This is a genomic window from Staphylococcus caprae, from assembly GCF_002902725.1.
GTDB classification, from domain to species: Bacteria; Bacillota; Bacilli; order Staphylococcales; family Staphylococcaceae; genus Staphylococcus; species Staphylococcus caprae.
Map to the genome: position 1 here is coordinate 57,672 of NZ_PPRT01000017.1, position 57,671 is coordinate 115,342.

General features: G+C 34.1%; 52 protein-coding genes and 1 pseudogene (2 of these 53 cut by a window edge). 4 read left to right on the forward strand and 49 right to left on the reverse strand.

The window, feature by feature from the left end:
- The 14 genes and pseudogenes from ftsY to CD155_RS03325 form a co-directional block, all read right to left on the reverse strand.
- Positions 1–71, reverse strand: partial view of a signal recognition particle-docking protein FtsY gene (gene ftsY / locus CD155_RS03265; protein ID WP_103212502.1) — the beginning only. Its footprint begins 1,186 nt before the window's first position; 71 of the gene's 1,257 nt are visible here — the first part of the coding sequence; its start codon is at positions 69–71; its stop codon lies beyond the left edge, outside the window.
- Entirely contained in the window at positions 68–3,637 is a 3,570-nt protein-coding gene (gene smc / locus CD155_RS03270; RefSeq protein WP_044466284.1) for a chromosome segregation protein SMC, read from the reverse strand. The genes ftsY and smc overlap by 4 nt, the downstream gene beginning before the upstream one ends.
- 98 nt (positions 3,638–3,735) lie before the next feature.
- Positions 3,736–4,482: a ribonuclease III gene (rnc, locus tag CD155_RS03275; protein ID WP_002442511.1), complete on the reverse strand. Its 747-nt coding sequence runs from the start codon at positions 4,480–4,482 to the stop codon at positions 3,736–3,738.
- Positions 4,483–4,601: 119 nt separating this feature from the next.
- On the reverse strand, positions 4,602–4,835 hold the full coding sequence (locus tag CD155_RS03280) for an acyl carrier protein (RefSeq protein WP_001830184.1): 234 nt from the start codon (positions 4,833–4,835) through the stop codon (positions 4,602–4,604).
- Between the two features lie 306 nt (positions 4,836–5,141).
- Positions 5,142–5,876: a 3-oxoacyl-[acyl-carrier-protein] reductase gene (fabG, locus tag CD155_RS03285; protein ID WP_037541397.1), complete on the reverse strand. Its 735-nt coding sequence runs from the start codon at positions 5,874–5,876 to the stop codon at positions 5,142–5,144.
- On the reverse strand, positions 5,869–6,795 hold the full coding sequence (gene fabD / locus CD155_RS03290) for an ACP S-malonyltransferase (protein ID WP_037541396.1): 927 nt from the start codon (positions 6,793–6,795) through the stop codon (positions 5,869–5,871). Before fabD ends, fabG begins: the two co-directional genes overlap by 8 nt.
- Positions 6,788–7,774, reverse strand: a complete 987-nt coding sequence (gene plsX / locus CD155_RS03295; RefSeq protein ID WP_037541395.1) for a phosphate acyltransferase PlsX — start codon at positions 7,772–7,774, stop codon at positions 6,788–6,790. The genes fabD and plsX overlap by 8 nt, the downstream gene beginning before the upstream one ends.
- The gene (gene fapR / locus CD155_RS03300; RefSeq protein WP_044466285.1) at positions 7,767–8,336 is read right to left on the reverse strand and encodes a transcription factor FapR; all 570 of its coding nucleotides are present in this window, start codon (positions 8,334–8,336) and stop codon (positions 7,767–7,769) included. The genes plsX and fapR overlap by 8 nt, the downstream gene beginning before the upstream one ends.
- A gap of 342 nt (positions 8,337–8,678) precedes the next feature.
- Positions 8,679–10,727, reverse strand: coding sequence for an ATP-dependent DNA helicase RecG (gene recG, locus CD155_RS03305; protein WP_103212503.1), 2,049 nt, complete (start codon positions 10,725–10,727; stop codon positions 8,679–8,681).
- Between the two features lie 222 nt (positions 10,728–10,949).
- Positions 10,950–11,219 carry an excalibur calcium-binding domain-containing protein gene (locus CD155_RS13060; RefSeq protein ID WP_232019016.1) on the reverse strand — a complete coding sequence of 90 codons (270 nt, stop codon included), beginning with the start codon at positions 11,217–11,219 and terminating at the stop codon, positions 10,950–10,952.
- Positions 11,199–11,804: pseudogene (locus tag CD155_RS03310) on the reverse strand (thermonuclease family protein); the annotation flags it as partial. The pseudogene CD155_RS03310 and the gene CD155_RS13060, both read right to left, overlap by 21 nt.
- A 277-nt stretch (positions 11,805–12,081) precedes the next feature.
- Positions 12,082–13,149: a Leu/Phe/Val dehydrogenase gene (locus CD155_RS03315; RefSeq protein WP_103212504.1), complete on the reverse strand. Its 1,068-nt coding sequence runs from the start codon at positions 13,147–13,149 to the stop codon at positions 12,082–12,084.
- Positions 13,150–13,385: 236 nt separating this feature from the next.
- Positions 13,386–15,044, reverse strand: coding sequence for a fatty acid kinase catalytic subunit FakA (fakA, locus tag CD155_RS03320; RefSeq protein WP_103212505.1), 1,659 nt, complete (start codon positions 15,042–15,044; stop codon positions 13,386–13,388).
- A 14-nt stretch (positions 15,045–15,058) separates the two neighbouring features.
- A complete protein-coding gene (locus CD155_RS03325) occupies positions 15,059–15,433 on the reverse strand; it encodes an Asp23/Gls24 family envelope stress response protein (protein ID WP_037541388.1) in 375 nt (124 codons plus the stop codon).
- 378 nt (positions 15,434–15,811) lie between these two features.
- On the opposite strand from CD155_RS03325, the gene rpmB reads away from it, so the two are divergent.
- Positions 15,812–16,000 carry a 50S ribosomal protein L28 gene (gene rpmB, locus CD155_RS03330; protein WP_002435210.1) on the forward strand — a complete coding sequence of 63 codons (189 nt, stop codon included), beginning with the start codon at positions 15,812–15,814 and terminating at the stop codon, positions 15,998–16,000.
- A gap of 271 nt (positions 16,001–16,271) precedes the next feature.
- Here the strand turns inward: rpmB and CD155_RS03335 are convergent, their stop codons facing one another.
- The 3 genes from CD155_RS03335 to rsgA are packed head-to-tail and all read right to left on the reverse strand — an operon-like array spanning position 16,272 to position 18,432.
- Positions 16,272–16,907, reverse strand: coding sequence for a thiamine diphosphokinase (locus tag CD155_RS03335; protein WP_103212506.1), 636 nt, complete (start codon positions 16,905–16,907; stop codon positions 16,272–16,274).
- A 4-nt stretch (positions 16,908–16,911) separates the two neighbouring features.
- Complete coding sequence (gene rpe, locus CD155_RS03340) at positions 16,912–17,556, reverse strand: ribulose-phosphate 3-epimerase (protein WP_002442490.1); 645 nt, start codon at positions 17,554–17,556, stop codon at positions 16,912–16,914.
- On the reverse strand, positions 17,557–18,432 hold the full coding sequence (gene rsgA / locus CD155_RS03345) for a ribosome small subunit-dependent GTPase A (RefSeq protein ID WP_103212507.1): 876 nt from the start codon (positions 18,430–18,432) through the stop codon (positions 17,557–17,559).
- Positions 18,433–18,607: 175 nt separating this feature from the next.
- Between rsgA and CD155_RS03350 the strand changes: the two genes are divergently transcribed.
- On the forward strand, positions 18,608–19,795 hold the full coding sequence (locus tag CD155_RS03350) for a CynX/NimT family MFS transporter (protein WP_070872769.1): 1,188 nt from the start codon (positions 18,608–18,610) through the stop codon (positions 19,793–19,795).
- Between the two features lie 78 nt (positions 19,796–19,873).
- On the opposite strand, the gene pknB is transcribed toward CD155_RS03350, so the two are convergent.
- Genes pknB through CD155_RS03380 form a run of 6 tightly spaced genes read right to left on the reverse strand, consistent with a single transcriptional unit; the run spans position 19,874 to position 26,432 of the window.
- Complete coding sequence (pknB, locus tag CD155_RS03355) at positions 19,874–21,871, reverse strand: Stk1 family PASTA domain-containing Ser/Thr kinase (protein WP_103212508.1); 1,998 nt, start codon at positions 21,869–21,871, stop codon at positions 19,874–19,876.
- Complete coding sequence (locus CD155_RS03360) at positions 21,868–22,611, reverse strand: Stp1/IreP family PP2C-type Ser/Thr phosphatase (protein ID WP_103212509.1); 744 nt, start codon at positions 22,609–22,611, stop codon at positions 21,868–21,870. The genes pknB and CD155_RS03360 overlap by 4 nt, the downstream gene beginning before the upstream one ends.
- A gap of 6 nt (positions 22,612–22,617) precedes the next feature.
- Positions 22,618–23,712, reverse strand: coding sequence for a dual-specificity RNA methyltransferase RlmN (gene rlmN, locus CD155_RS03365; RefSeq protein ID WP_002442485.1), 1,095 nt, complete (start codon positions 23,710–23,712; stop codon positions 22,618–22,620).
- Positions 23,713–23,714: 2 nt separating this feature from the next.
- Positions 23,715–25,022 (reverse strand): 16S rRNA (cytosine(967)-C(5))-methyltransferase RsmB, encoded by a 1,308-nt coding sequence (gene rsmB / locus CD155_RS03370; protein ID WP_103212510.1) that lies wholly within the window; start codon positions 25,020–25,022, stop codon positions 23,715–23,717.
- Positions 25,019–25,951 carry a methionyl-tRNA formyltransferase gene (gene fmt, locus CD155_RS03375; protein ID WP_070873270.1) on the reverse strand — a complete coding sequence of 311 codons (933 nt, stop codon included), beginning with the start codon at positions 25,949–25,951 and terminating at the stop codon, positions 25,019–25,021. The genes rsmB and fmt overlap by 4 nt, the downstream gene beginning before the upstream one ends.
- Positions 25,944–26,432, reverse strand: coding sequence for a peptide deformylase (locus CD155_RS03380; protein ID WP_103212511.1), 489 nt, complete (start codon positions 26,430–26,432; stop codon positions 25,944–25,946). Before CD155_RS03380 ends, fmt begins: the two co-directional genes overlap by 8 nt.
- Positions 26,433–26,649: 217 nt before the next feature.
- Between CD155_RS03380 and CD155_RS03385 the strand changes: the two genes are divergently transcribed.
- Positions 26,650–26,853, forward strand: coding sequence for a TM2 domain-containing protein (locus CD155_RS03385; protein WP_002442481.1), 204 nt, complete (start codon positions 26,650–26,652; stop codon positions 26,851–26,853).
- Positions 26,854–26,918: 65 nt separating this feature from the next.
- Here the strand turns inward: CD155_RS03385 and CD155_RS03390 are convergent, their stop codons facing one another.
- The 5 genes from CD155_RS03390 to gmk all read right to left on the reverse strand — a co-directional run bounded on the left by CD155_RS03390 (position 26,919) and on the right by gmk (position 32,714).
- On the reverse strand, positions 26,919–27,836 hold the full coding sequence (locus CD155_RS03390; RefSeq protein ID WP_103212512.1) for a hypothetical protein: 918 nt from the start codon (positions 27,834–27,836) through the stop codon (positions 26,919–26,921).
- Positions 27,837–28,046: 210 nt separating this feature from the next.
- A complete protein-coding gene (priA, locus tag CD155_RS03395) occupies positions 28,047–30,455 on the reverse strand; it encodes a primosomal protein N' (RefSeq protein WP_103212513.1) in 2,409 nt (802 codons plus the stop codon).
- Complete coding sequence (gene coaBC / locus CD155_RS03400) at positions 30,455–31,693, reverse strand: bifunctional phosphopantothenoylcysteine decarboxylase/phosphopantothenate--cysteine ligase CoaBC (RefSeq protein WP_502243658.1); 1,239 nt, start codon at positions 31,691–31,693, stop codon at positions 30,455–30,457. The genes priA and coaBC overlap by 1 nt, the downstream gene beginning before the upstream one ends.
- 185 nt (positions 31,694–31,878) lie before the next feature.
- Positions 31,879–32,091 (reverse strand): DNA-directed RNA polymerase subunit omega, encoded by a 213-nt coding sequence (gene rpoZ, locus CD155_RS03405; protein WP_002442473.1) that lies wholly within the window; start codon positions 32,089–32,091, stop codon positions 31,879–31,881.
- A complete protein-coding gene (gmk, locus tag CD155_RS03410; RefSeq protein ID WP_002442471.1) occupies positions 32,091–32,714 on the reverse strand; it encodes a guanylate kinase in 624 nt (207 codons plus the stop codon). Before gmk ends, rpoZ begins: the two co-directional genes overlap by 1 nt.
- Positions 32,715–33,076: 362 nt before the next feature.
- On the opposite strand from gmk, the gene CD155_RS03415 reads away from it, so the two are divergent.
- Positions 33,077–34,774: an Rqc2 family fibronectin-binding protein gene (locus CD155_RS03415; RefSeq protein WP_103212515.1), complete on the forward strand. Its 1,698-nt coding sequence runs from the start codon at positions 33,077–33,079 to the stop codon at positions 34,772–34,774.
- A 61-nt stretch (positions 34,775–34,835) separates the two neighbouring features.
- Here CD155_RS03415 and CD155_RS03420 read toward each other — a convergent pair whose 3' ends face one another.
- From CD155_RS03420 to ftsZ, 21 genes are all read right to left on the reverse strand, one after another.
- Positions 34,836–35,237 (reverse strand): VOC family protein, encoded by a 402-nt coding sequence (locus tag CD155_RS03420; RefSeq protein WP_070831690.1) that lies wholly within the window; start codon positions 35,235–35,237, stop codon positions 34,836–34,838.
- Between the two features lie 542 nt (positions 35,238–35,779).
- A complete protein-coding gene (locus CD155_RS03425) occupies positions 35,780–36,004 on the reverse strand; it encodes a hypothetical protein (protein WP_044466288.1) in 225 nt (74 codons plus the stop codon).
- Positions 36,005–36,032: 28 nt separating this feature from the next.
- Positions 36,033–36,644: an orotate phosphoribosyltransferase gene (pyrE, locus tag CD155_RS03430; RefSeq protein WP_070831692.1), complete on the reverse strand. Its 612-nt coding sequence runs from the start codon at positions 36,642–36,644 to the stop codon at positions 36,033–36,035.
- On the reverse strand, positions 36,645–37,337 hold the full coding sequence (gene pyrF / locus CD155_RS03435) for an orotidine-5'-phosphate decarboxylase (protein ID WP_103212516.1): 693 nt from the start codon (positions 37,335–37,337) through the stop codon (positions 36,645–36,647).
- A 34-nt stretch (positions 37,338–37,371) separates the two neighbouring features.
- Positions 37,372–40,545, reverse strand: a complete 3,174-nt coding sequence (gene carB, locus CD155_RS03440; protein ID WP_103212517.1) for a carbamoyl-phosphate synthase large subunit — start codon at positions 40,543–40,545, stop codon at positions 37,372–37,374.
- On the reverse strand, positions 40,538–41,638 hold the full coding sequence (locus CD155_RS03445) for a carbamoyl phosphate synthase small subunit (RefSeq protein ID WP_002442458.1): 1,101 nt from the start codon (positions 41,636–41,638) through the stop codon (positions 40,538–40,540). Before CD155_RS03445 ends, carB begins: the two co-directional genes overlap by 8 nt.
- Positions 41,639–42,916, reverse strand: coding sequence for a dihydroorotase (gene pyrC / locus CD155_RS03450; protein WP_002442456.1), 1,278 nt, complete (start codon positions 42,914–42,916; stop codon positions 41,639–41,641).
- A gap of 18 nt (positions 42,917–42,934) precedes the next feature.
- A complete protein-coding gene (locus CD155_RS03455; RefSeq protein WP_002442454.1) occupies positions 42,935–43,816 on the reverse strand; it encodes an aspartate carbamoyltransferase catalytic subunit in 882 nt (293 codons plus the stop codon).
- A gap of 26 nt (positions 43,817–43,842) precedes the next feature.
- Positions 43,843–45,150 (reverse strand): uracil-xanthine permease family protein, encoded by a 1,308-nt coding sequence (locus CD155_RS03460; protein ID WP_002442452.1) that lies wholly within the window; start codon positions 45,148–45,150, stop codon positions 43,843–43,845.
- 232 nt (positions 45,151–45,382) lie between these two features.
- Entirely contained in the window at positions 45,383–45,910 is a 528-nt protein-coding gene (pyrR, locus tag CD155_RS03465) for a bifunctional pyr operon transcriptional regulator/uracil phosphoribosyltransferase PyrR (protein WP_070872793.1), read from the reverse strand.
- A 475-nt stretch (positions 45,911–46,385) separates the two neighbouring features.
- Entirely contained in the window at positions 46,386–47,303 is a 918-nt protein-coding gene (locus tag CD155_RS03470) for an RluA family pseudouridine synthase (protein WP_002442448.1), read from the reverse strand.
- Positions 47,304–47,315: 12 nt separating this feature from the next.
- Complete coding sequence (gene lspA / locus CD155_RS03475; RefSeq protein WP_103212518.1) at positions 47,316–47,792, reverse strand: signal peptidase II; 477 nt, start codon at positions 47,790–47,792, stop codon at positions 47,316–47,318.
- A gap of 175 nt (positions 47,793–47,967) precedes the next feature.
- Positions 47,968–48,765, reverse strand: a complete 798-nt coding sequence (locus CD155_RS03480) for a VOC family protein (protein ID WP_103212519.1) — start codon at positions 48,763–48,765, stop codon at positions 47,968–47,970.
- Between the two features lie 367 nt (positions 48,766–49,132).
- Positions 49,133–51,883, reverse strand: coding sequence for an isoleucine--tRNA ligase (gene ileS / locus CD155_RS03485; protein ID WP_103212520.1), 2,751 nt, complete (start codon positions 51,881–51,883; stop codon positions 49,133–49,135).
- Positions 51,884–52,225: 342 nt separating this feature from the next.
- Positions 52,226–52,879 (reverse strand): DivIVA domain-containing protein, encoded by a 654-nt coding sequence (locus CD155_RS03490; RefSeq protein WP_037541381.1) that lies wholly within the window; start codon positions 52,877–52,879, stop codon positions 52,226–52,228.
- A gap of 28 nt (positions 52,880–52,907) precedes the next feature.
- Positions 52,908–53,687, reverse strand: coding sequence for a YlmH family RNA-binding protein (locus tag CD155_RS03495; RefSeq protein ID WP_002442434.1), 780 nt, complete (start codon positions 53,685–53,687; stop codon positions 52,908–52,910).
- A 148-nt stretch (positions 53,688–53,835) separates the two neighbouring features.
- Positions 53,836–54,126 carry a YggT family protein gene (locus tag CD155_RS03500; RefSeq protein WP_002442431.1) on the reverse strand — a complete coding sequence of 97 codons (291 nt, stop codon included), beginning with the start codon at positions 54,124–54,126 and terminating at the stop codon, positions 53,836–53,838.
- An 11-nt stretch (positions 54,127–54,137) separates the two neighbouring features.
- Positions 54,138–54,746: a cell division protein SepF gene (locus CD155_RS03505; protein WP_002442429.1), complete on the reverse strand. Its 609-nt coding sequence runs from the start codon at positions 54,744–54,746 to the stop codon at positions 54,138–54,140.
- The gene (locus tag CD155_RS03510; protein ID WP_103212521.1) at positions 54,743–55,417 is read right to left on the reverse strand and encodes a YggS family pyridoxal phosphate-dependent enzyme; all 675 of its coding nucleotides are present in this window, start codon (positions 55,415–55,417) and stop codon (positions 54,743–54,745) included. The genes CD155_RS03505 and CD155_RS03510 overlap by 4 nt, the downstream gene beginning before the upstream one ends.
- 17 nt (positions 55,418–55,434) lie before the next feature.
- Positions 55,435–56,226, reverse strand: coding sequence for a peptidoglycan editing factor PgeF (pgeF, locus tag CD155_RS03515; protein WP_103212528.1), 792 nt, complete (start codon positions 56,224–56,226; stop codon positions 55,435–55,437).
- A gap of 274 nt (positions 56,227–56,500) precedes the next feature.
- A protein-coding gene (ftsZ, locus tag CD155_RS03520) for a cell division protein FtsZ (protein ID WP_002442422.1) crosses the window boundary here: on the reverse strand, positions 56,501–57,671 show its 3' portion. It continues 14 nt past the right edge of the window; only the last 1,171 of its 1,185 coding nucleotides appear in the window; its start codon lies beyond the right edge, outside the window; it ends in the stop codon at positions 56,501–56,503.

Sequence of the window (57,671 nt, forward strand, 5' to 3'; positions counted from 1 at the left end):
TTTAACTCTTTTTGAATATCGTTTTCACTTTTACCAGAAAATTTATCCTTTAAGCGTTTAAAAAAGCTCATGCTTGTTCCTCCTTCATAACCTCATCTATAGTATTTAGGTTAACGCTAACCAGTTTAGACACACCTGATTCTTGCATTGTCACACCATATAAACGATCTGAAAATTCCATCGTTCCTTTGCGATGCGTAATTACTATAAATTGTGTCTGCTCTGATAATTCATTTAAGTATTGTGCATAGCGAATAACATTTGCCTCATCAAGCGCAGCTTCTACCTCATCTAGTATAACAAATGGAGCAGAACGAACCTTTAGAATTGCAAATAATAATGCTATAGCACTTAAGGCGCGTTCCCCACCACTTAATAGAGAAAGGTGTTGAAGCTTCTTACCTGGAGGTTGAACAATGATATCCACTCCAGCAGCTAAGTAATCATCTTCAGTCAAACGTAACTCGGCTTGACCTCCACCAAACAACTGCTTAAATACGGTTGTGAAGTGCGACTGAACTGCATGGAATGTTTCTTTGAATCGCCCTTCTACCTCTCTATCCATTTCGTTTATAATTTGCTCTAATGTTTCTTTCGCTTCTCTTAAATCAGTACGTTGTTCATTTAGGAACGTATATCGTTCATTTAATTCCTCAAATTGTTCAATCGCATTTAAATTGACTGGTCCTAATTCATCAATCGACATTTTAGTCAATTTCACTTTTTTACGCAGGCTCTCAATCGGTTCGTCAGATTCATATAAAGTGCGTGCTCTTTCTACTGTAAGTTGATAAACGTCGTTGAGATGGTCAATTGCATGGTTAATAAGTACATCTAACTTCGATTGTTTCGCTTTAATATCTTGGTAATGATTTTCAATTGATAGAATATCTTGGTGACATTCTTGAAGTTGACTTTCATTACGCTCAATCGTCTCATTCAGTTCGATACGTTGTTGTTTAATGTCTGTAAGTTGATGGTTAAGACGATCTCGTTCTTCTTCTTGTTCTTGAATTTGAGATTTCAAGTTCTCAAAGGCTTGTTCGCCCATCATTTCATCCGAATTGAATAGTCTGATTTTCTCTTGAACATCTTTAATTTGCAGTTGTGTTGATTCATATTGTTTATCTAATCGCTCAATTGCTTGTTTTTGCGATTTAATTCTTTCTTTGACTACTGCTAAATCAGATTGCTTTTGATGGAGTTGTTGTTGAGTTTGCGTCGTTGATTCTTTTCCTTCTTTAGATAATTGAGTGTAACGCTCAATGTCACTTTCCAATTCACTCAATTGTTGCTGTATCTCTGAAAGTCGAGTTTGTTTTTGCGTTAACGTTTCTTTACTCTTATCACTTTGGTAACCATCATTTTTCTCGAATTCAAACTCTTCATGTTCATTTTTAAGGTGCGTTTCTTGCGTTCTTAATCGATCTAACTCAAGTTCATGATGGTGCACTTTTTCTTTTAATGTATTATATTGTTGACTCGCATCGAAATATTGTTCACTTAATTTTTCGGCTTTGTCTTTTTGCTCTTTAAAATGACGTTCAAATTCGGCAGTTTGTCGTTGATACGCTTCAAGTTGATGACGCATTGTCGATAATTCATCTTTTTGTGAGAGAATACTCTTCGTTTTACGAGCGCCACCACCTGTCATTGATCCTCCTGGATTCACGACATCTCCTTCTAACGTAACAATTCGAGTTCGATAGCGAATCGCTCTAGCTAAATCATTTGCATGTTTCAAATCATCCACAATAATAGTATTTCCTAATAAATTTTCAACGATACTTTGGTATTTAGATGAAACCTTCACAGCATCTGAAGCAATATTGATGAAACCATCTGTATTACGAGCAATATCTTTAATATCTGAAGCAATTTGACGTGGTTTGATAACATTCAATGGTAAAAATGTTGCTCTACCTAATCCACGTTGTTTTAAGTATTGGATGGCTTGTCGGCCATCTTTTTCACTATCCACAATCACGTGTTGGAGAGAGGCGCCTAAAGCTGTTTCAATTGCTTGTGTCATTTGCGATGGCACGTCGATAACCTCTGCTACCGCACCATGAATACCATTTAATTCATTATTTTTTGCTTTTAAAATATGTTTAACACCATTAAAGAAATACGTATAGTCTTCTTCTTGGGTAGCTAAACTGTCAATTCTAGATTTTAATTTTTCATTATAACGATACGCCTGATAAAGTTTATCTTCATATTCTGATTGAAGCTTTTTAGAAGCTGTTAATTCTTTTTCTAGACGATTGATTTGTTGTTCTGCTTCAGACATCTCTTTTTTAGACGCTTTGTAATTCTTTTCAGTTTCAGTGATATTATTCTGAATTTCTTTTAACTGATTAAATGCTTCAACTAATCTTGAATCTAATCGAGATTTCTTCGCTTCATTCTCATTTATCGTATGTTCCAAGAAACGAATATCATTATTAACGTCAGATTGCTCAGACATTAATGTATAATAATTATTTTTAATTTCTTCTAGCTTTTCATCATGTTGTTCATCAGAAACATAAAGGAGTGACTCTAAATCTTGTACTTCTTTATTTAATTGCTTTTGTTTATCCTTTAACTCACTAAGTATCTCTTCATTTTGACGTTTTTCTTCATCAATGGATTTAATATGTTCATTTAGATTCTCTAATTCTTCTTCATATCTTGCATTCGTTTCTGATTGGTTCTTTTTACGTTCTTCTAATACGTTCAACTTACCAGCAAGTTGTTCATATGTTTCTGTTGTCTTAACCAACTCATAGTTTAACTTTTCAATATCATGGTCAATCTGTTGACGTTCGCCTTTAAACTTTTGCAATAACTGGTTAATTTGCGCTTGTTGTGCCTCTTTATCCGCTTGTTGACTCTTTAACTCGTTCAAACGATTGTCTAATTGGCGATTATCTTCATTATATTGATCAATGTCGTGCACTGTGACAATAACATCGCTTTGTTCCATTTGTTTAGAAAGTTGTTGATACTCTTTTGCAATGGCAGCTTCTTCTTTTAATGGTTCTACACGACCTTCCAAATCATACAAAATATCTTCTACACGAGTTAAATTGTCCTCTGTGTGATCCAATTTATTGATTGATTCAGCTTTACGTTTTTTATATTTTAAAACCCCTGCTGATTCTTCAATAATTTGACGACGGTCAATCGGTTTCGCATTTAATATTTCGTCTACTCTGCCTTGAGAAATAATACTAAACGCTTCTTTTCCTAAACCTGAATCTAAAAATATTTCAATAATATCTTTCAAACGAGCACGGTCGTTATTCAAATAGTACTCACTTTCGCCACTTCTATATAAACGACGCGTAACCACTAACTCATCTGAATCAATCTGCAATTTCTTAGATTGGTTATCTAATTTTAATTTTACTTCAGCATAATTTTGAGCTTTTCTATGTTCTGCACCAGAAAATATAATATCTTCCATCTTAGCGCCACGTAATGATTTCGCAGATTGTTCACCTAGTACCCATTTAATTGCATCAGTAATATTACTTTTACCACTACCATTAGGTCCAACAATAGCTGTGACGCCCTTATCAAATTGGACATTCGTATGGTCGGCAAAAGACTTAAATCCTATGGCATCTATCGATTTCAAATAAACCATCTTATTCTCCTTATCCCGTTCCTGTTGAGTTTATCAGCACGACACACGTCATCTCTTCTTCTTTTCACTTATTATTTATTAAACGAAAGTTGAGATAATTAATGATGTCTCAGCTTCTCATTCTTTTTCATTGACTTATATGCTTGTTCTGCTGCCTTCTGTTCGGATTCTTTCTTCGTCTTTCCTTTACCTTCCGCAACTGCTTTATTTTCCAAAATAACTTCTGACGTAAATAATCTATGATGCGCCGGACCTTCTTCTTTAATTAAACGATAGGTTACATCGCCTTTATTCTGACGGTGCACAAACTCTTGAAATTGTGTTTTAAAGTCCACTACACCAACTAATTCATTATCTTCGACATATGGGAAAATGACTTTCTCAGCAAATGCCCATACAGTCTCTAAACCTTGATCTAAATATAAAGCACCTACAAATGCTTCGAAAGCATCTGAAATGAGTGAAGGTCTTGTTCTACCACCTGTTTTCTCTTCACCCTTACCTAATAAAATGAGCTCATTCAAATCAATTTTATTCGCAAATATTACAAGTGAGGGCTCACAAACAATTGTTGCACGCATCTTTGTCAGATTACCTTCTGGCAAATGAGGATGCTTATCAAACAAATAGCGTGAAACCGTCAATTCTAATACCGCATCACCTAAAAATTCTAAACGTTCATTATGATCTAATCTATTCATATTAAAATCATTAATAAAGCTCGAGTGTGAGAACGCTTGTTGATACAAATCGATATTATTAAAACTGAAACCCCACTCATTCATTTTATTAGTAAATGTTTGTTGGAAATCTTTGACCATGTCTATCTTTTTCTGGTTAGCCACTGTCTAACCTCCTTGTCCAAAAAATTAAATTTCAATATACCTTAATTTTACGTGAAAATAAAATAAAACTAAAGAAAAAATCTGAGCCGACGTGAGTGACGACTCAGATGTAAGTTTTATTATTTTTCCAAGCTATTGATGTACTTAACAGCATCACCAACAGTGTTGATTTTTTCAGCTTCTTCATCAGGAATTTCAGTACCAAATTCGTCTTCTAATTCCATTACTAATTCAGCGATATCAAGTGAGTCAGCGCCTAAATCATCTTTGAAAGATGCATCTTCAGTTACTTTATCAGCATCTACACCTAAACGGTCAACGATGATGTCTTTTACTTTATCGAAGTTTTCCACGTCGATTCACCTCCTTTAAAAGCGTCTATCCATAGACTACTATATTTTCCCATTTTAGATTCTAAAATACAAGTACAATTTTTAGAAACACTTAGCACTTTAGTGCTTAGTGTTTCTTATGCAGTTGTGCCAACAACTGTATACCATACTGCACTTTAGCGCTTATAAAGTATCACTTTCATTTCAATGATTAGTGATACTTACGCAATGGTACAACCATTGTGTTCATTTTAAAAAGGATTACAATAGGAAAAGCCTATTGTACAAGAACTACAAATTATTTTCTATAGAAAACAAAGGAGTGCTTTACATATACATTCCGCCATTAACGTGAATAGTTTGACCCGTAATATATTTCGCTTTATCTGAAGCTAAGAATGCGACAGTGTTCGCAATATCAGTATCTTCACCGAAACGTGCTAAAGGAATTTGTTCTAACATTTGATCTTTAAGCTCATCACTAAGCGCATCTGTCATATCAGAAACAATAAATCCAGGCGCTACGGCATTAACAGTTATCCCACGTGACGCAAGTTCTCTAGCAGCTGATTTAGTTAAACCAACAACACCCGCTTTAGTAGCTACGTAGTTCGCTTGACCAGGGTTTCCTACTGCGCCAACAACACTTGATAAGTTAATAATTGAACCACCACGTTGACGTAACATTTGAGGTGTGACTTTTTGGATACAATTGAATACACCTTTCAAGTTTGTATCAATCACGTCGTCCCATTCTTGTTCTTTCATACGCATTAAGAGATTATCTCTTGTAATACCAGCATTATTAACTAATACATCAACAGAACCAAATTGACTTACGACCTCTTTAATCATTGCCTTAACTTCATCGCCGTTTGCAACGTTAGCTTGGATGGCAAAGCTGTCTACACCTTTAGCTTTAATTTCTTCAACCACAGCTTCTGCTTTGTCTTTACTACCTGCATAATTGACAGCAACGTTGTATCCTTCTTCAGCTAATTGTAATGCAATACTACGACCGATACCACGTGAAGCTCCTGTTACTAAAGCACTTTTACTCATTTTCATTCCATCCTTTCACATCTTCAAGTGTTTGAATTGAAGTAATTTTAACGTCTCTATTAATTTTCTTGATTAATCCTGAAAGTACCTTTCCTGGACCAATTTCAATAAAGTGATCTACGCCTTGCTCAATGAGCCACTCAGTAGATTTAATAAATTGAACGGGAGAATATAATTGTTTAACCATATTATGTTTAATTACTTCTGCATCTGTTTCACCTTGAGCATTATAATTCTGCACAACAGGAAACTGAGCATCATTCCAATTAAATTGATTGATATAAGAAGCAAAGTCTTCTTCTATCACGCTCATCATTGATGAATGAAATGGACCGGAAACTGCTAAAGGAAGTACACGTTTTGCCCCTAAAGATTTTCCTTCTTCCACTAACTTATCAATAAGTGTTTTGTGACCTGAGACCACAATTTGTCCTGGTGAATTAATATTAGCTGGTTCAATTAATTCATCCTCATTTGATAAATCCTTACAAATCTTGTCTACTTCTTCATAATCTAAACCTAACACAGCAGCCATGCTACCTACACCATTAGGAAACGCTTGTGCCATTAATTGACCACGTTTACGTACAATTTTCACTGCATCTTCAAATGAAAGTACACCACTTGCTACTAAACTTGAATACTCTCCTAAACTATGCCCCATAGTATAATCAGCATTTAAATCTTTTAAAGCTGTTAATAACGCTACACTATGAGTGAGTAACGCTGGTTGAGTATTTTCAGTTTCACCTAATTTACCTTCTTCATCAGTAAACATTGTTTCTAGTAAATCGAAGTCTAGTGACGTTTGTGCTTGATTTAAAATTTCAGTCGAACGTGTTTCTTCATTATATAAGTCGCTCGCCATTCCAACTTTTTGAGCACCTTGTCCTGGAAAAATAATTGCTGTTTTACTCACTTTTTCCACCTACCGTTTCCCTCATTGTTTGTACTATATTTTCTTCACCAGCGATTTTAGCTTGTCTAATCGCTGAATAAAATGCTTTAGCATTAGAACTACCATGCGCTTTGACAACAGTACCATCTAAACCTAATAGCACTGAACCACCATATTCAGAGTAATCCATTTTCTTAGCAAATGTTTCTAAATCTTTTTTAAGTACAGCACCTGCTAATTTATTTTTTAAACTGCCCATAATCGTTTCTTTTAACATTTTACCAATAGATTTTGCCGTACCTTCTAAGTTTTTCAACACCATGTTTCCAGTATAGCCGTCAGTAACAACGACATCTGTATTACCATCCATCAATGTTTTTGCTTCTATATTGCCTTGGAAGTTGAAAGAATTATTTTTTTCGAATAATTCATAGGCTTTTTTCGTCAATGAATTACCTTTCGCAGCTTCAGTCCCAATGTTAAGAAGTGAGACTGATGGATTGTTAATACCGCGAATCTTCTGAGCATAAATATTACCTAATTGTGCGTATTGTAATAAATGTTCAGCTTTAGCGTCAGCATTGGCACCAACATCTAAGAAGACAAATCCTTTACCGTCTGTAGTAGGTAATGTGACAACAAGTGCTGGTCTCGCTACGCCTTTAATACGACCAACAATAAATAGTCCTGCTGACATTAATGCCCCAGTATTACCCGCAGAAACACAACCATCCGCTTCACCAGATTTGACTGCTTCTGCCATTTTAACCATCGAACTATCTTTCTTACGTTTAATTGCACGAACTGGCTCATCTTCCATTTCAATTTTTTCAGAACAATGTCTGAAATCAATACGATCATGATTTAAATTATATTGTTCTTTATCACCGAAAAGAATAATCTCTAAATCTTTAAAGTCTTCTACAGCTTTTTTAACTGCATCGAGTACGATACCTGGCGCGTCATCTCCGCCCATCATATCAACTGCAATTTTAACCATTGAATTCATCCTCACTTATATAGAACATTTTAAATTTCCCTTTAAAAACTAACTTGTCTTTAACAAATGAATTTACTTCTATTACATAATGTTTACTTGTTTTATTTATTACTTGAGCTTCTGCTCTTACCGTATCATTTAATTTTACTTTTTCGACAAATTCAACCTGACTTTCTTGAGTCAATACTGTTGGATTATGTATAAGTGCTACGCATAGAGAGTTTGACTGAGCAAAGAGAATATGTCCCCTTGCGATTTGTGTTTTTGCAAAAACGTAGTCTTCAGTAATTTCTATGAGAGACTGTGCTTTTACATCTGGCTCTACTTGAATTAAATCACCAATAATTTCATTGGCTTCAATAGACTTAATTTGTCCATAATTCTGTTCAGCCACAAGTTTAATTCTCTTGCGCAACTCTGGAATATTTAAATGCGTACGGTCTAAGCGAATCGTCTGAATACTAACATCAAACTTTTCACAAAGTTCATTATCTGTAATAAAGGGGTTGGCTTCAATTGCATTTCGAATTGCTATTCTGCGTTCGTCTTTCTTTAGCTTCAAACTCTCACCCCTCAATTTAGTACCAAGTCTTAAATATTCCTCACATATCATAACACTTTCTTATTCAATTCCTCAACAAATAACTGCACTGTGGTCATCTTTTCTACTATAAAAAAATTCTATCATTTAAATATGCACTATAGCCTGTGCCCTGTGGTTTCAATCCTCGGCTAGCACTTTCCGTTGACTTTCGCTTACGAAAGCCTCTTTGCTGGGGCCCCAATCCCCAGCTTGCACTGCCTGTTGACTTTCGCTTACGAAAGCCTCTTTGCTGGGGCCCCGATCCCCGGCTTGCACTGTCCGTTGACTTTCGTTTACGAAAGTCTCTTTGCTGGGGTCCCGCTAGTCAAAGTTTGTATCTAAGAGGTTGTTTTGGATGAAGTTTCTGAGTTGTGTGTAGTTATTTTGGAAGAATTGACCGGTTTGTATGAGTTGGGCCGCTTCGTCTCTAGCGACTTCGAGCATGCGATAGTCTTCAACGATATTAGCTACAAGGAAGTCTGGAAGTCCGCTTTGTTTTACGCCAAAGAAGTCTCCTGGTCCACGCATTTCTAGATCTCGTTCGCTTAGTTCGAATCCATCTGTAGTTTGAGTCATAATCGTCATTCTCTCAATACCTGTTTCAGTTTTAGGAGAGGCAATGAGCACACAATAACTTTGGTGTTCACTTCTACCCACACGACCACGTAATTGATGAAGTGTTGATAATCCAAAGCGATCAGCATCGTAAATCATCATAAATGTTGCGTTAGGTACGTTAACACCCACTTCAACAACAGTGGTTGAAACTAAAATATCTATTTCATGATTACTGAACCTCTGCATCACGTCATCTTTTTCTTCAGCAGTTAATTTCCCGTGTAACAATCCAACTTTTTCAGTTCCATAGTATTGTTGCAACGATTCATACAGGGCCACCACATTCTGAACATCTTCTAAATGTTCTGAGCTCTCAATCAATGGACATATCACATAGGCTTGTCTACCCTTTCGCAATTCACTTGTCATTTGTGTTAGCACTTGATCATATCGTTCATGTTTAGCCCAACTTGTGATAATAGGCTTTCGCCCTTTAGGCAATTGTTTAATCGAAGAAACATCCATTTCTCCGAAAACAGAAATCGCCAAAGTACGTGGTATTGGCGTTGCTGTCATGAAGAGTACATTGGTCATCGCGCCTTTTTCTCTTAATGATTGACGTTGATTCACACCAAATCGATGTTGCTCATCCGTAATAACTAGGCCTACATTTTCAAAAATAACATCGTCTTGAATAAGCGCATGTGTACCTATTAAACAATCAATTGAGCCGTTCTCCAACTGCTCTAAAAGAATACGACGCTTCTTACCCTTAACCGAACCAGTTAAAAGTGCAACATTCATCGTATCTCTAAATAACTCTATTAAACTTTCCGCGTGTTGCTCTGCCAAAATTTCAGTCGGTACCATTAATGCGGATTGATAGCCAGCTGTCTTTAAGGCATACATACAAATAGCTGCTACGACTGTTTTACCAGAGCCGACGTCACCTTGAAGTAAACGATGCATTCGAATTGGCGCCTTTAAATCTCTAAATATTTCATTAACACTCGTCTTTTGAGCGTCTGTTAACTCGAAAGGTAAATGGTCTATGAATTCCTTAACTTTATTGATATCATAATCAATTTCAATTGCCTCGTCTGAAGTTTTCTCCAATCGATTCAACCATTGCATACGCAATTCAAACATAAAGAGTTCCGTAAAAGCATATGTACGTCTTGCTCTTAATAAACTTTGTTTATCTTTAGGATGATGTAATGTGCGGAGGGTGTATTCTAATGTTTCTAATTTGTACTTTTCTCTTAAATCATCGGATAACCATTCATGTATCGTTACGTCCTCTAACGCTTGTCTGATATTATCTCGAATTTGTTTCTGCTTAATTCCCTCTTTAATACGATACACAGGTTCTAATTGAACGTCATCTTGAGTCGTTTGTTCATTAAAGAACATGCGATTTCCGTTGATTTCTTGCTTAGCACGATTCCATTTACCTTTGACGGTAACAGTACCATGTAATTCGATTTTCTTTTTTAAATAGGGTTGATTGAAAAAGACACACTTCACAGCAATATTGTTTACCATGATGTGAACAGTTAATTTGGATTTATTTCTACCAAAAAAAGCTACAGCAGGCGTTGAATAGACTTCACCTTGTACTGTAACAGTGGATTGATCTTCAGCTTGATTTAAATCAATGACTGTATTGTCCTCGTAACGAGTAGGTAAATACAATACAAGATCTTCGTCGGTATGTATATTTAATTCTTCTAATAGTGTTAATCGTTTGGGACCGATGCCCTTAATTTTATCTAGAGTGTAAGGACTCTCGATTAAATGCACTTTTGTCATGATCCATCACCTAATACTTTTTGTCGTTTTCATTAGTACTTAAATTATATTCTATCATGTTCATCGTAATAATTTGATTGACACGTATTATATTTTTCTTCACTCACTTGGAATATAAAAAGGCGCCCGAAAAGTTAGAATTTTGGGCCAACTTTTTGGGCGCTTTCATAATGGAAATATTATCATCAGTCCGCCATCACTGACTAAGTGAGTTTAAAATGATTATCTTACCTCACATGCATAATTATCTTTATCTCTATCTAGTTTTGGTTGATATGCTGGATGTCCTTTTCTAACACCATGAGGATATTTTTTTCTTAAAGCAGTACAATTTTTAAAATATTCTTTTTTAGCTTTAGCTCTTGAAGATTTTTTTGATTTTTTAGAAGAATAATGCGTTATTGATTTTTTGGTAGTAGCAGTGTGCTTAGCTGTTTTAATATTTTTCGCTGAAGTTAAAGACGTGTTGACTGCGTTTTCTTCGCTCCAAATATTTAATTTTTCAGTCTTCGCTTTTGCTTCACTTTCCCTGATCATTTTTTCATAAGTATTGTTTGGTGGGTAAACGTATTTAACCCTAGCAAGACCATCTCTTACAAGTGCATTGTTTACCATTACGCCGTCAGCATAGACATAAGCCAAATATCTTCCGTATTTATCAGTTTTTTGACCTTTGTCAAATTCTACTTCAATTTTTTTGGCGTTCGTCATCATTTTAGTAGTAAACGCACTTGCCTCAGGACCATATTTTTGAACTGGTTTTCTTGGGTCTTTCGTCTCTGGTGTGTCAATAAGTAATAATCTAAATGTTGCCACTTTACCTTTATAATTCAACTTTACTGTATCGCCATCAACCACTTTTACTAATGTAGCTTTCTCTTTATGTAATCCATTTGCTGCTTGTGCTTGGTTGAGATTTAAAGATTGACCTAACGTAGATAACAGAATAGTGAATATAAGAATAAGTGAGAAAAAGTGTGTAGATTTTACATTATACTTTCGAGTGACATACTTTTGAACAGAAATAACTACAGAACACAAAGTTAAAAGTAACAATAAAAAAATTATCTTTTCCATTTTACACCTCTATTATTTGTAATATACATTCATTTTATAACATTTTAACCATAATTAGTGTATATTTTTTGTAAAAAAAGTATTTAGAACTTAAATGCGACACTATATATGTATTTTGATTTTTTATTTTCTATAGTGGATTTAAAAATATGGTAATATATCTTAAATTTCAAGATATAAAATTAAATAAGCTCTTAAAATGAATTACGTTAAAAATTCATTTTAAGAGCTTTTATATAAGTGTTACGCCTTATATTTATTTATGTTTTTATTCAATTTATTTTCTAATGTCATGAATATGAGACATTTGTTCCATTCTTTTTTCTGCAAAATGTTGTGACGCTTCAAGTGGCGTTTCGTTTTGTTCTTTAGAAATATCAAAGATGTGTTTTAATATTTGATCGATGCCTTCAATACTTTCTTTTGCACGGTCTTCATTGTAACCATTTAATTCATCCGCAGTATTGATAACCCCACCACTATTAACAATATAGTCTGGCGCATATAAAATACCTTTATCTTCTAACATTTTACTATGTGCATCTTCATCTTTTAATTGGTTATTCGCAGAGCCACAAACTGCCTTCACTTTTAATTGTGGAATCGTATCATCATTTAAGATACCGCCAAGTGCACAAGGGGCAAATATATCTGCATCAGCTGAGAATATATCATCAGGTTCTACAAATTGAGCATTGAAATCATCTACAGCACGTTGTGCATTATCTTTATTAATATCAGTGACAATTAAATTCACACCATCTTCATTTAATAAGCGACATAACTCATAAGAAACATGGCCAACACCTTGCACGGCAACAGTTTTACCTTCTAATGATTCATTATCAAATTTTTCTTTCGCTGTACGTTTCATAGCAATATAAATACCATACGCAGTCATTGGACTTGGGTTACCTGCAGAACCAAATGATTTACTTGTACCGCAAACATATGGTGTTTCTTTATAAATTAAGTTCATTACATGTTCTGAAGTACCAACATCCTCAGCTGTATAATAACGACCATTTAATGTATTAACATAACGTCCTAAAGCTCTATAAAATGCTTCTTCATTTTCCTTATCAGGAGCTCCCATCACTACTGTCTTACCTCCGCCTAGGTCTAAGCCAGCAGCAGCATTCTTATAAGTCATTCCTCTAGCTAAATTCATAGCATCTTCAATGGCTTCTTGTTCTGATGCATAGTCATTTCTAACACGACAACCACCTAATGCCGGACCAAGCGTTGTATCATGAATACAAATTATTGCTTTTAGTCCTGTAGCTTTATCTTGGCAAAAGACAATTTGTTCATAATCTTTTTGCTCCATTGTTTCAAAAATCATTAAGAATACCCCTCTCTTATAATTAATATCCATCAATTCTCTACCCTGACATCTCGCGATTAACCTCAATTTAAAACACACACAATATTAGTTATATTAAGAATTATAAGAAAATTTTAAAATCAATATAAATGTTATTGTTCAAAATTAAAAACGGTAACTTCTATTTCATTTAAAAATAGAAATTACCGTTAAATATTAATCATTCAATTTTATTTTAAATACCAAATAATTAACTACTCGACTGCAAAGAAATATTGATAAATCGGTTGTCCGCCCTCATGTTGTTCAATTTCAACATCTGGATACGTAGACTCAACCCATTCAATCAGTTGATCAGTTACACTTTGATTAGAATCTTCTCCAATAATCATAGTTAAAATTTCACTATCTTCAGATAAAAGTTTTTCAAGTAATCCTTTAACTGCCGTAAATTGATCCGCATCACTTGTCACAATTTTATCTTCTGCAAGACCCATAAATTCGTCTTTTTTAATTTCAATTCCATCAATTTTAGTGTCTCTCACAGCGAAAGTTACTGAACCAGATTGTACTGTTTCTAAAGCTGTTTCCATATGATTTTTATTTTCATCAAGAGATGAAGCTTCATCATACTGGTATAAAGCTGTGATACCCTGTGGTATAGATTTAGTAGGAATAACAACTGTTTCTGCATCTACGATACTTGCAGCTTGTTCACTAGCCATTAAGATATTTTTATTATTCGGTAAAATAATCGCACGTTTACATTTCGACTGTTCTATTACTTTAACAATGTCTTCAGTTGAAGGATTCATGGTTTGACCGCCACTTATAATGTGTGTTGCTCCCATTGATTTGAATAATTCAGAGATCCCTTCGCCCATAGAAATAGTAATAACTGCCGTTTCCACAGTTTGAGGTGCATCTTGATCTTTACGATCTTGACCGTTTTGTTCTTTTCGAATAACTTCTCTATGCTGTTCTCTCATATTCTCAACTTTAAGTTTAATTAATTCACCGTATTGTTGGCCATAATTAAAAACATCTCCAGGATGTTCAGTATGAACATGGACTTTAACTATTTCATCATCGTTAATAACAAGTAATGAATCTCCGAATTCGCTCATATCATTACGAAATTCTTGTTCTTCAAATGTTTTTTTATTTTTACCGAAACGTACCATCATTTCCGTACAATAACCATAAACAATATCTTCAGTATTAATTACACCGTGAAAATCATGATCATCATTTACAAGTGTTTCAGTATCTAATTTTGGAGTTTTAGCTTCAACTTTTTCTCCTTTTAGACCTTTTAAGAAACCTTCATAAACGCATAATAATCCTTTACCACCACTATCAACGACGCCTACTTCTTTTAGAACAGCTAATAAATTAGGTGTATTATCTAAAGATCCTTTTGCAGCACTAATCGTATGTTCCATTAATTCAACACAATCTTCAGTATCTTGAGCTTTTTCAACTGCTGCTTGTGCAGCGTCTTTAGCTACTGTTAAAATTGTGCCTTCAACAGGTTTCATGACTGCCTTATATGCAGTTTCTACGCCCGCTTGAAAACTGTCAGCGAGTTGTTGCGCGTTAATTTCCTTTTCATTTTCAATATTTTTACAAAAACCTCTAAATAATTGAGAGAGAATGACGCCTGAATTACCGCGTGCACCCATAAGTAGTCCTTTAGAAAACGTTTTTCCTAATTCTCCGATATTTTGAGATAAATTATTTTCAACTTCTTCTCGTCCTGAAGTAATGGTTAAATTCATATTCGTCCCTGTATCTCCGTCTGGAACAGGATACACGTTTAATGAATCTACTAAATCTGCATTATTTGATAAATTTTGAGCCCCTTGTATAATCATATCGGCAAATAATTTACCATTTATTTTGCTAATCATTTCACGTTGTCCTCCTAAAGCTTTTTGCCTGTATCGTTTACACGTACACCTTGTACGAAAATATTAATAGAATTTACTTTTACGTTGAGTGTCTTTTCTAAGGTATATTTAACTGTCGATTGCAGATTGCTAGCTACTTCTGATATTTTCACACCATAACTCACAATAATGTACATATCGACATCTATTGTTCCATTTTCTTCTCTTACTTTGATACCTTTAGCATAATTTTCATGACCTAGAATTTCAGCAATACCATCCCTTACTTGCTGTCTAGAAGCCATACCAACTATGCCATAACTTTCAACGGCCTTTCCACCTACCACTGATGCTATCACTTCATTTGAAATATCAATTTTACCGTAGTCGTTTGAGATTTCTAATGTCATTTTCATTTCCTCCTGAAAATTACAAGGTTTATGTTATATGTTAAAGGTATTTAAATTTCAATTTAGGTCTTTCACATATGATTTCAATTAAAATTCTTGAAAATTAAAAAATTGCCAATGTTCAAAATGTCATCGAACTTGTTTTAATTACGATATCATTAATTACTATTTATAAATTCATTGTATAAATTTAACTATATCTTTACAATATCATACTATATAACTCCACAGCTTACAATTATACCATAAATAATGGTTGAATAACGTTGTGATTTGTATTTATTTTAACTAAATATTGCTCTAAAGACGTATATGTGTTATCTTATTAAAGTATATAAGTAGTAATGTGTATTTATATTTATTAAAGGAGGTACTTTCATGGGTAAACAATGTTACGTAACAGGTCGTAAAGCTTCGACTGGTAATAATCGTTCACACGCTTTAAATGCGAACAAACGCAGATGGAACGCTAACCTTCAAAAAGTTAGAATCCTTGTAGACGGAAAACCTAAAAAAGTTTGGGTTTCTGCACGTGCTTTAAAATCTGGTAAAGTTACTAGAGTTTAATAGCTTGTCGACAAAGTAAAAATGATTAAGCAGACTTATAGAAAACCCTTCTCAATCGAGGAGTCGAAATGCATAACGACGGGATTTTACTATTAGTAAATGAGCTAGGCATGCATAAGACGACGATGAGTGAAAGAGTTTGTCTACAGTCTGGTTTAATAAATATAATGCACAAAAAATGACCTTATGTGGAGGATCACATTTTTAAGACCTTAAAGGCGCTCAGCCTCTAAGGTCTTTTTTAGTTTATATTAACTTTTCCATTAAAACTTCAATCCGTACTGCGCATCTGTAAAACTTGACCTTTTTCAACACGAACTGTAGCAACATTATCTACTATTTCATTTGAAATGGTTAATGTTGAACCAACTTCTAACTGTTCATGATTAAGATTATACTTAAACCCATCTAATGATAATATAACCTCACCATTTAATGGAATGAATGAAATATATGGATAAGAAGTATCTCTCTTGATTCGATGCTCCCCTACATCTATGAGTGTTATATCATTTTGTATATCAATCACTCTAAGTTGAATGTGACGTTCGAGATATTGTGATTTCTGTAAAATTTGAAGCACGCCCATGAAATGATCTAATCTTCCACCAGTTGCTCCGTATATATTAATCTCAGAATACCCTTGTTCAACTGCTTTTTCTACGCCTAAAGCTAAATCGGTATCATCTTTTTCTGCTTTAACAGGATGGATATTCAATTGATTCTTTAATATTTGACGTTCCTCATCATTTACAGAATCGAAGTCACCTACTGAGAATACAGGTTCAATACCATTTTCAATGAGTACAAGCGCACCTCTATCGACACCTGCCCACTTTGCACTCTTTTTCATTTTAAAAAGAGATTGAGGCAATAGTCGCTGAGAACATAGTAAATTGATTTCCATAACATCAACCTTTCAATGTTTCAGTTACTTGTGCATAATTGTCTTGTTTAAAGAAATATGACCCAGTTACTAACATTGTAGCACCCTGTTCAATACAAACTTTGCTCGTTTGATCGTTGATACCACCGTCAACTTCAATATCAAAAGTTAAATTATTCTCATGTTTAAGTTGATTAAGTTGTTCAATTTTATTAATACATTGTTCGATGAAAGACTGTCCTCCAAATCCAGGATTAACAGTCATAACCAAAACATAGTCCACATTACTTAATACTGGTAAAATTGTTTCAACTGGCGTGCCAGGGTTAATCACTACACCTGCTTTTTTATTCAATTGTTTAATTTCTTCAATTGCACTATGAATATGTGGCGTAGCTTCAACATGTACCGAAATCATATCAGCACCATGTTCTGCAAACAGCTTTATATATTTTTCTGGTTGTTCAATCATTAAGTGAACATCTATAGGTAAATTCGAATAGCTTTTGACAGCGTCTAAAAGTGGTATACCTATAGAAATATTAGGAACAAATTGGCCATCCATCACATCAAAATGTAACCCATCAACATTCGCTTTTTCTAATTGGTCTAATTCTTCTTTTAAATTTAAAAAATCAACTGATAAAAGTGAAGGTAAAACTTTAACCATTTAATATCGTACCTTTCTATTAGAGATTTCATTAAATAACTGTAAATAATGATCATATCTAAACTGAGCAATGTTTCCCTCTTCTACTTGATTTTTCACATTGCATTTTGGTTCCTTAATATGATTACAATTTCTAAATTTACAACTTTGTCCTGATTCTTTAATATCCACAAAATAATTCTTTAAATCATCTTTCTCTATATGATCAAAGTCGAGAGCACTAAATCCAGGTGTATCGGCAATAAATCCATGACTTCTTTCATATAATTCGACATGTCTTGTCGTATGTTTACCTCTATTGAGAGACTTTGAAATATCATTTGTTTCAAGGTTTAACTCAGGTTGATAGTGATTAAGAAAAGTTGTTTTACCGACACCGGATTGACCACTTAATACGATTAAACCTTTACGCCATTTTTCCACAATTTTTATTTTATCATCTTTTTTTCCAATAAATTGCGTAGAATAACCTATATCTTCATATATCTTCAACATATCTTCAATGTATTCTATTTCATCAGATGAAGCCAAATCTCTCTTAGTAATGAGTATTCTTGGTTCTAGATGATATGAATGAGCAATAACTAAGAAACGATCAAGTAATTGTGTTGAAAATTGAGGTTCTACAGCACTCATCACTATGACAAGTTCATCAATGTTACAAACAGGCGGTCGCTTAAGTTCATTTTCCCTGTCATGTACATGATGGATATAACCTTCTTGTTGATTCTGAACTTCAAAATCTACGATATCTCCTACTATTGGAGAAAACTTCTTCTTTCGAAATAAGCCACGTGGTTTAGTGTCAAAACGAACACCTTCTACATCTACTTGATAAACACCACTTATTAATTTAACGATACGTCCAGTCTTCAAGTTGACACCTCTCTCATTTATTTTACTCTCAATATTATATCAAAATCGCTATGAATATAATATGTAAAACCTTAGTTACCTTGATTCTTCCTATAGTAAAAATTCGAAAATATATCTTGTCACTGTTCATTTCAAGTGCTAAGATTTGTACATCTGTCAAAAAGGAGCGTCAATCATGCCTTATTACAAAACAAATAGGCACATTAATATAATATTATTTATTGGCATTATGCTAGTTGCAGCAAATTTGCGAGCGCCAATAACATCTGTGGGCGTAGCTTTGCCATCAATTAAAGACACATTACATACAACAAATAGCGCACTTAGCTTTATGACTGTTGTTCCTCTCATTGCATTCGGCATCGTCTCTTTTTTCGCATCTAAAATTGGAAATGCTTTCGGTTTAGAAAGAACCATCTTTGTTGCTTTACTATTTATATTTATTGGAATTATTATAAGATCTATCGTTGGACTGAGTTGGTTATATGTTGGAACAATTTTCATTGGTGTGGGTATCGCATTTGGTAACGTCCTTGCCCCAGCAATTATTAAAACTCGCTTTCCAGTATATATGGGGACGATGATGGGCTTATACACTGTCGTTATGAATGTTGTCGGTAGTTTAAGTTCTTCAATTATTAGCCCATTAACAACACATTTTAATTATTCTATTGCTTTAGGAATTATTGCAATCATCACCGCAGTGACTATAATGATTTGGGCATTTCAGTTGAAACAACAACCTCCCGAAGCTGTTAGTAACGTACATAGTCAAATCAATGTATGGAAGTCATTACTTGCATGGAGAGTAACAGTATTCATGGGCGCACAGTCACTCGTTTTTTATACAATCATTAACTGGTTACCAGAATTACTTACAGATCATGGTATTCCATTACAAACATCAGGTATCTATGTTTCATTATTGCAAATCGCAATTATACCTCTAACTTTTGTAACGCCAATTGTTGCTACGAAAATGAAATCCCAAGTACCTTTAACTTTATTAACAAGCATACTCTTTACGATTGGTGTATTATGCTTCATCTTTGTTGATTACAAGTTCGTCTTGGTTGGCATTATACTCATTGGCGTAGCAAGCGGTTTAGCATTTGGATTAGCCAACACATTATTTGTAGTAAGAACCGAAAGTGGTCAAACGGCTGCTAAACTATCAGGTATGGCGCAATCAGTTGGCTATCTACTTGCAGCAATCGGTCCTTTCTTATTCGGAATTTTTCACGATTGGACGCATCAATGGACACTTTCACTCTGCGTTTTATTAATTGCATCCTTACTTATATTAGTATTCGGTACAAAGGCAGGTAGCCAGACTACAATTGAACAGACCAAAGTGAAATAAAAATTATTTAAATTATAATAAAAAGCATCCCTTTATACGTTAATTTTTAAAATTACATACAAAGGGATGCTTTTATTTTTAGTCATCATAGTCGACATCTTTGTCTGCGACAATTTTATCGTCTACGCGCACTGTATAGCCTGCTGTTTTACCTTTTTGAATTTTTAAAGGTATGCTAATTGTCTTATCTTTATTAATTTTATAAGTTTGAGATACAGAACTACCGCTATGATCTTTATCTCTAATGTATACTTCTACTGTTTGACTCTTACCTTTACTACCTGAATATGGTACTTTTACGGTTTCATTGGTTGTTTTAACATCTTCATCATCACTATCGTCTTCTTGTTCACCTTTTGATACAGTTAAATGGATAACAGATCCTTCATCGATAGACTTATTTTTAGGTGATTGTGAAATAACTTTATCTTTCTTAACTTTATCATCATATTCTTGAGTTGCTTGTACTCTAAATCCTTTAGATTCGAGTTCTTTCTTAGCAGTTGAGTAGTCCTTATTTTCATAATCACTGACGTAGACTTGTCGTACACCTAATGATTCATAAATCTTAATATGATGATCGTTTAATGCAACTTCACTGTTAGCAGAGATATTTTGTTCTGAAATCAGTCCTTTTTCAACAGAACGACTGTAAGCTTGTTCAACATCAATATCTTTTAATCCTAAATCTTTTAATTTACTGAGTGCTTTCTCTTTTGGCAAACCAACAAGATTAGGCATTTTTACTTTTTTAGGTCCTTTAGATAAAACGATATCAATGGTATCTCCTTCTTCTACACGTTCACCACTATTTGGATCAGATTTGATGATTTGGTTTTCTGGGTATTTATCACTATAACTTCTTGATATGTCCCCTAAAGATAAATGATGATCTTTTAGAATTTGTTCCGCTTCTTTTTCAGTTTTTCCTGATAAATCTGGCATTTCTTGATATTTATTACCAAATAAACCCATTCCTATAAATCCAATTAGACTAGCAAGTAACAATACAAAAATTAAAGAAAGCACAATAATTTTCACTTTCGAACGTTTCTTTTTATTGTGAGAAGGATAATAGCGTTCTTCTGGTGATTGGAATTCTTGTTGACGTGCTGGCTCATTCACAATTGGAATTTGCATTGTTTGGTTTAAATCATGCTCTCTTTCCGAGCTTTTCATTTTCTTATTTAATTCATCTCTGGTTAAAGGAACCGTTTTCGTTTTATCTAGTTCATACTTACTTTCATTCACACGATTTTCGTGCAACGCGCTTGATAAATCATCATACATTTCTTGTATAGTATGATAACGATTATGTTTATCCTTTTCAGTAGCACGCAAAATAACATTACTGAGAGACTGCGGTACTTCTCCCCGCTTATCAGTCGTAATATTAGGGATAGAATCTTGAATATGCTTAATAGCTATGCTTACAGCAGTTTCTCCATTGAAAGGAGGCTCGCCCACAAGCATTTCATATAACACAATACCAATAGAATAGATATCTGTACCTTCGTCTGTAGACTCACCTTTCGCTTGTTCAGGCGAAAGATATTGAACAGTACCTAAAACATGATTCGTTTGTGTAAGTGATGTCTCACTGAGTGCCTTTGCGATACCAAAATCGAAAATTTTAAGTGTTTTATTTTTATCTATTAAAATATTTTGAGGTTTAATGTCACGATGCACAATCCTCATGTCATGGGCATGTTTAATACCGCTTAAGATTTGCTCTGTAAATTTAATAGCTGTTTCTACAGACAGTGGACCATGATTATGAATATATTCAGCTAGCGTTGGTCCTTTAATGTACTCCATTACTAAATAGAAACATTCATCTTCTTCATCAACATCAATCATACTTACAATATTGTCATGCGAAAGTAAAGATGAATTATGTACTTCCCTTTCGAATCGTTTTAAAGTTTCCTCTTTTTCACGAGGCGGGATAGAAATCGCTTTAATTGCGACTTTTCGATTAAGTATTGTATCCTCAGCTAAATATACAATACTCATTCCGCCGCCACCAAGTTTGTCAATCACTTTATAACGATCGCTAATCATCTTTCCAATCATACTTTATCACCTTCCATAGCAGAAAGTATAAAGCTGACATTATCTTTTGAATCATAAGACATAGCGAGTTGCATTAGCCTCTCACCATAGTCATCAATTGATCCTTCCTGATTGAGTTCTTCTTGAATTTCATAATCTCTTACATAGTCCGTTAGACCATCAGAATTAAGTAAAAGAAAATCATAGAAATGTGTTCGCTTTACAAATAAATCAGGAGATACACGTTTATCTGTACCCATGACTTTAGTAATAATGTTCCTTTGAGGATGATTGAATGCTTCATCTTCTGTGATTTGGCCAGTAATAAGAAGATGATTTACAAATGAATGATCACTTGTAATTTGTTCGATTTGTCTTTGATTAACGACATATGCACGAGAATCTCCAACGTTAGCTACAACTACCTTTTTATCATAAACAATCGCACATACTAGCGTTGTTCCCATGCCATTATATGCAGGATGCTCTTGAGCGTAGTTATACAATTGAAAATTGATATCTTTAATGTTTGAACGCAACCATGATTCAGCTTGATGGATTTCGATAAGGTTTTCTTCTTCAAAACGTTTTTGAAGTTCATTTGTAACGAATTGACTCGCAACTTCACCTGCTTTATGACCACCCATACCATCGCATAATACCAACAATTGTTGATGTGTTTGATTATAAAATATACCGCCAGCGTCTTCATTTTTTTCTCGATGTTGTCCAGTATCAGTGAAAAATTGTGCGTTTAACATATGTCTTTACCTCGTTTCTACTTGTCGTTCCTTTGCCCTTAATTGGCCACACGCTGCATCAATATCTGATCCTTGTTCACGTCTAATTGTAGCATTGATTCCTAATCTCTTTAATTCTTTTTCAAACTTGAAAATATCTTCTCTCGGTGTTTTAACGTAATTACGCTCTGGTACATGGTTCACAGGGATTAAATTCACATGACAGTTAAGATCTTTAATTAGATGTGCTAATTCTCTGGCATGTTCCAGTTGATCATTAACGCCACCAAATAACCCATATTCAAATGTGACACGTCGATTTGTTTTTTCTTGGTAATATTGAATAGCTTCCATTAACTTTTCAACATTATAAGCACGATTAATCGGCATTAATCTTGAGCGGATTTCGTCCTTAGCACCATGAAGGCTTACTGCAAAATTAATTTGAATATCTTCTTCCGCGAAATCATAAATACGAGGAATGATACCTGAAGTTGAAACAGTAATATGACGTGCTCCAATATTTAAACTGTTGTCATCGTTGACAATTCTTAAGAAATCCATCATTTCATCATAATTTTCAAATGGTTCACCAATACCCATTATAACAATTTGAGATACACGTTCATCTGTTTCATCTAAAGCTTTTTGTACGGTTAACACTTGAGATACTATCTCACCAGCTTCTAGGTTACGTTTTAAACCACCTAATGTTGAAGCACAAAATGTACATCCGATACGACAACCAACTTGCGTCGTAACGCAAACAGAATTGCCATATTCATGTCTCATCAACACTGTTTCGATTGTATAACCATCTTGTAACTCAAATAAAAACTTGATTGTGCCATCCTTACTTTCTTGTTTTACAACTGTAGTTAGTGTCGTCATTGCGAAATTATCTTTTAATACTTGACGCAAATCCTTTGATAGATTTGTCATTTCATCAATACTATTTACGCGTTTCTGGTATAACCACTCAAAAATTTGTTTCGCTCTAAATTTTTGCTGACCATGGTCAATGAGCCATTGCTGCATTTCATCATAACGCAAAGAGTAGATTGATTGCTTTTCGAAATCAGGTAAGAACTTGTTCTTTTTCTTTTTTTCTGCAGTAATCATCCTTAACTTTCCTTTCTTCTAATTTGAGTTATAAAGAATCCATCTGAGTCAAAATCTTGAGGGAGTATTTGTAGTGTATTGACTTCCTTTCCAGTAACAGGGTGTTGGAAAGGTTCAAATTCAAACTCTTCATTTTGCTTTAAAAATGTATAAATTACATTTTCATTTTCCATTTGTTCTATTGTACATGTAGAATACACAATTGTTCCACCAGGTTTGATATTACGTTTAATATTCTCTAATATTTGTAACTGCAATTCAACAAGTGATTGGATACTTTCTTTCGATTGTGTATATTTTATTTCAGGTTTATGTCTTAATACACCTAAACCACTACATGGTGCATCAACAAGTATCTTGTCATATGTCCGAGTATACGGTTCAGTTGCATCATGTTGAAATGCGCTAATATTATCTAATTTTAATTTTTTAATATTAAAGTTAATTAAATCGATTTTATGAGTGTGGATATCTGTAGCATCAACATGACCTTCAGGCGATAATATTTCCGCCATATGACACGCCTTACCACCGGGCGCACTGCATGCATCTAAAACAACATCATTTCTACCTAAATTCATGATATGAGCAACCATCATAGAACTTTTATCTTGAATAGAAACATAGCCATCTTTAAATGCTCTTGAATTGATAATAGGTTGACCAGTGATATGAAGACAGAACGGTAATATTTCATCTTTCTCTACTTTAAATCCTTCTTTTTCTAATTCAGCAACAATTGAATCAACTGAACCTCGAGAAATATTCACTCTAACGGTCGTCTTTACTGGTTCTAAAAATGATTGCGCAATCGCTTCTGTTGTTTCAATACCATGGTGCGTTACCCAATGATCAACTATCCATTTAGGAATGCTATATTCAATAGCAATACGTTTCTTGTCGTCTTTAATTTCATCAAATTGAGGCAACTCACTTCTCATGATTGAACGTAATATCCCATTAACAACATTGCCGTTGTGAAAGCCACCTCTATGTTTTGCAATATCTACTGCTTCATTGATAATGGCATGATTAGGAACTTTATCCAAATAAACATATTGATATATACTCATCCATAATAGTTGTCGCATCCAACCTTTAATTTTAGTTTTGACAAAAGGTTTCAAGACATAATCTAATGTATACTTTCTTTTAATAGTTCCATAAACAAGTTCTGTATATAAATTCCTATCCACTGTTGAAATCTCATTTGAAGAAAGGACTTCGTTAATTTTTAAATTACTATATGCGCCATCATTGAGAACCTGTTGAATGGTATCAAAGGCATATCCTCTTACTGTATTCATCATATCAGTTGCTTCCCTACTAAGGACTCTTGAACACCACTTAAATAGTTAGCAACAGGCATACGTTTTTTACCAGCAAGTTGAATTTCTGTCAAAGCAATCGCGTCATCTGTTCCTGTTCCAATGATCATTGCTTTCTTTGTTGTGTCAATAATAGTTCCAGGTGTCCCTTTTTTATTTTTTATTACGTGAGCTGCATAAAGTTTAAGATTTTTATCGTCCATCGTCGTATAAGCCACTGGCCATGGTGATAATCCACGAATATGATTGTGGATGGCTTGTGCACTTTGATTCCAATCAATTCGCTCGTCTTCCCTACTTATATTTGATGCAAATGTTGCTTGAGTTCCGTCTTGAGGGATGCTTTCATTTGTACCATTGATAATAGAAGGAAGCGTATCTTTAAGTAAATCGGCACCAAGAAAGCTTAATTTATCATGCATTGTTCCAACGTTATCTTCTTCTTCAATACTTATAGCTTTTTGAGAAATAATATTACCCGCGTCGAGTTTTTTTACCATATACATAATTGTGATACCTGTTTCCTTTTCACCATCAATAATAGCCTGATGAATAGGCGCCCCGCCACGATATTTAGGAAGAAGTGAGGCGTGGACATTAATCGCTCCTAAACGTGGTGATTCAAGAAGTGATTCGGGAAGTAATTGGCCAAATGCAGCTGTGACAATTAAATCAGCCTCAAGATTTAATAATTCATCAAGTTCTGAAGACCCTTTTAATTTTTCAGGTTGATAAACTGGAATATTATGTTCAACAGCCACCTTTTTTACAGGGGGTGGTGTTAGTAATTTTTTACGTCCTACTGGGCGGTCAGGTTGCGTCACTACTGCAATGACCTCATGTTCAGCAATTAACATTTCTAATACTTTAGTTGAAAAGTCAGGTGTTCCCATAAAGATAATCTTACTCATTTTCAAAATATGCCTCCACTTCATCTTCATTTAATAAACGATTTGCTTTCTCAGTAAAAAGGATACCATTCAAATGATCTATCATATGTAGAATCATACGAGCCACATCATCGTAAGCAGTCAGTTCAACTTGATTGCCATTAACATCAGAACTTTGTATCACAATCATTTTACTTCTATTAACTTCACCAAACGTATTTGGTAGCGTAATTGAACCTTCTAAATCAGTAATCATTTCATCTGACTGACTTTGGACTACAGGATTTATCAATTGAAGAAGACCATCCATCTCCATATCAATTAATGCCACACGTTGATTAACATTAATTTGAGGCGCACATATAGCGACTGCTTCTTCCGCATACAATGTATCCTCTAAATCCTTTAGTAACAGGCTTAAGTTTTCATCAAATTCGGTAACAGGTGCTATTTCTTTTTTTAATATTGGATGTGATGATTTAACCAATTTCTTTCTTGTCATGATTATGGCTCCTCATTAAAATTCATCATATCATTATAACTTACTTGTATTGAAATTGCGACCTTTCTTAGGAGTGTCTTTATAGATATTTTAAATTATGCAACTTTAGACTGAAATTTATTATTGTGAAAGTGAATTAATTGATTTTAATTTTGTAAATAATAGAATATTAAGTAAGGAAACAAGTTACTAAACATAGCAAACAGAGGTGAATATAATGGAAGTAAATAAAGTGATTTATATTTTATTAGCAGTATTTTTAGGTAGCTTTGGTATTCATAAATTTTACGCTGGCAAATCATTCCAAGGAATTATGCACATTTTATTCTGTTGGACAGCTATCCCTCATATCTTAGCTATAATTAGTGCAATATTAACACTATTTAGACCAGCAGATGAAAATGGTAATGTAACAATGTAAGAATATTAAACAAAGTGGCGTCTCAATTTTTAAAGTTGGTACGTCACTTTTATATTATTATGAAATTATTTTAAAAATTGTAAGATTAAAGTGATTAAGCTTAATACAGATGGTATAGTTAGACCTAATAAAAACCTTGATGTTTTGATTTTATTTTGCTCAATTTCTTGTTTAAATAAATGAAGCGCATTTTCAATCTTAAAATCAATATTTACAGATTGGTTTTCTATTTCTTTTTTTAATTCTTTTGTAGTAAGTGTTAATCGTTCAAACTTTTTATTTCCAACCTCAAACTTTTGATTCATTTCCTGACGTAGTGATGTGAACTTCTGGTCCATTTTTTGGTCCATCAATGTGAACTTCTGGTCCACAACTTCAAACTTTTTATCCATTTTTTGGTCCATCATTATGAATTTCTGATCCACAGCTTCAAATTTTTTGTCCATTTTTTGATTCATCGAAGCGAACTTCTGGTCCACGGCTTCAAACTTTTTATCCATTTTTTGGTCCATCATTGTGAATTTCTGGTCTACACCTTCAAACTTTTTGTCCATTTTTTGATTCAGCGAAGCCAACTTCAGGTCCACGCCTTCAAACTTTTTGTCCATTTTTTGATCCATCAATGTGAACTTTCTATTATTAATTTCAAACTTTCGATTTAGGTCTTTATGTGCCAACCCGAAATTGTAATCCACAACTTCAAACCTTTTGTCCATTTTTTGGTCTAGATACGTGAATTTATTCTCCAATTTTTCAAGTTTGTTATCTATATTTTGATTCATAAACATAAACTTATTGTTCATCTCTTTATTAAGCCTATCAAAGCGAAATGTTATGTGGTTATTCATTTCCTTAAATCTTTGATCAACTTGATTAAATCTTTGATCAACATTTTTAACTTTCAGATTTACATTTTCAAATCTACTATTTAGATATTCTTTAAACTCTTCATAAGAATTTGGCAAAATTTGTGTTTTTTGCATGGTATTTACCTCCATTAATAAAATTTTAGATGCTGATGACTTGATGCTTGAGTAACTATTTATTTTATTAAGGGAATATTAAACATAGTGTTTTGGTGAAATTACACCCTATTAATATTCAAATTATACCACGTTGTAAAAATTTATAATAGTATATTTTTTTGTTTATATAAAAAACCTGCTCAATTAAGAGCAGGTTTGATTACTACATTACATCATCATTTGGGGGTTAATATCGATTTTTAAAGATAATTTCTCTTTTACGTATTGTTCATGATAATAATCATCTAAATATTGTAGTGCATGATGTAACTGTGGTTCTCTTTTATACTTCACTAAAATTTGAAAACGATATTCGTTATTAATACGTGCTAATGCCGCAGGAGAAGGCCCTAGAACTAAAGCTTTATCGGTCAAATGTTGTAATAAAATCTGGTGGATATGTTTGGAAGCTTCCATCACTTTTTTCATTTCTTTATGAGAAATTGTAAAATTAATTAAGAAATAATATGGTGGATATTTACCCAATTTACGATAATTCATTTCTTTTTGATAAAAAGTAAGGTAATCATTTAATTTAACATCTTCAATCGCATAATGATCAGGATTATAAGTTTGTATAATTACCTGTCCTTCTTTCTCATGACGTCCAGCTCGACCTGAAACTTGTGTTAAAAGTTGATAAGTCCGTTCGCTAGCTCTAAAATCAGGTAAATTAAGCATTGTGTCCGCATTTAATACACCTACAAGTGTGATGTTAGGATAATCTAAACCTTTTGCAATCATTTGTGTTCCTAATAAAATATCTCCGTTTCCCGCTTCAAATTCATTTAATAATTTCTCATGTGCACCTTTTCTAGACGTTGTATCAACATCCATACGTATAATTCTTGATTCTGGAAATTCTTGTTGCAATAATTCCTCGACACGTTGCGTACCTGTCCCAACTTGTCTTATGTGGTCACCTTCACAGTTAGGGCAAATATTCGGAGGTGTTTCTTGGTACCCACAATAATGGCATTTTAGTTGATCCGTCGTTTTATGATAAGTCAAAGAAATATCACAGTTCGGGCATTGCGGTACATAACCACAATCCCTACATAACATAAAGGAAGCATAACCTCTTCGATTAAGAAACAAAACAATTTGTTCTTGTTTGTCTAAACGATCTTGAATTGCATTTCTAAGTTCATTAGAGAACATAGAGCGATTTCCTTCACTTAACTCTTCACGCATATCTAATATATCAATGTGTGGTAACGCTTGATTATTCACCCGATTTGGTAAAGATAATAATTCATAAACATCTTTCTCTGCTCTAGCATAAGATTCTAAGCTAGGCGTTGCACTTCCAAGTATTACCGGACATTGATGATATTGACTTCGCCACTTGGCTATATCTCTCGCATGATATCTTGGATAGTCTTCTTGTTTATATGTAGATTCGTGTTCTTCATCAATAATGATGATTCCTAAATTTTTAAAAGGCGCAAACACACTTGAACGCGCACCAACACTCACACGAGCACGACCATCTCGAATTTTCTGCCATTCATCATAACGTTCCCCGTTTGACAAACCTGAGTGAAGTACGGCGACATCATCTCCAAATCGGCGTTTAAACCTTAATACCATTTGAGGGGTTAAAGCAATTTCTGGTACTAACATCATTGCTTCTTTACCTTTATTCAAAACTGTTTCAATCGTTTGTAAATAGATTTCAGTTTTACCTGAACCTGTCACCCCATGTAGTAAAAATGTTCTCGCTTCTTCATTATCGATTTTATTTTTTACTGCATCATACGCTTGTTGTTGATCTTGAGTTAAATCTCTTTTTTCTTCTTGTTCAAATATACGATTTGCAAAAGGATCACGATGAACTTCAGCATCATATTTTTCTACATATCCTTTTTTAATCAGGGCATCTAAACTTGATTTAGAAAAACCCATCTCTTCTATCTCTTTCAAAAACACCGTACGATGAGATTCTTCTAATAAAAACGCATATAAATCATACTGTTTTGCGTACTTCTCAAGTAAACTTAATACATCATCACCATTATAATCCTCTATAACCGCTACAGCTCTTTGCGTTTTCTTTTTAATATTTTGAGATAATATCGTTACTTCTTGAACAAGATTTTCTTTCATTAGCGTAAACATATCATTTAAATCATCATTTTGTTGTGCATCTTTATATAAATAGCGACCATCTTTATTAAACTTTTTTAATATTGATTCGGATATATCACTACCTTTTATCACTTCAAATGCTTTACTATACTTTGCTTTAATTGCACTCGGCAACATCGCTTCTAACACAGAAATACGTTTAGTAACGTGATAGTGGCTCATCCACTCACTCAACTTTATTAATTCAGCTGTAAGTTCAGGCTGAATGTCCTGAACTTCTTTAATCTCTTTAAGTTTTGTGATTTCAACACCTTGGTCTGGTTCATTTTGAATGTCCATGACATAACCTTGAATTGTCCGAGGCCCAAATGGAACTATCACTCGTACACCGATTTGTATTCCATCTTCTAAGCGTTGCGGTACAATATAATCGAATTTGAAATCAACACTTTTGGATGGTATATCAACAATTACTTTTGCAATCATTATTGCCACCTAGTTTCTAATTCTTCTAATATTTGTTTCGCTATTTCTACTTTTTTACCTTTCTTAATATTTATCATATCTTTATTTTTAAAATGCATTGTTAATTCATTATCATCAGAACTAAATCCGATAGACTGGTCTCCTACATTATTAGAAATAATGACATCTGCATTTTTACGTGCCAATTTATCTTGTGCATAGGCTTCAATGTTTTGTGTCTCAGCAGCGAAACCGACCAAGTATTGATGTCGCTTATTGTCACCTAAATATTTTAAAATATCCTCTGTACGTTTGAATGTGACAGATAATTCTCCTTCTTGCTTTTTCATCTTATGTTGAAGCACATCTGTAGGAGTATAATCCGAAACAGCTGCTGCTTTAAAGACAATATCCTGTTCTGCATATCTTTCCTTAACAGCGTTAAACATATCTTCAGCGCTTTGAACGTGTATCACTTGCATGCCACTAGGATCTGACAATTGAGTAGGTCCAGTAATTAAGATTACATTCGCACCTTTATCTCTTAAAGCTTCAGCAATTGCAAAGCCCATTTTCCCTGAAGAACGATTTGACACATATCGTACCGGATCAATGACTTCAACCGTTGGTCCTGCTGTCACTAGTGCTTTTTTTCCTGAAAATGAACTCTTAGATTTCACCTCTTTATTATCGAAAAATTGATGAATCACAGACACAATTTGCAAAGGCTCTTCCATTCTGCCTTTAGCTACATAGCCACATGCTAAATAACCATCTCCAGGTTCTATAAAGTGATAGCCATCTCCTTTTAAAACAGCAATGTTATTTTGCGTACGAGGATTCTCATACATATGAACGTTCATTGCTGGTGCTACAAATTTAGGAGTTTCTGTAGCTAATAAAGTAGAAGTAATCATATCATCAGCGATGCCTACACTTAATTTAGCAATAGTATTTGCAGTTGCAGGTGCAATAATGATTGCATCTGCCCAGTCTCCTAATGAGACATGTTGAATCTCTTGAGGTGTTTCTTCCTTGAACGTATTTGTATAAACAGGATTTCTACTAATTGCTTGGAAAGCAAGTGGTGTTACAAATTCTTGTGCATTATCAGAAAGCATGACTCTTACTTCGTAACCAGCTTGAGTGAGCTTACTTGTTAAATCAATTGCTTTGTAGGCTGCGATACCCCCGGTTACAGCTAATAAAATATGTTTCATGTTTAAATCTCCCTTGATACTATACTTAAAAACATACATTTCACTACTTAGAATTTAAAATTCTTGTTCATTTAGTGCGTAATAACGTACTTTAAATTTAATTTAATTATACACAAATGAGTTTCATTATTAAAAAAACACACCTTATTCAATTTATGGATCACATATCTAAAACATGTGTCCTCAATAAGGTGTGTCAAAATAATAAGTTGAAAATATCAATCTTAACCTAAATACTCTTCAGGTATAACAGGAACGATTTTACCGTCAGCGATTTCTTCTAAAGCTCTACCTACAGGTTTAGCTGAATGATAGTTTTCTAAAAGTGCTGTTTCGTGTTTTTCATCTAATTCACGTGCTCTTTTAGCAGCAGTTGTCGCAATAAGATATTTAGAATTAATTTTAGCAGTAAGTTGATTTAACGGTGGATTTAACATTATTTTTTTGCCTCCAATAACATTTTTCTATATTTAGCTTCGATACGTTCTCTTTTCAAGTGTTCAGCTTCTACGATAGACTGAATTCGATTCTTTGCAAGTTCAACTTCATCGTTGACTACTACGTAATCGTATAAATTCATCATTTCTACTTCTTTGCGCGCTTCATTAACACGGCTTTGAATCTTCTCATCTGATTCAGTACCTCTTCCAACTAAGCGCTCTCTTAAGTCGTCAAGACTTGGCGGAGCAAGGAAGATGAACAATGCATCAGGGAATTTCTTTCTAACTTGCTTTGCGCCTTCAACTTCAATTTCTAGGAACACATCATGACCTTGATCCATAGTATCTTTCACATATTGAACTGGTGTACCATAATAGTTTCCAACGTACTCCGCAAATTCAATAAATTGATCGTCCTTAATTAACGCTTCAAATTCTTCTTTCGTTTTGAAAAAGTAATCTACACCATCAACTTCACCTTCGCGCATGTTACGAGTTGTCATTGATATAGAATACTTATATGAAGTAGTGGGATCATCAAAAATCTTTTTTCTTACAGTTCCTTTACCAACACCAGAAGGACCTGAAAGAACAATTAGCAATCCTTTTTCATTATCCATGCCTTACGACCTCTCTAAGCTATTCTTCTATTATTTAAATATAATATCATACCAAACTAATGAATGTATAGAGTCACTTAATGATGTTAATCATTTAGTGACTCTTAATGCATTAACTTTAGTTAATGTAATCCTTTTAATTTTCTGAAAGATAATTAGTACTCCTTAATGCATTAACTTTGGTTAATGTAAACCTTAAAAATTGATGTTAATCATTTAGTGACTCTTAATGCATTAACTTTAGTTAATGTAATCCTTTTATTTTAAAAAACAGCATACTTATATCAATACTTTAACAATGACCATACTGTTTACGCATGTTACAATATGATGAATGAAAAATTTTAAGGTGGCAGATAGTTATGGCATACGATGGCTTATTTACTAAAAAGATGATCGAATCACTACAAGATATAGTTTCAGGTCGCATTCATAAAATTAATCAACCAGAAAACGATACAATAATTATTGTAGTACGACAAAATCGTAAAAATCATCAGTTACTTTTATCTATACATCCAAGCTTTTCAAGATTACAAATTACTAATAAAAAATATGACAACCCATTTGACCCACCTATGTTTGCACGTGTGTTTCGTAAACATCTTGAAGGTGGCTTTATACAAAATATACGGCAAGTCGGTAATGACCGTCGTGTAGAAATAGACGTTCAAAGTAAGGACGAAATTGGCGATACAATGTATCGAACAATTATTTTAGAAATCATGGGTAAACACAGTAATCTTATACTAGTGGATGAAAATCGCAAAATCATAGAAGGTTTTAAACATCTCACACCAAATACAAATCAATATCGTACTGTAATGCCCGGTTTTGAATATGAAGCTCCACCAAGCCAAAATAAATTAAATCCATATGAGGTTTCAGGTCAAGAAGCATTAAAATATATTGATTTTAATTCAGGTAAAATTTCAAAACAATTATTAAATACATTTGAAGGTTTTAGTCCGCTTATAACAAATGAAATAGTAAGTCGTCGACAATTTATGACACAAGACACGTTGCCTGAAGCTTATGATGAAGTGATGGCAGAAACGCTATTAGCGCCAGTTCCCCTTTTCCATAAGAATCATGAAACAGGTAAAGAAGATTTCTATTTTATGAAACTCAATCAATTTTACGATGATATAGTACAGTATGATTCTCTTAATGATTTACTCGATCGTTATTATGATGCTCGAGGAGAGCGCGAACGTGTCAAACAACGTGCCAATGATTTAGTAAGATTTGTGCAACAGCAACTACAGAAACAGCAAAATAAATTAAGCAAACTGATAGACGAATACGAAAGCGCTAAAGATAAAGAAACTCAGCAACTTTATGGCGAACTTATTACAGCGAATATATATCGAATTAAACAAGGCGATGAGTCGGTAACAGCATTAAATTACTACACGGGAGAAGAAGTTACAATTCCCCTTAACCCAACTAAATCTCCATCAGTCAACGCACAGTATTATTACAAACAATATAATCGTCTTAAAACACGTGAACACGAACTTGATCATCAAATTCAATTAACAAAAGAAAACATTGATTATTTTTCTAATATTGAACAACAACTAGATCATATTACTGTTGATGACATAGATGATATTCGTGACGAATTAGCTGATCAAGGCTTTATGAAACAACGTAAAAATCATAAAAAGAAGAAAAATGCTCAAATCCAATTGCAAATGTATCGTTCAAGTGAAGGCGACACAATTTTAGTAGGTAAAAATAATAAGCAAAATGATTATTTAACCAATAAAAAAGCTCAAAAATCTCACATTTGGTTCCATACTAAAGATATACCAGGTTCTCACGTTGTCATATTAAATAATCATCCGAGTGAAGAGACAATCAAAGAAGCCGCAATGATAGCGGGTTACTTTTCTAAAGCTGGAAATTCAGGTCAAATACCAGTTGACTATACAGAAATTAGAAATGTTCATAAACCTTCAGGTGCAAAACCAGGCTTTGTAACATATGATAATCAAAAAACGTTATACGCAACGCCTGATTATGACAAAATTCAACAAATGAAAGAATCATAAAAAAATAAATTCCGTATGGCTCTGTCATAGTGTGCCATACGGAATTTTTTAAATTGCTGATTTATTCTGGTAATGCGAGTTGGAAGCTTACGCCAAATTTATCTTGTACCCACGCAAATTCTCTAAATGGTGGCATCTCTGTTTTAGGCATTAAGATAGCGCCTTCCTTTTTCAAGCCACTAAATAAGCGTTCCATTTCCATCGCATCCTTAACAGTGACATATAATGACATCGCAGGATTCATAGGTAACTCTTCTCCATTATTAGCGTCTATCGCCATGAAAACTTGTCCATTCAATGTAAATATGGAATGTTGAACTGATCCAGGCGTACCTGGACCATCTTCATCATATTTCACCATAGTTAATATTTCGCTATCTTCAAATAAACTTGTATATAGATGAATTGCTTCTTCAGCTTGATCATTAAACATTAGAAATGTAGTAATTTTAGGTATTTCCACTTTGTATCTCCCCTAGTTTATATATTTTAATTACTTTACCAATTTAAGTATCTCGTATATTATTTTAACATGATAACTCTTACAATGTAGAATATCGTAAAGCTACAACGCAAATTTTAAAATCTATAATAGAATCACTACAGTTATATCAATTAATTTAATTCTTTCATCACATATTAAATATAGAAACATTTCATAAGGAGGCATGATTTACTATGATTATTCACTATGGTTTACCTTTATTAATTTTATTAATTGTCTTACTCATTGGTTGGTTACTGATTAAAGTCTTTATCCGATAATTGTGAGTAGGACAGAAATATTATTTATCTCAATTATTTTCATTGTTCTGCCTTCAGCTTGTATAATCTGCAGAATTTCTTAAAATAATTCTCTATACTAGCGCTCAGACAGCAAGAATGGCTAGGACCGAGAGAATCTTTATATAAATTCACGTTCAATTCAGACATCTACTGCCAATATATCAAAGGAGACTGAGATATCATTTTTATCTCAGCCTCCTTTTTAATTTCTATTTACTTTTATAATTGACCTTTATGACGTAAATTTTCTTTAGCACGTTTAAATATATCACCTGAGTGCGTAAAAGCATCATCATCTATTGATTTAGATTCAGAGAAATTTTGGATGCTTTCATCCACACTTTTTACAGTTTTCGGGGTTCTATAATCATCTTGTCTCTCTAAAAATTCATTACAATGTTTCATAATGATGTACATGTGATTATTATCATTGTTATGAGCCATTTACTTTCCCCCTTTATATAAACATATATTATGCTAAATTGTCTCTCCAATCAACTAAAGTCTGAATATCTTCTTCAGAAATTTTCCCTTCTTCTCTAGCAACCTCAATCAATTCATTATAATTACTTAAAGTATAGAAAGGTATACCCGCTTCTTTAAATACATCGTCTGCTTTTTTCAATCCATATGTGAAAATGGCTACAACACCTAATACATCAGCGCCTGCGTCTTTTAAAGCTTCAACAGCTGTAACTGAAGAACCACCTGTGGAAATTAAATCCTCAATTACAACGACTTTTTTACCTTCACTTTTTGCACCTTCAATTTGGTTTTGCTTACCATGGCTTTTACTTTTCGAACGTACATAGTTCATAGGTAATTCCATTTTTTCAGAAAGATACGCAGCATGAGGAATACCTGCAGTCGCTGTTCCTGAGACAATTTCCACTTCAGAAAAATGTTTCTCTATCAAGCGAGCTAATCCATCTCTAATCGCATTACGAACTAAAGGATAACCTAACGTGATACGATTATCACAATAAATTGGGGATTTAATCCCAGAACTCCATGTATATAAATCATTAGGAGATAATGAGACCGCTTCTATATCTAATAAAGCTTTTGCAATTTCTTTAGCCATTTAACCTAACCAACTTTCTTTGATATTTTGATAGCTTGATACTGGATCATCACTTTGAGTAATAGGTCTGCCAACCACAATGTGTGTAGAACCTAAGACTTTAGCATCTTCCGGGGTTGTGATACGTTGTTGATCATTTTGCGCAGCACCTTTAGGTCTAATTCCGGGCGTTACTTTCATAAATTCAGGACCTAACTCCTGTGAAATTAATTCTGCTTCAAGCGGCGAGCACACGACACCATCCAACCCAGCTTTATGTGTAAGGCGTGCATAATGAAGTACTGCTTCTTCAATACTAGTTTGAATATTCTGTTCCTCAAGTAATTGCGCTTCTGTTGTTGAAGTCAATTGTGTCACTGCAATAATTTTAGTGTCAGGGTTATATTTTCTCAAACCTTTTTTAGCCTCTTCCATCATTTTCAATCCACCAGCAGCATGGACGTTGACCAAATCCACATCTAAACGTGCCAAGCCTTCCATTGCTTTACTGACTGTATTAGGAATATCATGCAATTTTAAATCTAGAAAAATATCATGCCCTCTCTTCTTAAGAGATTGAATAAATTCAGGTCCAGTTTGATAAAACAATTCCATACCAATTTTGACACATAACTCTTCGTCGAATTGATCTAAAAATGTATTAACTTCTTTAGCAGATTTAAAATCTAACGCGATGATTGGTAAATTTCTCATTTAAATTGCTCCTTCAATCGCTCATTCTTTAACGTTACATGTTTCTCATTGTAAACGTCATACTTTCAATCACATTAGTTAATGCGCTTGCAGTATCTAATGAAGTTAAACAAGGCACCCCATTTTCAACAGTCGTACGACGAATTTGGAAACCATCACGTTCAACTTCTTTACCTTTAGTCATTGTATTAATAACAATTTGAACTTCACCATTTTGTATTCGAGTGAGTAAGTCATCCTCGCCACCAATTTTTCCTACAACTTCAACAGGAATATCATTTGATTTAAGTTTGTCTGCAGTACCTTTAGTAGCTAAGATTTTATAACCTACTTCATTTAAGCGATGTGCAATTTTCACAATTTCATCTTTGTCTTTGTCACTTACTGTCATCAATACAGTACCATGATCTTTAACTTCTACACCGCTACCTGTAAGCCCTTTGAATAGCGCCTTTTCAAGAGTAAGGTCTTTACCCATCACTTCACCAGTAGATTTCATTTCAGGTCCAAGCGTTATGTCCACATTCTTCAACTTATTAAAACTGAATACCGGAGCCTTAACAAAGACACCTTCTGAGTAAGGTTGGATACCTTGTTGATAGCCTAATTGGTCAAGTTTCTCACCCATGATTGAACGCATAGCAAGTTGTGCCATTTGAATGTCAGTAATCTTACTTAAGAATGGTACTGTACGACTTGAACGAGGATTAACCTCTAACACATATACACCATCATGTGCGATGACAAATTGGATGTTAATTAAACCAATAATGTTTAAACCTTTGGCTAATTTAATCGTGTAATCTTCAAGTGTATCGATTTCTTCTTGTGTCAGTGTTTGTGGTGGATAAACGGCAATTGAGTCACCACTATGCACACCTGCACGTTCAATATGTTCCATGATACCAGGTATGATGACTGTGTCCCCATCGCAAATAGCGTCTACTTCAATTTCTTTACCAGTTAAATAACGGTCAACGAGAACTGGATGTTCAGGGCTTGCTTTTACCGCTTGCGTCATATAATTTTCCAATTCTTGGTCGTTATCAACGATTTCCATTGCACGTCCGCCTAATACATATGATGGACGAACAACGACTGGATAACCGATTTCACGTGCATTTTCAAGTGCTTCTTTAGGTGATGTTGATGTTTTACCTTGTGGTTGTGGAACATCAATTTGTCGTAATAGCGCTTCAAATTCTTTTCTATCTTCAGCTCTATTTAAATCTTCTAATGATGTTCCTAAGATTTGAACGCCGTGTTTCGCAAGTTTATCAGCTAAATTAATCGCTGTTTGACCGCCGAATTGCACAACGACACCCTTAGGTTGTTCTAAATTAATGATATTCATGACATCTTCTTCAGTTAATGGTTCAAAGTATAATTTATCTGAGATTGAAAAGTCAGTTGAAACTGTCTCAGGGTTATTATTTACAATAATAGCTTCGTAGCCGGCCTCTTGTATCGCCCAAACAGCATGTACAGTGGCATAGTCGAATTCTACCCCTTGTCCAATTCGAATTGGTCCAGAACCTAATACAAGTATTTTTTCTTTTTCAGTCACGATTGATTCATTTTCAGTTTCATAAGTTCCGTAATAATAAGGTGTTGTAGATTCAAATTCTGCCGCACATGTGTCAACCATTTTATACACTGGTTTAATGTCATTTTTCACACGTAATTGGTAAACCTCTTCTTCGTTCATATCCCAACGATGCGCGATGACTCTATCACTAAAGCCATAATCTTTCGCATATTTAAGATACTCTAAATCGCCTTGATGTTCTTTTAATTCATGTTCGATATTAATAATATTTTGGAATTTATTTAAGAAAAAGTAATCGATTTTAGTCATTTCATGAATTTCTTCTAAAGTCGTACCTCTACGAATGGCTTCGCCAATAAAGAATAAACGTTCATCATCTTGATGACCAATACGTTCTTTAATGTAATCTAAATCAAAGCTTTCTCCATTTGGTAAACCGAGGTGATGAACACCATACTCTAGAGAACGAATCGCTTTTAATAATGACTCTTCATATGTACGTCCGATGGCCATAACTTCACCAGTGGCTTTCATTTGCGTACCTAACTCACGTTCACCCTTTTCAAATTTATCGAATGGGAAACGTGGAATCTTAGAGATTACATAATCTAACGTCGGCTCAAAGGCTGCATATGATGTACCAGTTATCGGGTTCAACATCTCATCTAAAGTTAAACCTACAGCAATTTTAGCTGCTAATTTCGCAATAGGATAACCTGTTGCCTTAGAAGCTAAAGCTGAAGAACGTGACACACGAGGGTTTACTTCAATAATATAATAATTTAAAGAATGTGGATCTAGCGCAAGTTGGACGTTACATCCTCCTTCAATACCTAAAGCACGAATCACTTTCAACGATACATCACGTAGCATTTGATATTCTACATCTGACAATGTTTGGCTAGGTGCAACTACAATCGAATCACCTGTATGTATACCAACTGGGTCAATATTTTCCATATTACATACGACTATTGCGTTATCATTTTTATCACGCATCACTTCATATTCAATTTCTTTAAAGCCTGCGATATATTTTTCAATTAAACATTGTGTGGCTGGACTATAATGTAATCCGTTACTTACTACTTCCTTTAAGTCAGCATCATTGTAACAGATACCGCCACCAGTACCGCCCATAGTGAACGCAGGTCGTACGATTAATGGATATCCCACTTGTTCTTTAAATTCAAAGGCTTGTTCTACTGTATTAACAATATCACTTTCAGGTACTGGTACATTTAAATCATTCATTAATGTTCTGAACATTTCACGGTCTTCCGCTTGTTGAATTGATTCTAGTTCTGTTCCTAAAAGTTTGACATTATTAGCAGCGAGCACGCCACTATCATGTAGTTGTATCGCCATATTTAAGCCGGTTTGACCACCTAATGTAGGTAGCAATGCATCTGGTTGTTCTTTTCGAATGATTCGAGCAATAAAGTCATGTGTTAATGGTTCAATGTAGACTTTATCTGCGATTTCTTTGTCAGTCATAATGGTTGCAGGGTTGGAGTTCACTAAGATAACTCGATACCCCTCTTCTTTTAAAGCAAGACATGCTTGTGTACCTGCATAGTCAAACTCTGCAGCTTGACCAATAATAATCGGTCCAGAACCTACTACTAAAATTGTTTGAATATCATCGCGTTTAGGCATTTAAATGACGCTCCTTTTCTTTGAACTCATTCATCATTGTTATAAACTCATCGAATAAATAGTTTGAATCACTTGGTCCCGGTCTTGCTTCAGGGTGATATTGAACTGAAAATGCAGGTAATTGTTTATGTCTTAATCCTTCAACAGTTCCATCATTAAGTGCAATGTGTGTCACTTCTAAATCAGTATCTTTAAGTGAATCACGGTCGATAGAGTAGCCGTGGTTTTGACTTGTAATATCAACTTTACCTGTTCGCAAATCTTTAACAGGATGATTGGCACCACGATGTCCGAACTTCATTTTGAAGGAAGTGGCGCCTTGAGATAATGCGAAAAGTTGATGTCCTAAACAAATACCGAAGAAAGGAATTTTGCCTAAAATACCATTAATCATTTCGATTGCGACTTCAACTTCATCGGGATCTCCAGGACCATTTGATAACATGACGCCATCTGGAGACATACCTAAAATTTCTTCTGCAGTCGTATTATAAGGCACCACCGTTACGTTACAACCACGCATATTTAATTCACGAACAATGTTTTGTTTCTTACCAAAGTCGAGCAATACGACGCTTAAATCTGAACCTGTTGAAACATAAGGTGTCTTCGTTGATACTGTTTGAACTTCATCTCTAGGTAGTTCAGCAGTTTTTAAATGTTCAACAAGTGCATGAATGTCATCTTTATTGTCTGTAAATCCAGCTCTTAACACACCATGTTGGCGAATCTTACGTGTGATACTTCTTGTATCCACTCCAGAAATGCCAGGAATATGATATTGAACAAGTACTTCGTGTAATGTTTTTTGATGTCTGAAATTGCTAGGATGTGTGCTTGCTTCTTTCACTACTACACCATTCAATGTCGGTGTTAAAGATTCGAAATCATCACGGTTAATACCGTAGTTTCCAATTAATGGATATGTAAATGTGATGATTTGACCTGTATATGAGGGGTCAGAAATTGTTTCCTGATACCCCGTCATTGCAGTATTAAATACGATTTCACCTATTGTTAAATCATCAGAACCTAGGCGATATCCTTCATAATAAGAGCCATCTTCCAGTACAAGATAACGTTTTTCAAGCATCTATTTGTCCTCCTCAAATACTACTTCACCTTTAACCATTGTTAATATTGGATTACCGTATACTTTACGACCAATAAATGGCGTATTATCAGCTTTAGATAAGAAATCTTCACTTTTGATTTCTTTTTCACTATTTAAGTCAATAATTGTTAAATCTGCATAGCTATCTTTATGCAATTTACCGTAATTTAAATTGAAAATTGTCGCCGGTTTAATTGTGAAATAATCGACTAATTGTTGAAGTGACCAGTTACCTCTTCTTACAAAATGAGTGTAAAGTAATGGGAATGCTGTTTCACTTCCGACAATACCAAATGGCGCTTGTGTCATTGGTTGATCTTTTTCTTCTTTTGCATGAGGCGCATGGTCAGTAGCAATACAATCAATTGTGCCATCTAATAAACCTTCTAATAATGCTTCTCTATCTTCTTTACTTCTTAAAGGTGGATTCATTTTATAATTCGCATCGTCACCTGGTACATCATTTTCAGTTAAAAGTAAGTGATGTGGAGTGACTTCGGCAGTTACATGGATGCCTGCTTTCTTAGCATCTCTAATCACACGCACACTTTCTTTAGTTGAAACATGACATACATGGTAATGGCAACCTGTCGCTTCAGCTAATAACACATCTCTTGCAATTTGAACTGACTCCGCAATGTTAGGAATGCCTGGGATACCTAGTTCTTCACTACGTTTACCTTTATGCATTGCTCCACCATAAATTAAACTATTATCTTCACAATGGGCTACAATTGGTTTCTTAACTCGAGCTGCTTGTTTCATAGCCGCGTACATCATGCTAGCTTGTTGAACCCCTACACCATCGTCAGTAAATGCAAAGACGCCTTCAAGTGCTAACTCTTTAAAGTCTACAAGTTCTTTACCTGCTTGTCTTTTAGTGATAGACGCGTAAGGTAACACACGCACTTTAGCTGTCTCAGAAATTCGTTCTCTTAATTCTTTAACATGCTCAACTGAGTCTGGTACTGGTCTAGTATTAGGCATTGGGCATATAGTAGTAAACCCACCTCTAGCTGCTGCTTTCGTACCAGTTTCAATTGTTTCTTTGTGTTCCCCACCTGGTTCACGTAAATGAACATGCACGTCAACAAATCCTGGTGCGATTAAATTACCTTTAGCATCAATCACTTCAATATTTGGTGATGATGAATTGATTTTACTACTAATTGTTTTAATACGTTTACCATCAATTAAAATCTCAGTATCTTTTAAGATTCCATTTCTTAAGATCTTTCCATTTTTGATTAATTTCATATTAAAAATAACCCCTTCCTATTTTAAAAGCGCGCTTATGACTGCCATTCTTAAATACATACCATTTTCCATTTGTTTAAAAATACGAGATTTAGGAGCTTCTACTAAATCACTCTTTATTTCAACTCCCCGATTCACTGGAGCAGGATGCATAACAATGGCTTCCTCTTTTAATTTATCATATCTTGCCTGAGTTAACCCATATTGTTGATGATATTCTTCAGCAGCAAAATTTGCTTCACCTGCAATACCGTGTCTTTCATGTTGAACTCTAAGTAACATGACGATGTCCACTTGTTCAATCACATCATCAATATTAACGTATGGTGCCTCTAATGTATCATCTACCCATTCTTCAGGACTAGAGAACATTACATTTGCACCTAGTGCTCTCAAACTATGATAATTACTTCTTGCGACACGTGAATTCTTAATATCTCCACAAATTAAAATATTTAAATTATCAAAAGAACCATATTCTTCATAAATCGTCATAATATCTAGCAAACTTTGAGTAGGATGTTGTCCGCTTCCGTCTCCTCCATTTGCAACTGGAATGTTTAAATTTTCTAATTCCTCATAATACGCATTTTGTGAGTGACGAATGACTAATAAATCCACACCAATACTTTCTAAAGTTTTACAAGTATCGTATAAGGATTCTCCTTTTTTAACAGAAGAGGTACTAGTCTCGAAACTGATAAGGTTTAATCCTAGTTTTTTTTCAGCTACCTCGAAACTACATTTTGTTCTTGTTGAATTCTCGAAGAATAAGTTAGACACATACTTATCGTTGAATTGAGGTAATGCTTCTTCTCCTGATTTATATTTGCTAGCTGTAGTGATTAAATCATAAATTTCCTCTGTTGATAGGTGTTCCATTGATAATAAATTTTTCATAAAGCGCCCTCCTAATGGATTAAATCTTAATTTTCTTCTTTTTTATCTTTTGGCAAAATTAAATTTAAAATAATTCCAGAAAGTGCGGATAGTGCCATACCTTCAATTTGCAAATTAACGCCGATTCCTTTTAAATTAATCAGTAAATTTCCAATACCTACTACAAGAACTACGGAAGCGATAACTAAGTTACGGTTATTTGAAAAATCAACGTTACTTTCAACTATCATTCGTAAACCACTTGCTGCAATAATTCCAAAGAGTAAGATTGACACACCTCCCATAACAGGTGTAGGAATGGATGAAATCAATGCTGTAAATTTACCTATGAATGCAAGCACGATGGCAATAACTGCTGCACCACCAATGACATAGATACTATAAATTTTAGTGATGGCGAGTACGCCGATATTTTCACCGTAAGTTGTACTTGGCGGTCCACCAATAATACTTGCGAACATAGTTGAAATACCATCACCAATAATTGATTTATCTAACCCAGGATCTTTGAAAAAGTTACGACCAACAATCTTATTAATCACCATCTGATGTCCGATATGTTCACTTACTGTAACGAATACCACCGGAATCATGACGAGTACCAATCCTAAATGGAAGGATGGCGTATAATCTTTAAATGGTAAATAAATATGTGGAAAATCTAACCACTTAGCTTGAGCGATGGGTGCGAATTTAACTAAGCCCATAAATATAGAGACGATATAACCTACAATGATTCCAATCAATACAGGTATGAGTGATAAAAATCCTTTAAAGAAGCCTTGTACCACGATTGTGACAATCAACGTAATCATTGCTACAAGTAAATAACTTAAATTATAACCTTTCATATCTGCAGAATTCTCAAACATTGCCATATTAACAGCTGTCGGAGCCAAACTTAATCCGATAACCATAATGACTGGTCCTACTACAACAGGTGGTAACAAATGCATTAACCAACCTGTGCCACTTAATCTAATGAATAATCCGATGATGACGTACATCAATCCACTCATAAATAACGCTACGAGCATGTCACCTAAACTATGCGTACTTAAACCTGTAATAATCGGTGTGATAAAGGCAAAACTTGAACCTAAATAAGCGGGTATCTTTGCTCTAGTTATCAATATGTAAATCAGCGTGCCAATACCTGACGCAAGTAATGCTGCTGATATAGGTAGATGCGTTAAGAATGGTACTAATACGGTTGAACCAAACATCGCAAATAAGTGTTGTAAACTTAAGAATGCCCATTGTGTTGGTTTTGGTTTGTCTCTGACATCAAGCACCGGTTTAACGGTACGCTCAAACATTTGTTCATTTTCCATGTTCTTCATTTCCTTTCATAAAAAAATCTCTTTACATCAGTGAATGCAAAGAGACTAAAGCGAAATGGATATATAGCGAATTGTTCATTCGCCCACCACATTTCTAATGAAGTATTCCGTTAAGCATGTATTAAATAACGTTTCATTTGTTGATGCTTACATCATTTATTTACCGTTACTTAACTTATTAACTTCACCTTTTTCAGTCTCTCGTACTGCTTTAAAAGGGATATTATTCAATTATGACTGCATTTTGATCATCAATTTCATCTAAATAAACTGAAACGGATTCATCTCGTGCAGTTGGTATATTCTTTCCTACAAAATCTGCTCGAATAGGTAGTTCTCGATGCCCTCGATCGACGAGTGTTGCAAGTCCAATTTTGACCGGCCGAGAATGTAAGAGTATAGCGTCTAGTGAAGCTCTCACAGTACGCCCCGTATATAACACATCATCAACAATGACCACAACTTTATCCGTAATATCTACATCGATATCAAAAGCTTTGATGTCTGATTGCTGTGAGACATTGTCGATATCGTCACGAAAATGTGTGATATCAATAGTTCCAGTTGGCACAACTTGTTGCTCAATAGAATGTATCTTATCTTGAATGCGATTTGCTAAAAATGCCCCTCGCGTTTTTATACCTAGAAGCACTAAATTATCAGTGCCCTTGTTATACTCTAAAATCTCATGTGCGATTCGAGTGATAGTACGTTGTATTGCAGCTTCATCTAAAATGACTCGTTGTGACATCGTTTCACCTCTTTTAAAATGTGAAAAAACCCCATATCTTTAATAAAGACATGAGGTTAAGGTTACACTTAAAGAAATTAAATAACTTATCGTTAATGAAATTTCTTTATATATAGTTACAGAATTTCGCTGAGATTGAATACAGTTGGTTGTATTCTATAACGAAATCCCTTTAAATGTATACTTATTCCTAATTATCATGTCTTCGAAGCCTCTCTGGACTTTCAATTAAAGACTACGCTTTTCTATATTTAAACTGTTATAAGTTTAAAGCTTTTTAAGAAATAAGTCAATACATTCTCTAAAACGATTAGAATAAGCGCACATTAATTTAAAAATTGGCAATAAAATCTAAATATGTGTATCAATGGCGTTTCTAATGGCAAAAGAATACATGTGAATGAAAGTATACGATAAATAAAAATGGCTTAAGACAATTTCTAATTTGAAACCATCTTAAACCATTTATTTACATTTATGCATCTCTTCGTCGAATATCTTCTAATAAATCTTTAAATTCTTTTGGTAATTCTGAACTTCTTTCAATGTATTCATGAGTGACTGGATGTTCGAATCCAATTACACCTGCATGTAAGGCTTGTCCACCGATATCTAATGTTTTCTTAGGACCATATTTAGGGTCTCCAACAAGTGGGAAACCTATATATTTCATGTGCACACGAATTTGATGTGTACGGCCAGTTTCTAATTCACATTCAATTAATGTATAATCTTTAAAATGTTCTAATACATTAAAGTGTGTGACCGCATCTTTGCCATCGTCTACAATAGCCATTGCTTGACGATCATTTTTATTTCGACCTATTGGTGCATCTACAGTACCATAGTCATGCGGAATATTCCCATGTACTAAAGCTGTATATTTACGTTTAACAGTTTTATCCATGAGTTGCTCAACTAAACCACGATGCGCAATATCATTCTTAGCAACCATTAATAAACCTGATGTATCTTTATCAATTCGATGCACAATACCTGGACGAATTTCACCATTAATTCCTGATAAATCTTTAATTTGATACATCAAACCGTTTACCAATGTACCTGTGTAATGACCTGGTGAAGGATGAACTACCATACCTTTAGGTTTATACACAATCGCCACGTCTTCGTCTTCATAATAGATATCTAAGTTTAAATCTTCTGGTTGAATATCCGCTTCTACGACTTCCTTTTCCGTGACAATAATATGATCATTCAATTTAACTTTATAATTGGATTTAATCACTTTATCATTTACTTTAACTAAATCTTCTTTAATCCAATCTTGAAGTTGACTACGTGACCACTCATCATTCATTTCAGATAATAGTTTATCTATACGTTGACCGACTTGACTTTCATCGGTAATCTTAAATTCATATGTTTCCAAGTGTGAACCTCCTTATCCCTTTTTAGTGGTATCTTTCAATAGTGCAATAATGACAAAAATCACACCTATCGTTAAACTAGAATCTGCTATATTAAAAATAGGAAAATCATATCCAAAAATATATGTATCTATAAAATCGACAACCTCACCATTAAAAACGCGATCGATAAAGTTACCTAATGCACCTGCAAATAATAAACTAATTGCAACTTGCATAAATAAATTATATTTAGCTTCTTTAATATAAAACAGCACGAGAACGACTAAAATAACTAAAGTGATAATGTAAAAAAATCCCATTTTACCACTCAAGATTCCCCAAGCAGCTCCGTTGTTTCTATGTGAAGTAATATTTAAAAAATGAGGAATTACTTCATAGGAATCACCTATTTTCATTAAAGTAGCTATGATCCATTTTGAAACCTGGTCAAAAATAATGATTAAAATTGCTATAAGAAGTGAGATTCCAATATAATATTTCTTTTTCATTCATGTGCCTCCATTCAATACAACGTCCCTTTTTGACAACACCTAATATTATATCCTACTCAATGGTATAAAAAAAGGTAATGGGCCAGAAATATAATTCTGAAAAATTAATTTTGTCGTCCCACCTTTTCATGGATAAAGTTATCAGGGAAGCCTATGATTTCAGTGCTTATATTCATTGTTCTGTGATGCGATTAAATCTGAAATATAAACCATCTGGCCCTTTTAAATCCTTGTGTGTAGTTTCTGGATAATGGAAATCTATCATCGCCAAACCGTAAGTATTCTCATTATCTACGCGTTTTGTCCCAGATAACCATTGATTCATTGCTAATTGATTATAGTAATGATTTGAAGCTAAAAATAGAGAATAATCATCCATGTATGCTGATTCCTCTAAACCAAAATAATTAAGATAGTATGATTTAATTTCTGAAATTCTAATCGTCTTGAGATGCAAGGAGCCTAATTTGGCCTCATCTGGTATACCTTGCCATCCTTCGTCAGAAACTTCTTTTAATAATCTAGGCACATTGACAGGAATAATATCCATTTTCACTCTGTGGTCTTCATCATAATTCCAAAATTCAAAATCATGATCAACATAAAATTTTAATGAATTACCCTCTGGATCTTCAATAAACAATGCTGTACCTACACTTTGCTCCCCACCATTTACAGGTATTTCAAAATCACTTAATTGTACTAATAAATCAGCTAGTGAAGATAGCTCTGGTAACAAGATTCCTATATGAAACAGCCCAGCTTCAGACATTAAAGGTTCTCTTCCATTATGAATTTCATTAAATGTAATATATTGATTCGCATGGCCAACTTCATATTGAACAGTCGTCATAGATTCGTTAACAAGATTAAATCCTAAAACTTCTTCATAAAATGCCTTAATCACTTGCTTATCTTTTATATTTATTGTTACACCATTAACAAAATGTGCATCTTTACTATGAAACATCCTACTATCCTCTCAATTTCCAATCACTCTTTATATGTAAAACAATGACTTCACTATTATCATATTTTTAATATTATGCCTAAAATTACACATAAATTCAAATTTTTGCTTTAAAATATTTTGTTTAAAAGATTTTTGAAATGTTAGAGAATTTGAAATTAAGAGATTAACAATAAAGAAAACTAATCATTCGTTTATTGTGCAGTTAAGTTTTAATTACAGTCCCTATAGACGCTCAAACGTAGAAGCTAACGCACTTTAATTCCTTGAAAAATTTCAATATATTAACTCATAAAAAAGACACAAACGCCTATATCACAGCGTTTGTGCCCTTATTTTTGAACAATAACCTATCAAATTAGTAATATTAAACTAAAGTTTTAACCACTTCTTGGCAACGTGGGCAAAGATGATCAAGTTCGCCTACGGAACCTAATTCTTCGCTATAGTTCCAACATCTTTCACATTTTTCACCATCAGCATGTTCAATACGGATGTCACCATATTTGTATGAAGTACCATTTTCAACTGTATCAACAACTTCTACTTGAGAGACAATGAATAATTGTTGAAGATCATTAAATTCTTGTAAGAATTCTGTAGCTTTAAAGGATTCGTTGTTACCGATAATAACTTTAGCTTCTAGTGATTTACCAATCACTTTCTCATTACGCGCTTGTTCTAGCGCACGGTTTACATCGTCACGTAAATCCATCAAAGTATTCCATTTATCAAGTAACGTTTTATCCACGTCAACCACTTCTGGCATATCAGCTAAATGAACACTTTCTTCTTTAACATGAGGCGTATGTGACCATACTTCCTCAGCAGTGTGTACTAAGATTGGAGCAAGTAATTTAGTCATATCAACTAAAATTTGATATAACACTGTTTGCATGCTACGACGTTTGTGAGAATCTTTTTTCTCAATATAAAGGATGTCTTTACCATAATCTAAGTAGAAATTACTTAATTCAACGTTAATGAAGTTTTGAACTTCTTGATAGATATTTAAGTAATCGAAATTCTCATAATTATTGATTGTACTTGCAGTAAATTCACGTAAACGATTAAGTAAATAACGGTCTACGTCTAATAAATCATTTTCAGGAATACGATCAGTTTCAGGGTTATAGTCATTAATATTACCTAGCATAAATCTTAATGTATTTCTGATTTTACGATATACGTCAGATGTTTGTTTTAAAATCTCATCAGAGATACGTACGTCAGCTAAATAATCTGTACTACTTACCCATAATCGCGCAATATCTGCACCTTTTTGTTTTACTACTTGGTCTGGAACGATAACGTTACCAAGTGATTTACTCATTTTCTTACCTTCTCCGTCCATAACGAAACCGTGAGATAATAAGAATTTATATGGTGCTTGGCCTCTTGTTGCAACTGCAGTAGTGATTGAAGAGTTAAACCAACCACGATATTGGTCACTACCTTCAAAGTATAAGTCAGCTGGGAAGCTTAATTCAGGACGATTTTCTAGCACGCCACGGTGAGATGAACCAGAGTCAAACCATACGTCCATGATATCTGTTTCTTTAGTAAATTCACCATTTGGACTACCTGGATGCGTAAATCCTTCAGGTAATAAATCTTTTGCTTCTCTTTCAAACCAGATGTTTGAACCATGTTCTGCGAATAAATCAGCAATATGATTGACTGTTTCTTTCGTCATGATGATGTCTCCATTTTCAGCATAGAATACTGGTAATGGAACACCCCATACACGTTGACGAGAAATTACCCATTCACCACGGTCACGAATCATATTATAGATACGTGTTTTACCCCAGTCGACTTTGAAATCAGTATCTTCAATCGCATCAAGAATATCTTGTCTTACTTTACTAATTGAAGCAAACCATTGTGGTGTTGCTCTAAAGATGACAGGTTTTTTAGTACGCCAATCATGTGGGTAACTATGGGTAATAAAGTTCAATTTAAGCAGTGCGCCCTTTTCAGTTAAAAGGTCAGTAACAGCTTTATTGGCTTTATCATAGAACATACCTTCAAATTGTCCGCCTTCTTCAGTAAATACACCTTTGTCGTCTAATGGACTAATCACTGGCAATTCATATTTTTGGCCAACAATGTAGTCATCTTCCCCGTGTCCAGGTGCAGTATGAACACAACCTGTACCTGCATCAGTTGTGACATGATCACCATTGATAACAAGTGACACACGATCTAAGAATGGATGTTGTGCTTCTACATATTCTAATTCTTTACCTGTAAATTCCTTTTCAAGTTGAATAGATTCTTTATCCCATTCTAAAGCTTCTGCTACTGTTTCAGATAATGCTTGCGCAATAATGTATTTTTGTCCATTAACATTGTATTGACCGTATTTAAGTTCTGGATGAACTGTAATGGCAACATTTGATGGAATTGTCCATGGCGTAGTTGTCCAAATAATGAACTTAGCATCTGGATCTACGACACCTTTATCATCTTTAACGTCAAACGCTACATAAATTGATGCAGAACGTTTATCATGATATTCAATCTCCGCTTCTGCTAATGAAGATTCACTTGAAGGTGACCAATATACAGGCTTTTTACCTTTATAAATTAAACCTTTATCTGCCATTTCACCGAATAATCTAATTTGTGCCGCTTCATATTCAGGAGTGAGTGTAATATAAGGATTATTAAAATCTCCACGCACACCTAAGCGTTTAAAATCTTTCTTTTGAATATCAACTTGTTTAAGTGCGAATTCTTTACATTTTTCTCTGAATTCAGCAATAGACATTTTTTTACGGTCTACACCCTTTTTAGTTAAGGCTTGTTCAATAGGTAAACCGTGTGTATCCCATCCTGGAACATATGGTGCATAAAAACCTTGCATCGTTTTATAACGCACGATAAAATCTTTAATAATTTTATTAAGTGCATGTCCCATATGTAAACTACCATTAGCGTATGGTGGCCCATCATGTAGAATATAAGATTGATTTCCTTTGTTCTTTTCTAATGCTTTTTGATATTGATCTTCAGCATCCCATTTTTCCTGAATTTGAGGTTCTTTATTAGGCAAACCACCTCTCATTGGAAAGTCAGTTTTGGGCATTAATAAAGTATCTTTGTAATTCATTCTGTTCACTCCTTCTTATGATAAAAAAAGAACTCTAAGTTCAATCAACAGGGACGGCTTAACCGCGGTACCACCCTGTTTAACTCAACTTAGAGTTCTCTCTTAAAGCATATTAAAAATAAAAGCCAGTGATATAAGAAACAAACATGATGTTAGGCTCTCACCATTTCCTAACTCGCTGGAATATGTTAACTGCTTCTTACGCGTCTGTCTTTCTATATCATATCAATAAATTGTTATTTAGAAAATGCATTTTTATAACAAATAAGTTAACAAGGCAACTGAACATGCATCTTTTTTATAAAAACTATCCTGTTACCTATCAACCTTGCCTCAAATCCATTATTGGTTGTTTGAAGTTGAATTTGATGATGTTGATTGAGAATCTGAAGCATTCGCTGATTCAGATGTTGATTCATTATGATTAACTTGCGCATCTGATTGACTATTTTTCATTGCACGTTCTTCAGGTGTTAAATCATTATCATTTAAATGATGAATATCTTCTAAAGTCACTTGTTCAGCATCTAAATCATAATTTAATAAATAATCCCAATCTTCACTCTTAAGTAAATCAAGTTGTGCTTCCACTAACATGCGGAAACGAGATCTAAACACTTTAGATTGACGTTTCATGTCTTCCGTTTGGAATGAAAGACGACGTGCTTTTTCAATAGCTTCATTCACAATTTTATCAGCTTGAACTTGTGCTTTAGCTAGTGTTGCTTCAGCATCTTTAGTCGCTGCAAGTTTAGTTTCTTCTCCTACTTTTTGTGCTTGAATTAAAGCATCACTTACAGATTGGTGAACATCTTGATAAGATTTAATATTTGTATCTCTATCTTCAACTACTTTTTCAAGTTGCTTTTTATCTTCTTTAAGGCGTTCAATTTCATTGCTTAATTGATCTAAGTAATTTGCCACTTCAGTAGGTTCTAAACCGTTCTTCACTCGTGTAAACTCTTTATTCTTAATCTCACTTGGTGTGAAAGGCATGTGATATCCTCCTTGTTTCATCACTATACTATTTAAATAATGTTTGATAGGTAATGTGTAATTTATCTTTTTTAGTTCTTCCACCAATTTCTGTGATTTGGGCTCTACCAAATCCTTGGATAGAAAGTAAATCATTCTTCTCTAATTGAAAGTCAGGTGTATCTACAATCGTGTGATTCACTTTGACTCTTTTCTTTTCGATTAATTGTTTCGCTATATTTCGAGATTTACGTATCATGTCTTTTAATACAACATCTAATCTCAACGCACTCACAGTAGCGCTTTGAATTTTCCAATTCTCTTCTGATTGTATCATATCTTTTATAGGAATAGAATTAAGTTTAACTGTGGCGCCTTTGATACGCGTTAGTTCAAACATGATATAAGATTCTAAACGCTTTGTCAAAATAAATTGTATCTCATCACCTATCATAATATCACCAAGTTGATCTCTTTCAATCCCCAATGACATTAATGTTCCAAGTACGTGTTGATGTTGTATATTCACAAACTTCTCTGGATAATCTATTTGAAGGAGCGAAATTTCATAATCTTCTTCTTGTGGTTCATAATAGGAAGGTGCAATGATAGCACGTTTTCTTTCAGCATGTGGTCCCCCGTTATAAGTCACATTTAAATCTTCATAACTTCCTACAATTACTTCTAATATATATTGCCCTCTCGGATCTAAAAATGCTGTAAGCACCGGTGCATAATGACTATCCGCTTGTTCGCATTTATCCATCAATTGATCAATTAATTCTTGCTCTTCATTTCTAAAGTGTTGATATATATCGATGACAAACACCTCCTACCGTTCTATTATTTTTCTGAAACGGATTGATTACATATATAATTTGAAATGTTCAAACATGTACATGATAAAAACGAGGTCAAAGTTGTTGTATACTTTGCCTCGTTTACTACATGTATATTATATTAGAAGACGCTTCAAGTTAAGCCATATGTGTAAGAATGATATTAAAGATCATTAATAATCCACGTTGGAATAAAACTAATACAATGATTGCCGCAATTGAAGAAATATCTATAAATCCAATGGGTGGAATAACTTTTCTGAAAGGTTCTAGGAAGGGTTCATAAATCTTCCCTAAAAATTCTCCAACTTTAGATTCTCTGATACTAGGAACCCAAGAAGTGAAGAAATAAACAATCATTCCTATATAATAAACTTGTACTAAGAATAAAATAAATCGGAATATTGTACTAAGCAAACCGATATCCATAATTTAACTCCTTATTCGTAATGTTGCTCCATGCTTTCGATATGATCAGTTATGCTTCCAGCAACTTCCACGTTATCAGGTGTACATAAGAAAATATCAGTACCTACGCGTTGGATATCTCCACCAATGGCATAGACTGTACCACTTAAGAAGTCAATAATACGTTTTGCAGATACTTTATCAATACGTTGTAAATTAACTAATGTAGCACGTCTATTTTTCAACTCATCAGCGATATCTTGAGTATCTGAAAAAACGCGTGGTTCAAATAAGCACATTTTTGAACTTTCCTGCGTTGAATAACTTTGAGACGATTGGTTCATAGTGACAACGTTACGAGAATTACTCTTTGAATTATTATTCATACGATAATTCCTTTCCTCAGATGTAGCATTTTGTCTGTTTGTACTCTTTTGTGGTACAGATTTAATCGCATTTTGTCTACTTATATTATTTTGTGTTTGTGCTGGTGTCGTATTTTCATTGCGCGACTCCACATCACGATCTTGAGCACGCTCGCGTGATCTAGCAGATTCACGTTCTTCTGGCGCTTCTACTTCTTCTTCATCTTCTACTACAAAAAATCCATTAAATAAATCCTTCAAAGCCAAGGGGCTCACTCCTCTTCTCCTACAAGTTTAGTCCCAATTCTGACAAAGGTTGCACCTTCTTCAACTGCGATTTGATAGTCATTACTCATTCCCATCGATAATTCAGTACATGGTGCATGTTCTAAATTGAATTGTTGAATTTCTTCTTTTTTATGTCTTAAATCGTGAAATATTGATTTAATGTACGAAGCATCATCAGTTAGTGGTGCCATAGTCATTAAACCAACAATTTTGATGTTCTCATAATCTTTTAATTCATTTAAAAATTCATTAACTTCGTCTAAAGCGATACCATGTTTTGATTCTTCCCCAGAAACATTCACTTGCACAAAGCAAGATATGACATGATTTGCTCTTTTATTAATCTCCTTAGCTAAACTTAGACGATCCAATGCATGAAAATAATCAACTTCATTGATGACGTCTTTGACTTTCCTAGATTGTAAAGAGCCAATAAAGTGAAAAATAGCGTCATCAGGTAATGCTGCTTTCTTCACTTTGAAGCCTTCTAATCTATTTTCACCAAAGTGTCTAATGCCTGCTTGATAAGCTTCTTTAGCTCGCTCTATTGTAACATACTTTGTCACAGCAATCACGTGAGGTTGTGCTGAAATGGAATTTTTTTCAATATGATTGCTAATTTCTTCTTCAATTTTGTTTAAATTCTGTTTGACACTCATTTGAGTTCCACCTCACTTTACTTTCGTCCTATAAATGCTAACATACGCCCAGTGTTTCCCTTTTCAACTCTATAAGAGAAAAATAATTCTAAGTTCTCCGAAGTAGCATAATTGGTAATATAAATATTCTCAGAAGGCACACCAGCTTCTTCGAGTAACAATGCATTCGCTTTTTTCAAATCAATTCCATGTCTATTTTTATCACGAGTATCAATATATTTTGAGGTATCAATCGTTAGCGTTTCAAATTTACTTTTAATGTCATCATTAATTTCGTATGTATTAGACGTTGATGGTCCGATGACAACCTGTAAATCTTTAAGGTCAAAGTCGATTCTTTTTACCATCTCTTTGACAATTTCACCATACGTACCTCGCCATCCTGCATGAGCTAAACCCACATATCCATGACTTTCACTATAGAAATATACTGGCACACAATCTGCATAACACATCGTTAATAATATATTCGGTTCATAGGTATATATACCGTCTATACCATATAAGTTATCAGTTAACGCTTTAATATTTACCCCTTTATGTTCTTGTGTAATTTTAGCGACTTTATTTTCATGAGTTTGTATAGGAAATACCCAGTTTTCTCTATCGAAACCAATGTCACTAGCTAGCATCTTTTGATGCTCGGTAATATTATCTTGATTGTCATCAACATATCTTGCCATATTAAACGCATATTCAGGATAAAGACTTAAACCATTCTCTCTTGTTGTGAAACCTAACTTAATATTTTGTGAATGTTTTACGTCATAATCTAAATAATGTTCTTTCTTTATAAATCTTTCCGCCATCATGTTTCACCACCATACGAGAATGTAATTTAAAAGATTGCTAGTCATCATCACAATAAAGTATATTATAAAACTATTATATATCATCTATTCTTACATTTAAACTGCAAGTATATGTATGAGTTTACTTATTTTTAAAGGATGACATCTTACTCACTATTTAAACAAATATTATTTGCTAACCTTCTTCAAATTTGTAAAAAGTAAAAAGCACAAACTAAAAAGCCATCAGACATTTAACTGATGGCTTTTTAAGTGAGTTGTTAAGTTTATATTAACGTCTAGTTCTTCTAGAACGTCTTTCTTCTCTATTTCTAATAAAGCTAGGAATATCGTCATCTTTAGTAGTATGACTTCTTTCGCTTACACCTTCTGAAGCTTGTGAGCTAGAAGAATTTGTAGCAAATGAATCCTCTTTCGGTGTAGAGTGACTTTGGCTTGTAGAACCACTGTTCACGCTTGAACCGAAACCAGTGCTTGTAGACTTACGACCTTGAGAAGAAGGTTTATCTTCAAAGCCTGTTGCAATCACTGTAACAACAATTTCATCTTGTAGTTCAGGATTAATAACTGTACCAAAAATCATGTTTACATCTTCATCAGCTGCATCTTGAACAATATCCGCTGCTTCTTGAGCTTCGAATAATGAAAGTGATTCTCCACCTGTAATATTCATTAGCACACCTTGTGCACCAACAATTGAAGTTTCTAATAATGGAGAAGAGATTGCTTTTTTAGCTGCTTCTACTGCTCTATTTTCACCAGAAGATACACCGATACCCATTAATGCAGAACCTTGATTTGACATAATTGTCTTAACGTCAGCAAAGTCTAAGTTCACTTCACCAGATACTGCGATTAAATCTGAGATACCTTGTACACCTTGACGTAATACGTTATCTGCTTCTTTGAATGCTTCCATCATAGGTGTTGATTTATCAACGATATCTAATAAACGATCATTAGGGATAACGATTAATGTATCTACTGCTGCTTTCATAGCTTCAACACCAGCTGCTGCTTGTGTTTGACGCTTACGACCTTCGAAGCCGAATGGACGAGTAACAACACCTACAGTTAAAGCACCCATCTCTTTAGCAATTTTAGCAACAACAGGAGCTGCACCAGTACCAGTACCGCCACCCATACCAGCAGTTACGAATACCATATCTGCACCTTGGATAGCATCTTCAATTTGTTCACGAGATTCTTCAGCTGCTTTTTTACCAATTTCAGGGTTAGCACCTGCACCAAGACCACGTGTCAATTTTTCACCGATTTGGATTTTTGATTCTGCTTTAGACAAGTTTAAAGCTTGTCCGTCTGTATTGATTGCGATAAACTCAACGTTATTCATACCATGGTCAATCATACGATTAACAGCGTTGTTACCGCCGCCACCTACACCGATGACTTTCAATGTAGCTAAATGATTAAATCCTTGT

What these genes read in the sequence shown, in the direction of transcription:
- CD155_RS03325 (WP_037541388.1), bottom strand. Translation starts at nt 15,433, where the DNA reads ATGACATTAGAAATCTCAAACGACTACGGTAAAATTGATATTTCAAAT.
- recG (WP_103212503.1), bottom strand. Translation starts at nt 10,727, where the DNA reads ATGACAAAAGTGCATTTAATCGAGAGTCCTTACACTCTAGATAAAATT.
- carB (WP_103212517.1), bottom strand. Translation starts at nt 40,545, where the DNA reads ATGCCTAAACGCGATGATATTCAAACAATTTTAGTAGTAGGTTCTGGA.
- CD155_RS03380 (WP_103212511.1), bottom strand. Translation starts at nt 26,432, where the DNA reads ATGACAAGAAAGAAATTGGTTAAATCATCACATCCAATATTAAAAAAA.
- CD155_RS03455 (WP_002442454.1), bottom strand. Translation starts at nt 43,816, where the DNA reads ATGAAAAATTTATTATCAATGGAACACCTATCAACAGAGGAAATTTAT.
- CD155_RS03425 (WP_044466288.1), bottom strand. Translation starts at nt 36,004, where the DNA reads ATGGCTCATAACAATGATAATAATCACATGTACATCATTATGAAACAT.
- rlmN (WP_002442485.1), bottom strand. Translation starts at nt 23,712, where the DNA reads ATGATTACTGCAGAAAAAAAGAAAAAGAACAAGTTCTTACCTGATTTC.
- pgeF (WP_103212528.1), bottom strand. Translation starts at nt 56,226, where the DNA reads ATGGCGGAAAGATTTATAAAGAAAGAACATTATTTAGATTATGACGTA.
- plsX (WP_037541395.1), bottom strand. Translation starts at nt 7,774, where the DNA reads ATGGTTAAAATTGCAGTTGATATGATGGGCGGAGATGACGCGCCAGGT.
- rsmB (WP_103212510.1), bottom strand. Translation starts at nt 25,022, where the DNA reads ATGATGAATACAGTAAGAGGATATGCCTTTGATACCATTCAACAGGTT.
- pyrC (WP_002442456.1), bottom strand. Translation starts at nt 42,916, where the DNA reads ATGAAATTAATCAAAAATGGAAAGATCTTAAGAAATGGAATCTTAAAA.
- ileS (WP_103212520.1), bottom strand. Translation starts at nt 51,883, where the DNA reads ATGAATTACAAAGATACTTTATTAATGCCCAAAACTGACTTTCCAATG.
- CD155_RS03480 (WP_103212519.1), bottom strand. Translation starts at nt 48,765, where the DNA reads ATGTTTCATAGTAAAGATGCACATTTTGTTAATGGTGTAACAATAAAT.
- pyrF (WP_103212516.1), bottom strand. Translation starts at nt 37,337, where the DNA reads ATGAGAAATTTACCAATCATCGCGTTAGATTTTAAATCTGCTAAAGAA.
- CD155_RS03445 (WP_002442458.1), bottom strand. Translation starts at nt 41,638, where the DNA reads ATGCTTGAAAAACGTTATCTTGTACTGGAAGATGGCTCTTATTATGAA.
- CD155_RS03315 (WP_103212504.1), bottom strand. Translation starts at nt 13,149, where the DNA reads ATGATTTTTGAAACAATGGAGCAAAAAGATTATGAACAAATTGTCTTT.
- CD155_RS03500 (WP_002442431.1), bottom strand. Translation starts at nt 54,126, where the DNA reads ATGGATATCGGTTTGCTTAGTACAATATTCCGATTTATTTTATTCTTA.
- gmk (WP_002442471.1), bottom strand. Translation starts at nt 32,714, where the DNA reads ATGGATAATGAAAAAGGATTGCTAATTGTTCTTTCAGGTCCTTCTGGT.
- rpe (WP_002442490.1), bottom strand. Translation starts at nt 17,556, where the DNA reads ATGGTTAAAGTTTTACCTTCACTTTTATCAGTTGATTTTTTAAATTTA.
- fabG (WP_037541397.1), bottom strand. Translation starts at nt 5,876, where the DNA reads ATGAGTAAAAGTGCTTTAGTAACAGGAGCTTCACGTGGTATCGGTCGT.
- CD155_RS03350 (WP_070872769.1), top strand. Translation starts at nt 18,608, where the DNA reads ATGCCTTATTACAAAACAAATAGGCACATTAATATAATATTATTTATT.
- pknB (WP_103212508.1), bottom strand. Translation starts at nt 21,871, where the DNA reads ATGATTGGAAAGATGATTAGCGATCGTTATAAAGTGATTGACAAACTT.
- rpoZ (WP_002442473.1), bottom strand. Translation starts at nt 32,091, where the DNA reads ATGTTAAATCCACCGTTAAATCAACTTACTGCTAAAATTAATTCTAAA.
- CD155_RS03360 (WP_103212509.1), bottom strand. Translation starts at nt 22,611, where the DNA reads ATGTTAAACGCACAATTTTTCACTGATACTGGACAACATCGAGAAAAA.
- CD155_RS03390 (WP_103212512.1), bottom strand. Translation starts at nt 27,836, where the DNA reads ATGCAAAAAACACAAATTTTGCCAAATTCTTATGAAGAGTTTAAAGAA.
- CD155_RS03335 (WP_103212506.1), bottom strand. Translation starts at nt 16,907, where the DNA reads ATGGAAATCAATTTACTATGTTCTCAGCGACTATTGCCTCAATCTCTT.
- CD155_RS03490 (WP_037541381.1), bottom strand. Translation starts at nt 52,879, where the DNA reads ATGCCTTTCACACCAAGTGAGATTAAGAATAAAGAGTTTACACGAGTG.
- fakA (WP_103212505.1), bottom strand. Translation starts at nt 15,044, where the DNA reads ATGATTAGCAAAATAAATGGTAAATTATTTGCCGATATGATTATACAA.
- CD155_RS03415 (WP_103212515.1), top strand. Translation starts at nt 33,077, where the DNA reads ATGGCATACGATGGCTTATTTACTAAAAAGATGATCGAATCACTACAA.
- rpmB (WP_002435210.1), top strand. Translation starts at nt 15,812, where the DNA reads ATGGGTAAACAATGTTACGTAACAGGTCGTAAAGCTTCGACTGGTAAT.
- CD155_RS03385 (WP_002442481.1), top strand. Translation starts at nt 26,650, where the DNA reads ATGGAAGTAAATAAAGTGATTTATATTTTATTAGCAGTATTTTTAGGT.
- CD155_RS03460 (WP_002442452.1), bottom strand. Translation starts at nt 45,150, where the DNA reads ATGGAAAATGAACAAATGTTTGAGCGTACCGTTAAACCGGTGCTTGAT.
- coaBC (WP_502243658.1), bottom strand. Translation starts at nt 31,693, where the DNA reads ATGTATGTTTTTAAGTATAGTATCAAGGGAGATTTAAACATGAAACAT.
- smc (WP_044466284.1), bottom strand. Translation starts at nt 3,637, where the DNA reads ATGGTTTATTTGAAATCGATAGATGCCATAGGATTTAAGTCTTTTGCC.
- fmt (WP_070873270.1), bottom strand. Translation starts at nt 25,951, where the DNA reads ATGAGTAAGATTATCTTTATGGGAACACCTGACTTTTCAACTAAAGTA.
- pyrE (WP_070831692.1), bottom strand. Translation starts at nt 36,644, where the DNA reads ATGGCTAAAGAAATTGCAAAAGCTTTATTAGATATAGAAGCGGTCTCA.
- pyrR (WP_070872793.1), bottom strand. Translation starts at nt 45,910, where the DNA reads ATGTCACAACGAGTCATTTTAGATGAAGCTGCAATACAACGTACTATC.
- lspA (WP_103212518.1), bottom strand. Translation starts at nt 47,792, where the DNA reads ATGAAAAAGAAATATTATATTGGAATCTCACTTCTTATAGCAATTTTA.
- CD155_RS03510 (WP_103212521.1), bottom strand. Translation starts at nt 55,417, where the DNA reads ATGAGTGTCAAACAGAATTTAAACAAAATTGAAGAAGAAATTAGCAAT.
- priA (WP_103212513.1), bottom strand. Translation starts at nt 30,455, where the DNA reads ATGATTGCAAAAGTAATTGTTGATATACCATCCAAAAGTGTTGATTTC.